The following is a 56,747-nucleotide window of genomic DNA, read 5'->3' on the forward strand; positions in this document are numbered from 1 at the left end:
AGTTTTCTATTGAAGTTGAGCTTGAAATCAATGGTGAGCGCCAAGTGTTAACAGGAGAAGGCGACGGTGCCATCTCGGCATTTGTAAATAGCCTTGGTGTGCCACTGCGGGTGGTTGATTATCACGAGCACGCCATTGGCGCCGGTACCGAAACCAAGGCGGCCTGCTACGTTGAGGCCCGAATTGCCGATGCGCCGACAGGCTTTGGCGTGGGTGTTGATCGCGACATAGTGACCGCGTCTTTCCGGGCCGTATTAAGCGGTTTGAATCGTTACGTGGCGCAGTATGGCACTAGCCAATTGTCAGGCGCACTCGATAAAACAGCCGCTTAGTAAAGTAACTTACACCCGGTCCTGCAGGCGAGCCAGTTCGATGTCATCGAAACCGGCTTGCCGCCTGGCTTGCAAATTAAATGGACCGCGCAGGCGGGGCGCGTTGTAGGTCATGGCAAGACTGTCATAGGTCTCGACAGGATCTAGTCCGCGTTGTTCACATACAAACCGATACCAATAGTTGCCGATGGCAACGTGGCCGATCTCATCGCGCAAAATGATATCGAGCGTAGCGGCGCTGTCATGATCACCCGCTTGAGCGAGTTTGCTACGGATCGCTGGTGATGCATCCAAGCCCCTGGCCTCTAGGGTGCGAGGTACAAGCGCTAACCTAGCCAACAGGTCACTAGACGTTTTAGTGGCCATTTCCCACAAGCCGTTGTGAGCTGGAAAGTCGCCGTATTCATGGCCTAAAGACTCAAGCCGTGTTTGTAACAGACCAAAGTGATAGGCCTCCTCACGCGCTACTTTGAGCCAGTCACGATAGAAGGGCTCAGGCATGTCGGCAAACCGCCAGACAATATCCAAGGCCAGATTGATAGCATTGAATTCAATATGCGCTAATGCGTGCAGTAGCACGGCTCTGCCATGCTCAGTGCTTACGCTGCGGTGTTTAAGCTCACTCGGTGCCACTAAAACGGGTTTGTTCGGACGCCCTGGCGCAGCCGGTAACGGGTCCGGTTCATCAAGAGCAACAGATAAGTTAACCGGCACGTCGTCGGTTAAGTGGCGGGCCATTTCGCACTTGGTCGCGACGTCATTACACAAAAGCGCTTGTTGGGCGAGTTCGCGGGCTTCGATGGTTCGGCTGTTAGTCATCATTTAAGTTTAGCGCGCGCAGCACACACAGGCGCTAGAATGGCAGACAAATCCCTGCTTAAATCTATTGAACAGATGACTGATTCTCAAGCGACTGGCGCGCAGACAAACAACACAAGAATCCCGCTCTCGGTTTTGCTGCCAGGGTTGGCCGGCTTGATCCCGTTCGTGTTGTTGTCCTTATCTGAGGTGTTGGGCTTGGGCTTGCCGCCAGTCATCTCATTGCTGGCGTTTAATACTTATGGTGCGGTTATTTTGAGCTTTGTGGGGGCGATCTGGTGGGGCTTGGCTGCGGCTACCGGAGAGCGGGCACCCAAAGGCATCATGTTTTATTGGAGTGTTGTTCCAGCACTCATTGGTTGGTTTGCCACTTTGGTAGCACCAGATGTTGGTGTGCTGATGCTGTCGGCGGGGTTTGTGCTGCAATGGCTAGGCGATGCCTGGCTCATACGGTCCTATCCGGGCGTTGCCCCTCAGTGGTTGTTTCCTCTGCGCACGATTTTGACCGCTGGTGTATTGGCCACCATGGTAATCGCCTGGTGGTTTTTGGTTTGATGCGCTAGTCTTTTTTGCTTTTACGCTTTTTCTTTTTAGGCAGGGCCAACATAGTGCCTCGACACTTTGGACTGCCACAGCGGCAAGCATAATCTTGTTGGTCTTTTTTGGTGACTTTGCCATCCATGACCAGGCCATAGTCATAGTTCAGCTCTTCACCGCGGGTGATATCGCGTTTGGCTTTGATATAAACCCGCTTACCACCGCGCCCTTCCTCGCTTTCGCAATTGGGGTCGCAGGCATGATTGATCCAGCGCGCATCATTGCCGTGGTCATTGCCATCAATGACTTTGCCGCTACTCAACACAAAAAAGAAAGTATGAAATGGGTCGTCAGGATTAGCAGGGTGGCGTCTATCAGCCTCTTGGCTGCTGATACGGGTTCCTTGATACTCGATGATACGGGTACCTGCAGGAATATGACGTCTGGCAAATACACCTCGCCCGTGTATCTTTGACTGTCTAACAACATGCCAGACGATGTCTTCGGCTTGGGAATCAGCAGTTTCGCTCACGACATACTCCAGTGTCAGGCTTTGCTAGGCGTGGTGCTTTTCACACCAAAGCAGTGTTTGCTCTCGGGAAATGCACCGGCACGTACCTCATCGGCATACCGTTGTACCGCATGCTGTACCTCAGAAGCTAAATTGGCGTAGCGTTTTACAAACCTCGGAACGTTCTCTCCGTTTAGCCCGAGCATATCTTCAGTCACGAGGATTTGCCCATCGCAAGCCACGGAGGCCCCGATCCCGATGGTTGGGATGCCAAGCTTGGCGGAGATGGCGCTCGCAAGTTCTTCTTTGACACCCTCCAGAACAACAGCAAATGCGCCAGCACGTTCAACAGCCACGGCATCAGCCAACACCTGTTTGCCCGTTGCTTCATCCATACCTTGGGCCTTGTACCCACCCATGGTGTTAACGTGTTGAGGCATGAGGCCGACATGAGCTAGCACCGGGATTCCACGCTTGACCAGAAACTCAATGGTGGGGGCCATGATTTCACCGCCTTCAAGTTTCACAGCGTCAGCGCCACCGGCTGACAGCAGGTAGGCGGCGTTCTCAAATGCCTGCTCAGGTGTTTTCTGATACGAACCAAAGGGCATATCAGCAACCACACAGGCGTGAGCAGTTGCTCTAACAACAGCCGCGGTGTGAGCAGCTATTTGCTCCACGGTAATGGAAAGGGTATTGGGTAATCCATAAGCGACCATTGCGGTGGAGTCACCAATCAATATGAAATCAAGGTATTCGTCCATTAGGCTGGCGAATACACTGCTGTGGGCTGTGAGTGCCGCGATTTTGCGTTGCCCTTTGCACCCCTTTAATTGAGGCACTGTCACGCGTTTGATCGATTGATGAATGCTCATGGATTCTCAGTGTGCTGCTTAGTGGATATTTCAATTGCCTGCGAGCGTCTTCGATGCTCGCTTTGTGGCTGTCTTGGCTGAGGTTTTGCGGGCTACCGTTTTAGTGGTGGCCTTTGTGGCGGCTTTCGTGGCTGTTTTAGTTGCTGTTTTAGTTGCTGTTTTAGTTGCTTTTTTAGCCGCTACTTTTTTTGCAGGCGTTTTTGCGGCACGAGGCTCAAATTCAAAACCTACTTTGCCACCCTCGCCAACTGACAGATAGGCCTTGAACTTCCGATTGGTACGGCTCGATACAAAGTTCTCCAGCAAATCAGTCTTTCCGCTGTCAAGCAATTTGGTGACCTGTTCCGGTGAGATCTCTTGTTGCAGGATTACCTTGCCGGTTCGGAAGTCACAGGTCTTGTCGGGGCCAACAGACTTTTCGCACACATAATTCATACCATGCTCAAAGACTCGGGCGCTACATTTGGGGCACTTGCCAAGCGGGGTCGCGTTGGAGAAGTCCACTGGTTCAGTGTCCTCTTCTTCGCGTTGCCCAAAATCGAATTCAAGCTTGTGATCACTGTCGATGCGTAGAATCGCAGCAAACGGTCGTCCCATTTTGCTGATGAAGCCTTGCAGTGGTCCAATTTCGCGGTGCTGTAATAAGGTCTCTACTTCAGCAGGCTCAAACGTGCGTCCACCAGGGTGCTTGCTGATCGAAAAGTCGCAGTTGGTGCAAGCGTAGCGACGGTAGTTTTCTTTGACAACTGAACCGCATTTCGGGCAAGGCGTTTGCAATGTGACGTAATCACCTGGCACAGTGTCGCGATCATATTCCTTAGCTCGCTTGACAATCACTTGCGTCATCTGCGCAATCTCGCGCATGAAGGCTTGTCTGGCAAGCTCACCCTGTTCAATCTGTTTGAGCTTGTGTTCCCACTCACCCGTGAGCTCTGGAGAAGTCAGTTCTTTGACATCAAGCCCGTTGAGCAGGGTCATTAACTGTCGTGCCTTGGCGGTGGGTACAAGCTCACGCCCTTCTCGGCGCAGGTAGCCCTCGTTGAGCAAGCCTTCGATAATCGACGCACGCGTAGCTGGCGTGCCCAGGCCGCGTTCAGACATGGCCTCGCGCAGCTCTTCATCGTCAATCAGTTTGCCGGCGCCTTCCATGGCTGACAGCAAGGTGGCCTCGCTGTATCGCGGTGGTGGCTTGGTCGCTAGGCAGACCGATTCAATATCTTCAGTGCGCACAGTTTCTTCTGGGTCCACGGGTATCAGTGTGGCATCGTCTTCTTGTGCTGATTTTCCATATACAGTAAGCCATCCCGGTGACACGAGAACCTTGCCTTCTGTTTTGAACTTGTGCGCCTGCACTTGTGTGATCCGTGTAGTGACACGGTACTCGGCAGCTGGAAAGAAAATCGCCAAAAACCGTTTGACGACCAGGTCATACAACTTGGCTTCGGCTTCGCTTAGCTCTTTTGGTACTTGCAGCGTTGGAATAATCGCGAAGTGATCTGAGACTTTTTTGTTGTCAAAGATCCGGCGGTTAGGTTTGACCCAACCTTCAGCAAGGATTTTTTTAGCGTGTGGAGCCAATACCGGGGCAATGGACCCTTCACCTTCGGCAATCACCCCAAAAGTCTCTTTGACCGTGTTGATGTAGTCCTCTGGCAGATAACGCGAATCGGTTCGAGGATAGGTCAAAGCTTTATGACGCTCATAAAGCGATTGGGCTAATGACAGTGTCGCTTTGGCTGAAAACCCAAACCGGCTGTTGGCCTCGCGCTGCAAGGAGGTCAGGTCAAACAGAAGGGGTGACAATTGAGTGCTCGGTTTGGAGTCCTCTGACACGATGCCAGTTTGACCTCGGCAGGCTGCCACAACTGTCTTGGCAGCCGTCTCACTCCACAACCGTGTGTCACGTTGCTCGGCGTCCTTGGGATCTTTCTTGAAATCCGGATCGAACCATTTGCCCTCATAGATCCCGGCAGCCGCGATGAAAGTTGCGTGCACTTCCCAGTAGTCGCGAGAGACAAAGTCACGGATTTTGGCCTCTCGCTCGGCCACGATCGCTAACGTTGGGGTCTGCACTCGCCCAACCGTGGTTTTGAAGAAGCCACCGTCTTTGCTGTTGAATGCGGTCATGGCGCGTGTGCCATTGATGCCAACGAGCCAATCGGCTTCGGCACGAGATCGTGCTGCTTGTTCGAGGGGCTTTAATGACTCATCAGGACGCAGGTTTTGAAAGGCGTCCCGTATCGCGTCGCGCGTCATGGATTGCAGCCACAGGCGTGCAACCGGTTTGCTCGTGCCTGCGTACTGCTGGATATATCGGAATATCAGCTCACCCTCACGACCTGCGTCACAGGCATTGATGAGACGGTCAACATCTTTGCGCTTGATCAGTTTGACTAAAAGCTTTAATCGTTCGGCCGACTTTTTGTCGCTAGGGTTTAGTCCGAACTCTGGCGGGATGACTGGCAGATGTGTAAAGCTCCATTTTCCTTTGACGGGGTCGTTTGGCGCGATAAGGCTCAAAAGGTGACCTACGCTTGAGGATAGTACATATTCCTCACTTTCAAAAAAGTCGCCTTGGCGCGTAAAGCCGCCCAAGGCTCTGGAGATGTCCAGTGCCACTGAAGGCTTTTCCGCGATGATTAGTGCTTTGCTCATTTGTTTCCTGCAATCGTCGGAAGCGACGATACCAGCGGGGATGATACGGGCGTATTGAACTACGGCGCAAGTCGACTTAGTAGAAAATGTCCGGCCCAGCGAGTGGTTGCCTCTCGCCAGAACGCTTCCACTGTCGTGACTGCAAGCTCGCCAAGGGCCAGATGTTGCCAAGCAGATAGTAGCGTTTTAAGCGGCTCGCGGGTGTCAATGGCTGGTGCACCGTTTTGTTTTGATAGTTTCAAACCCCGATCATCTACCACCAATGGGACGTGCATAACGGAAGGTGGCGCGATTTGTAGCGCTCTGGCCAGTAGGTGTTGTCTCCCGGTGCTCGTGAGCAAGTCTTGGCCTCTCACAATATCGGTCACGCCTTGATCGGCATCATCGACCACCACAGCGAGTTGATAGGCCCAGATGCCATCTGCTCGGCGAATCACAAAATCCCCGACTTGGTGTTTCACATCCTGAGATTGTGGTCCACACCAACGGTCATTGAAACTCACCATGGCTGCTGGCAGACGAAAACGCCACGACTTAGTGCTTCGACCGGGTTTGATGCCATCCCGGCAGGTGCCGGGGTAGGGCCGCTCACCGTCAGGAAATTCACCATGCAGCGCTAGCACCGAGTCCGCAATCTCTCGTCTCGTACAAACGCAAGGGTAGACCATTGATTTGGCTTTGAGCACATCAAATGCGCTCTGATAATGGCCAAGTCGTTGCGACTGATACCAGACATCACCGTCCCACCCCATGCCCAACGCGGTCAGTTGCTGCAAGATGATTTGGTCAGCCCCGGCTGATATGCGCGGCGTATCAATGTCTTCGATGCGCACCAGCCACTTACCGGCTGCAGCCTTGGCATCAAGATAACTAGCCAGAGCAACCACCAAGGATCCCGCATGGAGCGGGCCGCTAGGGCTCGGCGCAAAACGTCCTACATACACCTTGCTGGTTCAGTGGCAGGTATCTTCGCCATCGTGCAAGCGAAGCAGTTCTTCCAAAATCAGGTGATCCACTTCTGCCTCCTGGCTCCATAGCACCATGAGCGCGATAATTTTGATGCGATCTAACGTGACAGGGCACTCTTCACAAGCTAGTGCGCGCTCGATCACGATTTCACGAAGCGGTGCGGCAAGCACCTCCGTGTTTTCTAGAAAGGTAATAAATCCAATGGCTTCAGGGCTTAATTGCCGCCGCTCAACCTCAGCATAGACCCGTGCACCATTGCCAGTGTACTGAGCCAGATCGACACAGTGTTCTGTGGTTTGGGCAAGGCCCATCAACCACTGCAATGCTTCGTCGATTTCATCATCTTCGAAGCCCGCGGCGGATAACCGCTTAGCCAAGACATCTGCCGTTGGGCAAGCTTGGGGCGTGTAGTAGTTGTGAAACAGGTACACCAGTACATCAAACATGGCCCGCCCCTCCTGTCATGAAATATATCGCTGACTGAAAAGCCATCTATGACTCGAATTTAAGCTTAATTCACTAAATCTGCAATCGCGGTTTTTAGGGAGTAACCCAATATCTGACAAAAACTTCGTATCACGAAATCCAGCCAAACGACAACGCTGATTTATAGAGCATGTAAACCGCAAGCCCGAACAGCATGAAAGCAAAAATACGCTTCAGCGTAGCCACAGGCAAGGCATGCGCAGCCTTGGCACCTACCGGCGCGAGCACGACGCTAAACAGGACGAGAACAAGCAGTGCTGGCCAGTAGATGTATCCAACCATACCGGGCGGCAGGTTCTGTACCGACATGCCAGACCACACATAGCCAATCGTGTTGGCCAAGGCGATCGGAAAGCCAAGTGCAGCCGATGTTGCCACGGCCTGATGCAACACCACGTTACACCACAACATGAAAGGAACCGATACGAATCCGCCGCCTGCACCCACTAAACCAGATAAAAATCCGATACCAGCGCCCGCGCCGGCGGTGCCGAGCGCACCTGGCATTTGGCGGCTTGGTTTGGGCTTGCGGTTGGCCAGCATTTGAACCGCTGAGTAGCCGACAAACACCGCAAAAATCAATGCTAGCCAGCCGGTTTTGAGGGCAGCGAATACTGCACCGCCTGCCAGCAGGCCGCCAGCGACAATGCCAGGCGCGAAGCTCTTGACCAAATCCCAGCGAACCGCACCTTTCTTGTGGTGTGCGCGCACACTTGAGAGAGAGGTAAAAAGAATCGATGCCATCGAAGTGGCAATCGCTGAGTGAACGACTAATTCTAGCGGTAGTCCCTGAAGTGTCAGCAGTGCAGTCAGGAACGGCACGAGCAGCATGCCGCCACCAATGCCAAGTAGCCCAGCAGCAAAACCCGCAACACAGCCCAGGATTGCGTAGGCGAGAAAGAAAAAGGGATCCATGAATCGTTCAAGGCCAGAAAGGGATGATTAGCAGGCAGTATAACCAAGCGGCGTATCTGAAAACGCGAGCTTACTTGCGCCAAAAACCTGCAGAAAACAGCACTAAAACAGTAAATAACTCCAAACGGCCTATCATCATCGCGAATGACAGGATCCATACCTGGAAATCATTCATGCTCAGGTAGTTATCGGCTGGGCCCACCTCGCCAAGACCGGGGCCAATGTTGTTGACACATGCGATAACGGAAGTGAATGCAGTCGTGGCATCGGCCCCGCTTAGGAGCATGAGTGCAGTCAAGACCGCAATAGAGAAACCATATAGCAGCATGAAGGCTAGCACTGAGGCAAGCACGCGGGCGGGTATTAATCTGCCCTTTAATAAAACAGGCGTCACTGCGTGGGGATGCAAAATACTAACCATTTCTTGGCGGGTTTGCTTGACCAGCATCATCGCGCGGATCATCTTGATGCCACCGCCGGTTGAGCCCGAGCTGGTACTGAACATACCCAGCGCGATCATGGCCAAAGGCGCAATCAAAGGCCATGCGGCGTAATCAGTATTGGCAAACCCAGCCGTTGTCGCTATGGACACCGTATTGAACACCGCGAAGCGCAAAGCCGTCTGAATGTCGGGGTAGATGTCCATGAACCAAAGGTAAAACCCGATGATCACCCCCATACCCAACACAATCCCGACAAATGGAATCGCTTCGGGACAGCGGCGATAAGCTTTGATGCTGCCGAGCCTGAAGGCGTTAAAGTGCGTCGCGTAGTTGATGCCAGACAGCAGCATGAACACGATCGCAATACTCTCAATCAATGGCGAATTGAAATACCCAAAACTTGCATCATGCGGGGCAAAGCCGCCCAGAGCCACAGTCGATGCCATATAACACCACGCATCAAACCAGGACATGCCGGCTACTCGATAGGCTAAAAAACAGGCAATCGACAGGCCAAAGTAGATGGCGTAAAGCGCTTTGGCGGTGCTCGCTATGCGGGGCGTGAGCTTTTCTTCTTTCATTGGTCCAGGCGTTTCTGCCCGAAACAACTGATGACCACCCACGCCTAACAACGGCAAAATCGCTACAGCCAAAACAATGATGCCCATGCCACCTACCCAATGCATGGTCACTCGCCACAGATTAATGGTTGGCGCCAGGTTCTCTAAACCGCTCAGCAAGGTTGCGCCAGTGGCGGTTAGGCCAGACATCGACTCAAAATAGGCGTCACTGAATTTAAGCGGAGCGCCGATGTCGTAGAAGTACAGCAACAAAGGGATCGTGCCCAATAACGGCAAAAATCCCCAGACCAAGGTCACCAACAAAAACCCGTCTCGCGGGCGCAGTTCGGCACGATATTTCAGCGTGCCTAGCCACAATGCGGCACCGAGAAACAGGGCGATCGCAAACGATTCGATAAAAAGAATGAGCTGCCCGTCATCAAGCAAAATGGACCAGACCATGGGAACAAACATGGTGGTCGCAAACAGTGCCATGGTAAAGCCGAGCACATGGATGACGGCAAGCAAACGTCTCATAATTAGAAGAAGGACGCCGAAACCTGGAAGAGTTTTTCGACCTGACGTACCTGATCACGTGACGGCACAAAAACAATCACATGATCTTCTGGCTCAATCACCACATCGGGATCGGAAATCATGATGTTGTGCTCACGGACCACTGCGCCAATCGAGGCGCCTTTTGGTAGATCAAGATCGGAGATTCGTTTGCCAATGACTTTCGAGGACTTCTTGTCGCCGTGTGCTACCAACTCAAGCACTTCGGCCAAGCCTCCGCGTAGCCGGTGAGCTCCCACAATATCGCCACGGCGCACATAGCGCAGCAATTCGCTCATGGTGGCCTGCGACGGTGAGATGGCGATATCAATATGACTGCCCTGCATCAGTTCACCGTATGCCTGCCGGTTTATCAGGGCGATGACACGCTGGGCGCCCATACGTTTGGCCATCAGCGAAGACATGATGTTGTCCTCATCGTCACTGGTGAGCGCCATCCAGGTATCCATTTCCTCGATGTTCTCGCGTTCTAGCAATGACTCGTCCGTACCGTTCCCGTGCAGAACGAGCACATCACCTGGCAAGGTGGTCGCAAGCTCCTCGCAGCGCTCCATGCTTTGCTCAATGAGGCGTACGTTGTAACCCTCACTGGCGAGGTTGCGTGCCACCCGCGCACCAATATTGCCGCCACCGGCAATCATCACTCGGCGAACTTGATCTTTGGAGCGATTCATTTGGTGGACTGCCTGATGCGCATGGATGGTATCGGCAATCAACAGCAACTCGTCGCCTGGGCGCAAAATGGTCTCGGGTGAGATGGTGATTGCCCTGCCAAGACGCATGATGTCCACGACTTTGGCGTTGACATCAGGGTTCATGGCCCGCAGGTCTTTAAGTGGATGATTGGCCATAAAGCCATCAAGACTGACGCGCATCGTGATCACACTGACCCGACCCTGGGCCATGTCGACAACTTGTAGTGCCTCTGGGAATTCAACGAGCTTGGTCAGGTAGTCCGTAACGCTACTCTCGGGGCTGATGAGCGCGTCAACGCAAAACCCGTTTTCTCCGAGCAGCTCTGGCATCGCCGGGATTTCGGAGGAGCGGATACGCGCCACACGCCTGGGAACATTAAAAACCTGCCGAGCAATTTTGCAGGCGACTAGGTTCACTGCGTCGCTTGCGGCACAGGCAATGATCATATCCGCGTCTTCAGCGCCAGCCCGCTCCATGGCAGAGACCTGTGAGCCATCACCGACCACACCGCGTAAATCAAAACGCTCTTGCAGGTCAGACAGACGAGAGGGTTCGGGGTCAATGACCGTGATGTCATTGTGTTCTGACACCAGGTTCTCTGCTACGCTCGTGCCGACACGGCCGGCGCCGACGATCAGGATCTTCATGAGCTGCGTTTGCGGGCTTCGATGCCAAGTTGCTTTAACTTGCGATACAGGTGGGTCCGCTCCAGCCCGGTACGCTCGGACACCCGCGTCATGCTGTTGTTTTCACGAGCAAGGTGATACTCAAAGTAGACTCGTTCAAACTCGTCACGTGCCTCGCGCAAAGGTTGGTCAAGCGAAATGTTGCCGGACAGCCCGGGCTTTTGTTCGGGCACAGAATCGACGGGCTCCGGCTCTTTCTCGTCAGCACTGGTTGCCATCGGATTTTGGGCATCGGCCGTGATGGCCGTTGTTGGTTTGCCAGGGGCTGACGGAACCGATACCGGCTTATCGCGGTTCAATCCGTTGTGGATGGTTTTTAGCAGCCTCTGCAGCGTGATGGGCTTTTCGAGGAAATCAACCGCACCGATCCTGGTCGCTTCAACCGCAGTGTCGACGGTGGCGTGGCCGCTCATCATGATCACTGGCATGTCCAGCAAGCCTTGCGAGCCCCATTCGCGTAGCAATGTCACACCATCGGTGTCGGGCATCCAAATGTCGAGCAACACCAGATCCGGGCGTATGCGCTGACGCGCTGCGCGAGCCTGAGCGGCATTTTCTGCCAGTTCAACGGTGTGCCCCTCGTCATAGAGAATTTCGAAGAGCAACTCACGAATGCCGACTTCATCGTCGACTACCAGAATTCGGGCCATGATTCCTTTACCTATCTACTGACGTCATTATCGTCTTCTGAAGAGCTGTCGTCTACCGCTGTTGTCATGGGCATCAGCAAGATCGTAACCCGAGCGCCGCCATTGCGCCGGTTTGAGATGTCAATATAGCCGCCATGTTCATCTACGATTTTTTTGACAATTGCCAATCCTAATCCTGTGCCATGGGTTTTGGTGGTGATGTAGGGTTCAAAGGCTTGTTGCAGCAACTGCCCAGCAAACCCGGGCCCATCGTCGGAGACGATTAGTCGAATGACGCGTTGTTCGTCCTTGGCCGCTTTATCCGCGGGGTCGACATGCTCGGTGGCAATTTGAACCGTGCCACTTTTGCCGCTCTCCTGTATGGCGTCACGAGCGTTACTCAAAAGATTATGGATGACCTGCCTGAGCTGGGTTTGATCGCCTTGGACCAAGGGCAAGGATTCACTTAGTCTGGATTCAAACCGCACACCAGTGGCGTCGCTGCCAGAGGTTTTGGTAATAGGATCCCATCCGTATAGGATAAGAACCTCCTCAATCAAATGATTCAGGTCCACAGGTTCAAACACCAAGGGTGGACGGCGGGCGTACTCCCGAAACTCGTCGACCATGTGCTTTAACGAGCCAACCTGATTGATGATGGTGTTAGTCGATCGCTTGAGTAATTCAGCGTCGGTGGGTTCGAGCTTGTTTTCAAGCTTCATGGCCAGGCGCTCGGCTGAGAGTTGAATTGGCGTAAGTGGGTTTTTAATTTCATGCGCCATGCGCCGCGCCACTTCACCCCAGGCAACTGTGCGGTTGGCAGAGATCACCGCAGTGATGTCATCAAAAACGACAACGTAGCCATTGCCACGGCCATCGAGACTCAAGTGAGTGCCACGCGCTAAAAGCGTGATGGTGTGTTCTGCTTCGGCATCATCGGCGCACGGCAGGGTAATTTCAAACTGCTCCTGCCAGTGCAGCCGCTCAGAATTGGTTGCCGCTAGTTGAGAAAACGCACGTTTGACCGTTGAGGCCAACACCAAAGCGCCAGGCACTGTCTCCAGTGGTCGGCCTTTGGCTGCTCGCAGGTCGATACCGAGGATGGATTGGGCCCCCTGATTAAACAGCGTGATCCTAAAAAACTCGTCGAACACCAGCACACCGGCTGACAAATTAGCGAGGATCCCTTCGGTGTAGAGCTTGGACTGCTCAAGTTGCCGCCGGTTCATGTCAACGAGCCGTCTTGCCTCTTCAAGCTGTCGCGTCATGGCATTAAATGACCGTGTTAACTGCCCAACCTCATCATTTTGTGGGGGCTCGGCAAGCGGCCGAAAGTCGCCAACACTGACTGCTTGTGTGCCTGAGGCCAGTACGAGCAGGGGCTGCACCAGCCGCTTGGATAAAAACAAGGCCACGGCCATGGCCGCAAACACCGCCAGCAATAGAGCCAGTGTCAAGGTAATACCGAACAGTTGTCGCAGTCCCTGCCTAGAAAACGCAAGCTCTTGATAGTCTCGATATCCCTCACGTACTTCTTCGGCATTCATCACCAAGTCTTCGGGTACTGCTTTGACCAACTGCAACCAGCGCACCTCGTTGCTAACGAGCAGGTTTGAGACGCCGCCCGCTGATCCCAAGGGCAATATCACCCGCAGAATCAGTCCAGAGGGGTCAGTTTGCAGCGCTGTGTTTGAGACAGTTTCAGCGCCAGCGTAGCTGCCCGATACGCGCAGTTGATTCAGAACGCCTGCCGGAGGACTTTGTGGCACCAAAGTATTCAGTTGTTCAGTCACAAAAGCGATCGGTCGCCCGGAGCTCGTCATCACCATGGCTTCACGCACGCCAGTTACCTCGCGCACCCGGTCAAGCAAAGCCGGCAATTGCGCATCAGTCGCACCAGAAAAACTAGGCAGCATGGCGCGGGCACGGGTATCCAATTCATTGATTTGGGCATCTAGCGCAGCTCGTCCAAGTGCAAGGCCGGCATCCAAGGCTGAGTCAACACGAACGTTAAACCATGACTCAATAGACCGAGTCATGAACTGTATGGAGACGGTGTAGATCAGTGCGCCGGGCAGAACACCAATTAAGGCAAAAGCCAGTGCAAATCTAGCTGTTAGCCGGGCACCAAACTTGCCGCGTCGTAGTTGACGAATCAACTTGATGCTTAGACCCAGCACCCAGGCGAACAAGCCCAGTGCCAAGGCAAAGTTCAGGTAGACCAATAATTCATGGAAATGGGCCAGACGCGATGCACTGCCGGTGGACCATGTCAACAAAATAAAAAGACCCAGACCCGTGACGCCCCCAGTTACCAGTAAAAGCCATGTGCGTCTGCTCATTGCGCTACCCCCGTATCGCGCCGGATGGAGAACTCAAATGACTTCCAGGGGCTATTGAGGGTCCAATTGTCTCGATTGGCATTGTCCATTTGTAACGGCCGGGCTAGCCGATCGACATCAAGACGGATGCGTATCTCTCCAATGTATTGCTGATCTTGTTCAAACCGGTCGCTCAGTACAACTGGCCAGTCACGAATGCGTGCCAGCAAATTAATGGCATCCTCGTAGGACGCAGCCGCTATTGCCAAATCACCAGTTGATACACGCCACGAACGGGTTAGGGTGTTGTAGGACAGGCGTCTTTCAAGCCTGGTGTCGACGATGCTTTTATTGAGCCACCACCACCGGGGCTGTTCGATTTCGAGGTCTATAGAGAAATATAGAGGCACGCCGCGCGATAAAGCCTGCTTCATGCTGGTGTTAAGCGTCAAGTCAATATCGATGTCCAGACTAAGCTGGCCGCCAATCACTAGCGGCTCAATGCGTTCAATCGTCGCTCTGGCCGTTGTTTCGGCTTGCGCAGAGCCTAGAAAAAAAAACATCAGCACGTAGGCAGAAAGCCAGCGCAGCATTTTGCGAAGCGTGGCAGCAGCGACCGTCATCTGTCCAAGGCCTTGCGTTCAAACGCTGCATAGAAAAAGCCGTCATGCCCCGGCGCAGAGTCAGTAGCTGGCTCAGGCAGGATTTGGCCAGGAGCTGGCAAGCGAATAGCATCGGCGTGTCGAGTGAGCATGGCTTGAGCTTGGCCCTCACCTTCTTCTGGAAACACCGAACATGTTACTAGCAACAGCCGACCACCGGGCGCCAAAGTTTGCCACAGGGCATCAAGTATTTCACGTTGCAGCATGGTTGTTTGAGACACATCGGACTCTCGCCTAAGCCATGCGATATCAGGATGGCGGCGCACCACGCCACTGGCTGTGCAAGGCACATCAGCCAAAATGGCATCAAATGGCTGACGATCCCACCATTGTTCGAGTGCTCTGGCATCGGCCACCTTTAAGGTCACATCGCCCGTCATCAACTGAAGGCGAGATAGATTCTCCTTCACTCTTGCCAGGCGACTTGAGTCGTGGTCCAGTGCGGTCAATTTGACATCGGCTAATTCAAGCAAGTGGGCAGTTTTGCCGCCCGGGGCTGCGCACGCATCGAGCACTCGCAGACCGTCTCTAAGCCCAAGTAATGGTGCAGCAAGCTGCGCTGACTGATCCTGAACGGACCAGTGACCTTGCGTGAACCCGGGCAACGCACTGACAACAGCCGAGTCTTCAAGCATGATTGAATCTTGGCCCAAGGATCGACAACGATATCCTGCGACATGAAATGCGACGAGCACTTGTTCGGTGCTCGTAAGTCTGCGGTTGATGCGCAGCACCAGTTTGGGCGGCGTGAGCGTTGCATCAAGAATGGTTTGCCAGTCTTTGGGGTAATTGGCTTTAAGTTTTTTAATCCACCAAGCTGGATGGTTCCAGCGCGCGACAGGATTGTGTTTGACGGCTGCTAAAAAGGCCGGCCGTTCGCGTTGAAACCGCCTTAAAACAGCGTTGACCAGACCGCAGCCGGCTTTGCCTTGCTTGGCCAATTCAGCGGCGCGCACGGCCTGGTCCACCAGTGTATGGGGGGCGTATCGCGGACAATACTGATCGAGCGGTGACTGTAAAGAGTCTTCGCCGGCATGGCCATGCTCAATCATGGCGGCATCGAGCAGCAACAATGTCAACGCCACATGGCAGCTAAGCCAAGGTTTGGGTTGGCGACTTAAGGCGAAATCTCGCCACGCTTGTGCCAGACCCCAGTGACGCATGGCGTACCAAGCCACGGCTTGTGCTGCCGGACGCATCTTGCTGGGCAATTTAGCCAAGGCCTCGGTTAATGAATGCCCCGTTTGCACAGCTGCCAGACAGCGGCTACTTGCAAACAAAATTTCAGAAAGGGCTGGATTGGGCGAGTTCATGGCGTGATTTTAGGCTTGCCAAGGCTAAACTAGTGGCTAATTGTTTGATTTCAGGTTAGTTATGGCTTCCCCCAAAGTTGGTTTCGTTAGTCTTGGTTGCCCTAAGGCGTTGGTCGACTCTGAGCGCATCCTCACGCAATTGCGAACAGAAGGCTATCAAGTCGTGCCAGATTACGCGGGTGCCGATGTGGTGGTCGTCAACACCTGTGGTTTTATCGACAGCGCCAAAGCGGAGTCGCTCGATGCGATTGGCGAAGCGCTTGCTGAGAATGGTCGCGTCATTGTCACCGGTTGCCTGGGCGTTCAAGAGGATGTGATCCGCGACATTCATCCCGGCGTGTTGGCGGTGACTGGGCCTCAACAGTACGAGGCGGTCGTCAATGCTGTGCATGATGCAGCGCCTGCGCCCAAGGAGCACGATCCTTTTATTGATTTGGTGCCGCCACAGGGAATCAAATTGACCCCGCGGCACTACGCCTATTTAAAGATTTCCGAGGGCTGTAATCATCGTTGCAGCTTTTGTATCATCCCTTCCATGCGGGGTGATTTGGTTAGTCGCCCGGTGGGTGATGTGCTTGATGAAGCTGAGCGTCTGGTGCGTGCTGGCGTTAAAGAGTTGCTGGTTGTTTCGCAAGATACCAGTGCTTATGGCGTGGACATCAAATATCGCACTGGCTTCTGGCAAGGCCGCCCGGTCAAGTCGCGCATGACCGAGATGTGCGAAGCGATGTCTGAGCTTGGTGCCTGGATTCGACTGCATTATGTTTATCCATATCCCTATGTTGATGAGGTCATACCTTTGATGGCTCAAGGCAAGATACTGCCTTACCTGGATATTCCTTTCCAGCATGCCAGCCCCAAGGTGCTGAAACTCATGAAACGCCCTGCTTTCGAAGACAAGACGCTCGCGCGCATTCACCGCTGGCGAGAACAGTGTCCGCAATTGACCATTCGTTCGACATTTATTGTGGGCTTTCCCGGCGAGACGGAAGAAGATTTCGAGTATCTGTTGCAATGGCTGACCGAGGCGCAACTCGACCGGGTCGGTTGCTTCCAATATTCAGCAGTCGACGGTGCAAGTGCCAATGCATTACCAGACCCGGTACCCGAAGCGGTTAAGCAAGACCGCTGGGAAAGGTTCATGGCGCATCAACAATCGATTTCAGAAAAACGGCTGGCTCAGAAAGTTGGGCAAGAAATCGATGTGTTGGTTGACGAGGTCAGTGATGAGGGTGTCATTGCCCGCTCAAGCGCAGATGCTCCGGAAATCGATGGTCTGGTGTATGTCAGTAGCGATCGGCAGCTCGCACCTGGTGAGCTGGTGAGAGTTCGAGTTACCGACTCGGATCCGTATGACCTTTGGGCCCAGACGCTAGACTGAGCGAGGTTGTTGTTAACAGCTCAGGCGCCGCTATACGACTGCACAAAAACCGATACAGGCATGCGTTTGCCACCTGGGCGTTGCAGTTCAAGCAATCTCAGCGTGCCATTGCCGGTAGCGATGTCAATGCCCTCATGGGTCACAGCGATTATTGTGCCCGGCGTCTGGCCGACAGTGGCGTCAAGCGCTACGGCATCCCATACCTTCACAGGCTCTGTGATCCCCGGTAGTGTAAGTGTGGCACCAGGAAACGGATTGAATGCCCGGATGCGTTGGGCCAGTTGGCGAGCAGGTAGACCAAGCTGCAAGGCAGCTTCAGTCTTGTCTATTTTGTGGGCATAGGTGATACCAACATTCGGCTGAGGCCAGGCGATCAGTTCCCCCTGCTCTAGCTTCTTGAGCGCTTGCACAATCATTTTGGCACCTAGCTTGGCTAGTTTGTCGTGTAGTGACTGCGCGTTGTCACGCTCATTGATATCAATCGCTTCGGTCAAGAGCATCGCACCTGTATCCAAGCCCTCATCCATTTGCATAATGGTGATGCCGGTCTGCTGATCCCCGGCCTCGATGGCACGTTGTATGGGGGCGGCACCGCGCCAGCGCGGTAACAGACTCGCGTGAATGTTCAGACAACCGTGTTTGGGTAATTCGAGCACCCATTGGGGCAGAATCAAACCGTAGGCGGCCACAATAAGCACATCTAGACCCAAGGACTCAAGCAGCGCTTGCGTGTCAGCCGCCTCTTGTGGGTAGCGCCCATCTAGTTTCAGGCTGTGTGGTTGGAGCACGGCGATGCTGTGCTCGAGGGCTGTTTGTTTGACCGCACTGGCCGTCAGTTTCATGCCGCGCCCTGCAGGCCTGTCGGGCTGTGTGAGAACGACGGCAACCTGATGCTCGCTTTGGAGCAGCGTTTCAAGCGCAGCCTGCGCGAAAGCGGGCGTGCCCGCAAAACCAATTTTCATGAAATCAGACAGCAGCCGCTTCGCGCTTTTGTTTTTGTAGTTTGGTCTTGATGCGCGATTGCTTCAGCGTGGACAACTTTTCAACGAACACCTTGCCTGCCAGATGGTCCATCTCGTGCTGAATGCAGACAGCCAGAAGGCCGTCGGCCTCGATCAGCTGTTCTTGACCATGCTCATCGAAAGCTTTGACTTTGATTTGCGCTGCGCGCTTGACCGTCTCAAAAATCCCAGGCACCGACAAACAGCCCTCTTCATAGGACTGAATCTCTTCGCTGCGCCAAACGATTTCCGGGTTGATCAGCACCAAGAGCTTGTTCTGCTCTTCTGACAGATCGATAACAATCACGCGCTCGTGCACATTGACCTGAGTAGCGGCCAAGCCGATGCCTGGCGCGTCGTACATGGTCTGCGCCATGTCTTTGACGAGCTGTCGGATGCGATCATCAATTTGAGCCACAGGTTTGGCAACCGTGTGCAAACGCGGATCGGGGTAGTGGAGAATGTCTAATAAAGCCATGTTGCAATTTTAAGTCACATTCGTGGAGTAGGGATTGAATTTCCTTGTTGCCGTTATAGGCCTATCCAATCAAACAGCACCATCAGCAAAGGCAGGCTGACAACCACAACAAGAACATGGTATTTGCGCCATAAGAGAAGGGCGGCGCCCACCGTAGCCACCAACCCACTGGATATGGACGTCACACTGGTAGTTACGATCGGGTCGACCCAGGCGGCGGCTAGCACACCCACTACTGTCGCATTTACTCCCGCCAAAAGACCAAACGCCCACGGTTTGGACACAATGGTGTGCCACCAGGGCAATACGCCTGTGACCAGTAACAGGCCCGGTAAAAATATCGCGACCAGAGCCAGCAGCGCACCCCCCCAGCCGGGCATGGTGGTGTCAAGCGCACCGAGCCAGGCGGCAAACGTAAATAAGGGTCCAGGCACAGCTTGCGCAAGGCTGTAGCCTGTTAGAAACGCGTCGGAACTTACCAAGCCAGGGCTAACCGTGGCACTTTCGAGCAACGGCAAGACCACGTGACCACCGCCAAACACTAAAGCGCCGGCCCGGTAAAAAGCATCAAACATCTGCAATCCTGACTCAGTGGCGGCAAGTCCGGGCAGTATGAGCAACACAGATGCCATCACAATCAACAAAGCCGTCCCCAGTCGCACCGAAGGCACATGGTTTAGGCGTATCGCCTGGCCCGTCCCGGGGACTTGATGCTTGATCATCAAAAAACCGATCATGGCCCCAATCAGTATTGCGCCAATCTGGCCAGACCAGCCCCCTAGGCCTAGCGCCACCGCAAAACCCACGACCGATAAAACCCGGGTCAGCGTATGTCGGCACAGACTCTTAAACATGCCAAGAACAGCTTGTGCGACAACCACCACGGCAACCAACTTGAGTCCATCGATCACAGGGTCAACCCACTGACCAGAAAGCTGCAGTCCATAGATGGCCACGAGCACCAAGGCAATCGCCGATGGCAACGTAAAGCCGGCCCAGGCAAGCACCGCCCCAACCCAGCCACCACGATGTAAACCAATCAAAAACCCAAGCTGGCTTGAGGCTGGCCCAGGCAATGCCTGGCAGATTGCAAGCCAACTGGTGAACTGGGCATCACTGACCCATTGACGTCGGGTCACGAACTCATCTCGGAAATAACCGATATGTGCCACTGGCCCGCCAAACGAGGTCAGACCGAGTCTAAGAAACGCACGCAGTATGTCCAGGTAGGGCATATAGGTCCTAGTTGACTGAGCTGCTTCGCATTATGCGAGATGATCCAGCTTTTTTGATGACAAGCAATCAATTCACCCATTATCAACAATCTGTTTTACAACGGCACTTGCTCAAGGCCGCTTCGGTCAATGCCACCAGTCAGGCTATGGCAAACGTGTTGCAGTGGCTTGAGCGACCTGGGGCACACTGCGTCACCGTCGCTCATGAATGCTACCCAGGTCTGTTGCGCATGCTTACCGATAGTCCGCCAGTGCTGTATGGGCTGGGCAACTGGCAGGTGTTTGACAAACCAGCGGTTGCGATCGTCGGTGCAAGACGCTGCACGCCTAGAGCGGCTGATCATGTGTTTGGTCTGGCGCGCGAGATCGCTGCACAGGGCTGGTGTGTAGTCAGTGGTTTGGCTAGAGGCATTGACACCGCCGCCCATCAAGGTGCGCTCGCCTCGGGTGTTGCTGCAAGCACGATTGCCGTGTTTGGCTGTGGCCTTGACATGACCTATCCCCCAGAAAACGCCCCTCTCGCCCAGCAAATCGCTGAATCCGGCGGTCTTTTGTTAAGCGAGTTCGAGCTAGGTAGTGCACCGCTGGCCAGACATTTTCCGCAACGTAACCGGATCGTGGCAGCGCTGGGGCGTGCCACGATTGTTGCCCAAGCAAAGATCCGCAGCGGCTCGATGATTACCGCCCGATTGGCCGCTGAGCTAGGCCGCGACGTGTTGGCCGTACCAGGCTTGCCAGGTGATCCGCTGTCTGAGGGCCCGCATGAGTTGATTCGGCAGGGCGCTGGGTTACTCGAAACCATTGAAGACTTATGGAGCGTGTTTGGACTATGTGCTCAAATGAGAGCGAATAATTTACTTTGCTAGCAAAGCATGTCATTTGTCATGATCAGATTGTCCATTCTTTTACTGTGCGGTGTCGCACTTGGGCTCTTGCCAGGCACTGGTGGTTTAGTTGCCCAGACCTATCAAGCAGCTGCTGGTGAGGTCGCTCGGCAAAGCCCGGTTTGCCATGCAAGCGTGCGAGTGGATGACTCTTTGAACTTTGATCCGGCGCACATCAATGTTCCTTCGACGTGCAAACAATTCGCAGTGTTTTTAAGCCATGTGGGGCGCCTGCCTAAAGTGGCCTCGCCTCGCAATTGGGTGTTGACCACTGCGGCGGACGTCGATGCGGTGGCCCGTGATGCCGAACTTGCTGGGGCCACCAATCATTGGGTCATGCCAGGCGATAGTCGTGTGTTGGTCGCAAGTTCTGTGATTGGACGAGGAGAAGCGGTTCGCATTGATCTGCCGGTGCAGATGTTGGTCGATGCGGTTGACTATGTGTTTCTTTCAACCATTCCCGGGTTCTCACCGGTCTTGCGTGGCTCGCTGACAGTTGTGCCTTAGGACACTCGTGCCTTAGGGAAAGTGATTATCTAGCGTTTGCCAAATATCGCTGTACCGACACGAACTTCCGTAGAGCCCTCTTCGATGGCCAGCGCCATATCGCCGCTCATGCCCATCGATAGTCGATTTAGGGAAATGCCCTCAATGCCGGCCGCAAGTGCTTGATCTCTGCATTCGCGCAGCTGTTTGAAGCACTGGCGCACGGCGTTCTCGTCGTCAGACAGTATGGCCATGGTCATCAGACCTTCGACCCGAAGTGTCGGGAATTTGCTGATCTCCTTTAAAAACGGGATCAGATCGCTAGGGTCGAGGCCTGACTTGGTATCTTCAGGTGAAGTTTTAACTTGGATCAGGACTTTGAGCGTGCGGTTCAGTGGCGCTAGACGCTTGTCTAAAGCTTCGGCCAGTGCCATGCGATCAAGCGACTGTAGTTCAGCGGCATATTTGGCCACCTCCTTGGCTTTGTTGGTTTGAACATGACCAATCACTACCCACTGAATGTCACAGTCTGAGAGCTCAGGCGCTTTCTGTGCGATTTCCTGCAGTCGATTCTCTCCAAATCGCCGGAACCCGAGTGCGGTCATTTCGCGGATAGCCTCGGCATCGAATGTCTTGCTCACCGGCAGTAACGTTACTTCCGTTGGGTCGCGTCCGGCGCGCGCGCATGCTTGAGCAATTTGTTGTTGGACTTTCTCGACTCGGGATGCAAGTGATTCACGGTCTATCACAATGGGTAACCTTCCGTATAAGACTGATTTGAACAAGCGTATCATCGAACAAGAATCATATAGATTTTGCCATTCATGAACACTGTCCACTTCGCATTCGATGTTTACTTGCCAGGTTTAGCCATCGCATTGGCGATTGGTTTACTCATTGGTGCTGAACGTGAGTGGAGCCAGCGATTTGAAAAAACCGAGCGCGTGATGGCGGGCATCCGTACTTTTGGATTGCTGGGTTTACTAGGTGCGTTAGCGGTGGTGTTGACGGATGTTCTCGGTCCCTATGCGTGGGCAGGCATTCTCTTGGCCGTGGCCATGCTTGTGGTGGCGGGTTATCTTGCTGAAGCAAGGGCCACAGGAGATTGGGGCATGACGACCGAAGTGGCCATGCTGATTACCTTTGGGCTCGGTGTGCTGGCCGTGTCTGGTCAGGCAGCACTGGCGGCAGGTCTGGGCGTCTTGGTGGCTGGCTTGTTGAGTCTAAAAAGGGTTCTGCATACCCAGGTCCATCGTCTCGAACCCAAAGAGGTATCGGGCGCACTGAAGCTCTTGTTTATCTCGGTGGTGATGCTGCCCCTACTGCCTGACCGAATCATGGGACCTTTGGATGTCTTTAATCCCTATGTTATTTGGTGGATGGTCGTGGCGATCACGGGTCTGGGATTTGTCGCCTATGTGAGCATCAAGGTTGCTGGGGCGCCTAGCGGCGTTCTATTGACGTCCTTGCTGGGTGGATTGGTGTCGTCAACTGCCATGACCTTGACGTTGGCACGGCTTGCACAAAGGTTGTCTGCCATCGACACACTGTCGGCGGGCCTTTTGTTGACATCGGCGCTGATGTTTCCGCGAGTGCTGGTCGTCAGTAGTGTGCTGGCACCGGCGCTGATGCCAATGCTGCTTGCCCCGATGCTGGTGGCTACGTTGGTCTATCTGGTAGGTGCGGCGTGGCTAACTTGGCGTGGCGGCAGTGTCAAAGCTAGCACTTGTGACGAGTTGGACACCAGCCTGCAAAACCCGTTTGAAATTGGTTCAGCATTGCGGTTCACTTTAATGTTAGTGGTCATCATGTTTGCGGTAGAGTTAGCCAGACGCTACTTTGGCGACACGGGCATCTGGGCCATGGCGGCGATCTCTGGTGCGGCTGATGTGGATGCGATCACGTTATCTTTGTCGCGATTGGTGGGCACAGAAATCAGCGCAACGCTAGCTAGTCAGGGGGTTTTGATAGCGGCTATATCTAATAGCTTAGTCAAGCTAGTGTTGGCCGGTGTCATTGGCGGCAAGGCCATCGCCATGAGGGTGACACCATTCGTGGTGTTGGCGATACTGGCTGCTGTAGCGACTATAGGTTTTGCGCACTAGCGGTTTGGCACACTAGTTCACCCAAACCCGGCCCGAACCTGATTTGACCTGCCCGATAACAGCCGGTTGACTGCCATGTTGTTCAAAACACGCTAAGACGGTTTTGACTGCGCTTGGGTCGCAGGCGACTAACAGTCCGCCGGATGTTTGTGGGTCAGTTAACAAATCTCGCCAGAGTGGATCCTCATGTACGAGTCCATCAATCGAGTCGCCATAGGATGACCAGTTGCGTTTTGATGCGCCGGTTATATGGCCAGATTGCGCTAATTCAAGTACCTGGGGCAGCAATGGCACTTGTGTGGTTTGGATTTCAATGTCAACGTTTGCGGCGCGAGCCATTTCATGGGCATGACCTAGCAAACCAAACCCGGTGACATCGGTCAAAGCGTGTACCCCGGAGAGCTTGGCCAGATCACTACCGGCACGATTGAGCAAAGTCGTACTTTTGAGCATGGCGCTGTAGCCATGAGTGTCTAGCAGGCCTTTTTTCAGGGCGGCTGAGTAAATGCCAACGCCGATTGGTTTACCCAGAATTAAAACGTCACCTGCTTTGGCATCCGCATTTCGCTTGATGTGCTCAGGGTGGGCCAAGCCTAGGGCGACCAGCCCATAGATGGGCTCAACGGAGTCAATCGAATGGCCGCCTGCCACCGGAATACCGGCCGCCTGGCAGACATCGCGTCCACCGCGCAACACCTCTCGGATGACGGCAGCCGGTAATACATTGACGGGCATACCGACGATCGCCAGTGCCAAGATCGGTGAGCCGCCCATTGCGTAGACGTCAGACAGTGCGTTCGTGGCTGCAATGCACCCGAAATCGTAGGGGTCATCGACCACGGGCATAAAAAAATCGGTCGTGGCAATCAAAGCCTGCTCATCATTTAGTCGGTAAACCGCTGCGTCGTCCGCTGTCTCGGTACCCACGAGCAGATCTTTAAAAGGTGCCATCGATGGCAAGTCAGCTAGAAGTTCGCTTAGTACGCCGGGGGCGATTTTGCAGCCACAACCGCCGCCGTGGGCAAGGGAGGTCAGTTTGGGGGTTTCGGTGTTCATGCGATGCTTCCGGCAAGGTTTAGGCGCCAATCTGGCAACAACGCCTGACTGGTCATACAACGAGTGCCGCCAAGCGTTACATTAAGTGTCAAGATTAATACTTAATGACAAAGACTGCTCATGCAAACCATTCTGCCGCAATCACTCGATGCCAAACAAGCCTATAAATTGTTAACCGGTGTGATCGTTCCCCGCCCGATTGCCTGGGTAAGCACGATGTCCACTGATGGAACAACAAATCTGGCACCCTTTAGTTACTTCACCAGCGTATCGAACAAGCCACCAATGGTGGGAATTAACATCGGTCAAGAGCACGGTGGGCGCAAGGACACCGCTCGCAACATTCTGGAGACTGAGGAGTTCGTGGTCAATATTGCCGGATGGCAACAGCTAGAGGACATGCACGCCAGCGCCGATCATCATCCCCCGCACACCAGCGAAATCGACTTGCTTGGACTCGCAACGCAGCCATCCGAGCACATCAAGGCGCCGCGAATTGCTGATGCACCAGTCCAAATGGAGTGTCGCTTTCGACAGATGATTCCGTTTGGCACAGCAGGCTCAGAGTTTTACGTGGGTGAGGTGGTCGCGTTTCATTTCCGCGACGACATCATCGACACCGAGACTTTGAGGGTGAACTCAGTGGCTATGGAGCCGATTTGTCGACTAGGCGGTCCGTTTTATTCAGCGCTTGGTGAGATCGCTAAAATGCGACCGCGCAACTAAGTCAACACCCTTTATTTGCAGCCCATGTGTTTACGAAACATGGCGGGATCGTGGCCCGCTGGCACATTGGCACATGGGTCATCGATGACTTGTTGCGAATAGCCACGTAGCTTGTTGTATTGCGCTACTTGTTCGGGCGTGACCACATCGAGCGTGCGGTGGTGATAGGACAGATGCAAAAAGCGCAAGTTGGCGCGCGCTTGTTCTGCCCGATCAACTAAGTCGCGCAGCGTTTGGTCGTCAAGCTTTCCACCCCGAAAATAGTCATCGATGGCTTTTTCTGTCGCCATGTACTCGTTACCAAGGGCAATGGCTTGCGCTTTCATGTCTTTGAACAGTCTTTGCACTTGCTCGACTTGTTCGGGGGTTAAACCAATTTGCTTGGCTAGCTCTAGTAGGTGTGCCGGTCCCGGCACACCGTTCAATTCAGCAGGTTTGGCTAAACCCCAGCCCTCGCCATTGGCAATCGCTTGTTGATCATCAGCTGACAGTGAGGTGATGGCACGGTTTTGCTGGCCAGCGTAGGGCGATGAGACATCCGAGGCTGGCAAACGGTGACCAGCGTGATTGTGCGTTTGGGCTTGACCAGCATCACTGACCACCACAAAAGCCAGTACGACAGTCGTAGATGCAATCAAGTGCTTCATTTTTACGCTCCGATACACGCCACTGATCTCAATGGCTTAGGTGTTCCATGTTCTAAAGAGCCGCTAGCCTAAACCCTTGTACACAATGGCACCAGCCACCGGCGCTTCAAATACCAAGACACAGCCCGATTCCGATTCAGTTACAAACACTTGGCGGTTGTCTTTGCCACCGAAGGCAAGGTTTGTGATGGACTTACCAGTTGGACTGGTCCAGACATGGGTTGGTTCACCAAGACTATTAAGTCTCCACACGCAGCCTAGTCCGGGGTTTGCGATCAGCAAGCCACCTTCGACATCCATGGCCATCCCGTCAGGTCCGCTAGGGCCGTGAGAGGTAAAGAAGCGACCTACTTTGGCAGCCGCACCATTTTCCAGGATTGGCGTGCGCCACACCTCGTTGCCACGAGTGGCAGCCACGTATAGAACTTTTTCATCAGGCGACAGCACCAGCCCGTTTGGGCTAGGTACGTTGGTGAGCAACGTATCGAGTTGGCCGTTGGGGCTAAGCCGATATACACGACCGGTTGGATCATGCAGCCCGGTTTGCCCTTGATCGGTAAAGTACAGATTGCCACGGCTATCGAATGTCAGATCGTTCACCCCCTTAAAGCTTTCTGAATTATTGCGTTGCAGCAAGGCAGTCATCGCTTTGGTGTTGACGTCAAGTTGCATCAAGCCATTCATGTAGTCCGTGATTAGCAGCACCCCGTCTTGCAGCCATTTAAGGCCATTCGGTTCACCCTCGTATTCAATAATGAGCTCCCAGTGTTTTTCGGGGGTGATTTTGAATATTCGGCCATAGGGGATGTCCGTGACATAAAGATTGCCTTGGCCATCAAATAGCGGCCCTTCAAGGAACGAGTCAATCACAACGCCACCCCGGTTAGCGTTGGCCCAAGCGGTGGGCTTGGCCTGCTGTCGAAACGGCGTTGGCATCTGCGTCCAGACTTTAGCCTCGGATTTAATCGGGCTGTCACCTAAAAAGTACATGTGGGCTGCCTCATGAGAATGGTTTGTAAGCCTAACAACTTGTTAACACGGGAGATTAAAAGGGGTATTCTTACTGTATACAACATTGGCTGCAGTGCGGCAGCCTTCTCTATCGTTGAGGTTAAACCATGAACAACGTCACCGACGCCAAGCATCTGCAGCAAGCGCAGGAGCTCGATTTATCGAATTTCTGGATGCCATTTACTGCGAACAAGCAGTTCAAGGCAGCTCCGCGTCTGTTTAAGAAAGCCAAAGGTATGTACTACACCACGGTTGATGACCGTCAGGTGATTGATGCCGTTGCGGGTCTTTGGTGTGTGAATGCGGGTCACTGCCGCGAAGAGATTGCGCATGCCATTGCCAATCAGGCTTCAGAGATGGACTATGCCCCGACATTCCAAATGGGTCATCCGTTGGCATTTGAGGCCGCAAGCCGTGTTGCAGAAGTCATGCCAGCTGGCATGGATCGTATCTTCTTTGCGAATTCTGGCTCCGAAGCGGTCGATAGCGCCTTGAAAATTGCATTGGCGTATCATCGCGCCCGCGGTGAGGGTCAGCGCACTCGCTTGATTGGACGCGAGCGTGGCTACCACGGTGTGGGATTCGGTGGTATTTCCGTTGGTGGCATTGTGGCCAATCGCAAGGCGTTTTCTGCCAACCTGATCCCAGGCGTTGACCACATGCCGGCAACGCTGAGCATTGAGCATGCTGCCTTTAGCCGTGGGCAACCAGCTTGGGGCGCTCACTTGGCCGATGAGCTTGAGCGGATTCTTAATTTGCACGACCCCTCAACCGTAGCAGCAGTGATTGTGGAACCTGTGGCCGGGTCTGCCGGGGTGTTGATTCCGCCGCAGGGGTATTTGCAACGCTTGCGTGAGATTTGTACCAAGCATGGCATTTTGCTGATATTTGATGAGGTGATCACCGGCTTTGGTCGTTTGGGCAAGGCAACAGCGAGCGAGTATTTTGGTGTGACCCCGGATCTGTTGACCATGGCAAAGGCCATCAACAATGCAGCCATCCCCATGGGTGCAGTGGCTGCCAAGCGTGAGATTTATGACACCATTGTCAACAATGGACCAGCCAATGGGATCGAACTTTTCCATGGCTACACCTACTCGGCTCACCCGGTCGCTGCCGCTGCATGTTTGGCAGCTCAAGACATTTATGAGCGCGAAGCTTTGTTTGAACGTGCTGCACAAATGGCACCGAAATTCGAGGCCGCGATCCACGACTTGAAAGGCGAGCCGTATGTAAAAGATATCCGCAATCTCGGCTTGGTGGGCGGTGTCGAACTCGAGTCGCGTGAGGGACAACCCGGCACCCGTGCGTACGATGCCTTTTTACATTGCTTCAAAAACGGTGTCATGGTTCGGTTCACTGGCGACATCTTGGCGTTTTCTCCGCCTTTGATTTTGGACGAGTCGCACATCGATCAGATCTTCTCAACGGTACGCGCTGCACTGAGGGCTGTTCACTAGTTTGTCAGGTCTCATACGAGAACAAAGCCCGGTTTGAGCCGGGCTTTTTTACGGGGTGACCGATGCACCACGCACACCGCGCTCACGATCTTGGCGATATCTTCTAATGTTGACCAGCAACGCCACAAGCGCAAAGCACATGCTGATGATTAGCCCGATTGTGGATCCCCAGAGTTGACTCGCTGCAAATGCCGAGGCCACGAGCGCGGCGCCACTGGTTTGCCCAAACACACGAGTGACTGCTTGAAGCCCCCCGATCGCACCTGCCCGCTCGCGTGGGGCTGAGCTGAGCAAAGCTCGGTTATTCGGCGTCTGAAAAAATCCAAACCCGAGCCCGCCTAGCATCATGGCAGACATGAGCCAGCCGATGTGTGCGGAGGTAGGCAGCAGTACGATCAATAAACTCGCTAGTGCCATGGCCGATGCCCCAATGGCACACAAAATCGCCACATCGACCCGCTCAGCAAGTCTGGCAGCAGCGATTGCCATGATGGCTGCACCCAAAGGCCAACTCGCCATCAACCAGCCAACGGTCATTGGATCATGACCATAAACAGTCTGAAGATAGAACGGCAGCGATACAAAGGTGGCCATTTGTGCGGCAAATGAACAGACCGAGGCTCCCAATGCCGACCGAATCGCAGCGATGCGGAATAAATCAATCGGCACCAATGGTGAGGTTTGTCCCGCACATGAACGTACAAGCCAGGCACCCAGCAAGATGCTGGCCATCATGCACAACAAGGCGTAGAAGGTATAGGCTGCCAGATAGTCAAGCCCGAGGATAAATAGGCCGATGGTGATCGCGCTTAACGCAGCTGCCTTGTAGTCAAAGCGGCTGGTAACCGTAGTCACGTCGGGCAGATGGCGCATCGCGAATGCCGTTACGATCACCAACGGCATCAGTGCAACAAACATCCAACGCCAATTGGCAAACGAAAGAATGGTCGACCCAATGGTTGGTCCAATCACCGAGTTGACAGCCACACTCATGGCATTGATGGCGATTCCTTTGGCAAGCAACTTTTGTGGGTAGACATGACGCATCAGTCCACCAAACAAGCACATGATGGCTGCAGCGCCCAAGCCCTGCACAATACGCGCTGAAACCAGCAGGCCGATATTCGGTGCCATGGCACTAGCAAGAGCACCTAGCGTGAATACCAATAGTCCACTACCAAAGACCCGTTTAAATCCAATGCGCTCGGCAAGGCTGGCAAATGGCAGTAGGGTCACCGCCACTGTCAGCCCATATGCATTGACCACCCAGATAACGGTCGCGGCATCAGTTTGCAGAGCTTTTGCGATGGTCGGCAATGCAACATTGACCATCGCTGCGTCTAGCACGCAAATGCCAATGCCCAACAAAATGGTGAGCGCAGCCCAATAGCGGCGAGGCGCCGCAAGACCGTCACCGCTCCTGTGGCCTATGCCATCAGGGCTTTTTTCTAGGGGGTTTGGTGGGGCGCTGCCAGTTTTCAAGGGTTTTTTGAGGTGATCTCGATACAGTCAGCTTATTGGCTGGCGCATCTTGGGTCAACGTAGTGCCGGCACCCAGCGTAGCACCCTTACCCACTCGAACGGGTGCGATTAACTGACTATCTGATCCGATGAATGCATCATCTTCGATAATGGTGCGGTGTTTGTTGGCGCCATCATAATTGCAGGTGATGGTGCCAGCGCCTACATTGACGCGACTTCCAATGTCGGCATCACCAATATAGGCCAAGTGGTTGGCTTTGCTTTGAGATTGGATATGGGCATTTTTGATCTCAACGAAATTGCCAACATGCACTTCATCTTCCAATCGCGTACCGGGTCGAATACGAGCATACGGTCCAATGTGCGCACCCTTGCCGATGTCAGCTTGTTGCAAATGGCTAAACGGGTGGATTTCGGTACCAGCGCCGATTGTGACATCCTTCAGCACACAGTGCGCACCTATTTTGACACCATCGCCAAGCACAACCATTCCCTCAAATACGCAGCCCACATCAATGAATACATCTTGACCGCACATCAACTCGCCACGTTGGTCAAAGCGGGTTGGATCAGCGATTGCCACGCCATTTTTTAATTGACGCGCGGCAAGTTCACTTTGCCACAAGCGCTCCAGAAGTGCTTGCTGCTCACGGCTGTTGACACCCTGTATTTCAAACGCTGCTTTGGGCGCTACGGTATTGACCGTCACGCCTTCGTTAGCAGCGAACTCAATAATATCGGTCAGGTAATACTCACCTTGCGCGTTGTTGTTGGAAAGCAGTTTCAGCCAGGTGGTTAGTTTTGAGGTTGGCGCCACCAGCATGCCCGTATTGATTTCATGAATCTGCTTTTGTGCTTCAGTGGCATCTTTTTCTTCGACGATAGTCAATACACGGTTTTGCGCATCGCGTACGATCCGACCGTAACCATGAGGATTAGCGACCTCTTCGGTCAATAGTGCGAGGCCATTATCGCTAGCGGCAAGTAATGCCTGCAGGGTATCTGTTTGCACCAGTGGCACATCACCATAGAGCACCATGGTCGCGTTGTTGTCTTCGCTGCTCTTTAATAAATCAGCCGCTTGTGCCACTGCATGACCGGTTCCCAGTTGAGGCCATTGCGATACGAATTGCAGATCGGATTGCCCTTCGTACGCCTGACGAATGGCTTGTTCGCCATGCCCCACGACCACGATGAGCTGATCGGGAGACAAGGACCTCGCTGTATTCAACACATGGGTAAGCATGGGTTGCCCACCGATGGTGTGTAACACTTTTGGCTGGCTAGACTGCATGCGTTTGCCCATGCCGGCTGCCAGAATCACTACGCTCAGCATATCAACTCATCAAGCCTCTTTCTTGGGGACACGAGTAGCGCGGGTCGATTTTTTGGCGGCACGCGCTTTGGTCGTAGACCGCTTGTTCGGCGCACTAGCCATCGAACCCGCCTCGGCAGTCTTTTGCAGGGCTTCATTGCTCATCTTGGCAGCGTTGGCAGTGGCTGCTGCAATCTGGGCAAATTGATTTTCCAGCATGTCCCACCAACCTTGGGCGGCTGCCTGTTGGGGGTTGGCGGTATTAGAAGCTGTTGCGGCATCTGGTTGCGTTTGTGATGCTGATGCTGTTTTTTTGGCAGTGGCGGCTTTTTTGGGAGCCGGTTTTAGCCCAAGCGCAATTTCTAGCGGTGATGCATCAACGGCATTGGACTGTCCAGCCGATTGCCCCATGGCAACAAACGACTGCAAGGTTTTGACAGTTGCCAGTTGAACTTCCATGCCTTGGATCGTGCTACTGAGCATGGACAAATTAAGCTTGAGCCAGTTTTCTACCACGCGTAAATCAGCGATTCTTTTTTCCAGCTCCTCGGGCGCCATGGGGTTCACCATAGAATCTGCCGCACTCGATTGTGTTCCATAGCCCATGTTTCCCATGGCCTGGCGCATCATGTCCATGCTGGTCAACAGCGGGTTGTTGGGGGTGTTCATGAATGCCGCAGTCATGCCTGGCAGGGAAAACGGGTTAGGTGTCTCTTGGCTCACGATGACCTCCCTGTATTGTTATCAGGATTACTGATCATGATAAGGGATATTCTGAGAAAATACCGCCATGACTTCCGAAATATCGATCACTGAACTTGAGGCCGCCATAAATTATTGGCGCCAAACCAGTCCTTCACAAGGTGAGGAGCTGCGCCTGGCAAAAACCGCCGCCGCGCTAGCGCAGCCTTACGCCATGATGATCATGACGCATCGGCACAGCTTGAGTGTTGATCAGCTTGACCCGCAGGCTCGTCAGGCAATCGAGCAGTGGCGCGAGGCTAGCGGGCACCCCAGGGTGGTTTAATTGACAACGGCGAGTATGCGACTTCGGTCGTCTTTTTATTGCAGCAATAGCCTGATGTCGTGTGCCAGGGCGTCCGGGCCAGCCTGATTACTGGCCAGTACGCGAGCTTTCCCTTCTTGATCAATCAGATAATAGGAAGCGCTGTGATCCATGGTGTAACTACCATTGGGTGTAGGCACTTTGGCGTAGTACGCCCGAAAGGCTTGAGCAGTTTGTCGGATTTGTTCTGGCGTGCCCGTTAAACCTAGAAATTCATTAGGCAAGCCATCGCTGAAAACTTGCAGGTAATCTTTCATCACGGTCGGTGAGTCACGCTCGGGATCCACCGATATCATCAGAACCTGTACATCCTTGGCATCTGGCCCAAGTTGTGCAACCGCATTATGCAGCTCTGACAGTGAGGCAGGACATATGTCCGGGCACTGTGTGAACCCAAAAAACACAACAGACACTTTGCCCTTGAATCGATCGGTGTTTGCTGATTGGCCATGATGGTCAGTCAGCACCCAACCTTGACCGATATTGCCACCGGAAATGTCGCTACCCTTAAAGCTCGTTTGCTCAGAGCAGGCTGCCAACAATGCAAGCCCAAACACCACCGCCAATGCGCGTAGCAAAGCCATTCACAACATCCTTATATGAAGAGTTTCCCCTGCTTTATCGGGTCAGACCGAGTGCGATCAGCCAGTGGTCTGCCAAAAGGCTCGCGAATAGCAATGCCAGATAGAGGATGGAGAATTTAAATAGTTGGCGCGCCTTATCATCGCTGTATGACTGATACAGTTGCCAACTGATTTGAACAAATCGCAAGCCTAGAACAATCGCACAAGCCAGGTATAACCAGCCGCTCATACGCACGGCAAATGGCAAGAGCGTTGTACCAAGAAGAGCGATGCTGTAGAGCAGAATATGTAAGCGAGTAAAGCCCTGACCATGAGTGACTGGCAGCATCGGCAGACCCGATTTCTCATAGTCTTTGTTGCGATACAAGGCCAACGCCCAGAAGTGGGGGGGCGTCCAGATAAAAATGATCAGTACCAACAGCCAGGCTTCAGCAGGCACGTTGTTGGCAACTGCTGCCCACCCCAGTGCTGGTGGCATCGCACCTGAGAGTCCGCCGATGACAATGTTCTGGGGCGTGCGCGGCTTCAGAATCATGGTGTAGATGATTGCGTAACCTACGAAGGTGGCGAATGTCAGCCACATCGTTAGTGGGTTAACCCACTGATACAAAACAAACATGCCTGTGCCACCGACCACGCCTGACAGGGCAATGACCTGCTGAGCAGAAATACTACCGGTGGCTGTTGCGCGCCTGGACGTGCGTAACATTTTGGCGTCAATTTGCTGCTCGATCAGGCAATTAACAGCAAACGCAGCAGCAGCCAGCAGCCAGATCCCCACAGTCCCTGCGATCACTGTCTGCAGGGAGGGTAACGTGGGTGTGGCAAGAAACATGCCGATCACCGCACAGAACACAGCTAGCTGCGTTACACGCGGCTTGGTCAGCACCAGATATTGGCGCCATAAGGAGTTGGCTGGTCGGGCGGTGGCGGTTGTCATGTCCGTATTTTAAGCAAACTGGGGAACATTGGCATGCTTGATCTGCGCGGGCTTCATGCCGGTGACCCTGACAAGCAAGGTGACGGTTGCCAAGGTCAGTCCGGCAGCGCCTCCATTGTGCAACACAGCAATCAACAATGGCCACTCAAAGAAGATCGTGGTTAATCCAGTAAAGAGTTGCGCCACGAGCAGGGCAGCGATAAGGTGACACGGCCCCTTAAGGCCTGGATCGCCGCGCAAGCGCCAAACCAAGGTGCCCATGTAGGCGAACACCACCCAAGCAAAGTTTCGGTGTACCCAGTGAATGCCCACCAGCGCTTTCTGAGAAATTGCCTCGCCACTAGGCAACTCGCCCAAAGCACGCACCAGCGAGAACCCGCCTTGCAAGTCCATCGCAGGTATCCATTTGCCGCCGCAAGTCGGGAAGTCCATGCAGGCCAGCGCCGCGTAGTTGGTACTCACCCAGCCCCCTAGCCCGATTTGCATGAATAGCAACAACAAACCGAACGCCACCCAAGGTTTGTAGCGGTGATTCTCAGGTTGTATGGGGGTGTAGGTTCGTTCTCGAGCCGCTAGCCAGGTCATGAGTGCCAACAAACCCATGCCACCTAAAAGGTGGATGGTCACGATCAGTGGCATTAGTTTCAGAGTGACGGTCCAGGCCCCGAAGGCACCCTGAACACAGACCGCCACAAAAGTCACAGTCGCTAGCCACGGCGTGCGACCAATGATGTCGCGCCAACGCCAGGCCATCACCATGATGCCAATGATCATGAGCCCCAAAAGAGCGCCGACATAGCGGTGAATCATTTCGATCCATGCCTTGGGTAATGTGACCGGGCCTTGCGGCAGTACCTGCTCTGCTGCCCGAATATCTGCTAGTGCACCGATGGGTGTGACCTTGCCGTAGCAACCGGGCCAGTCTGGGCAGCCCAACCCCGAGTCGGTCAGCCGAACAAACGCGCCAAACATAATCAAATCGAGCGTCAAAAACCACGTCAAAAACACCAGACGGCGATAGCGTTGGCGTTTTTTCTGGTCAGCAGGGCTTAATTCGGCGGTACTCATCTCGCTGGCGTCCTGTGTAACAACTAGCCGATCTGGGAGTTATGCAAGAGCTTGCCCAAATCCTTGCGAACCTTTAATGGATCAGGATCTTTGGGGTATTGCATCATGAGGTTGCCCAGTGGATCGATGATCCAGATGGGCTCGAGTAATTCCGGCTCGGTGCCTTGGGCTAGCTCTTGGCCGGCTAAAAAGGCATCAAGCTGCTCGGGTTTGGCGCGCAGCATGATGGTACCGGCATAGGCTTCGAGCACCTTGGCCGGAACCGGCGCATCATCGGTGATAAACCACACACGGCTGACACGTTTGACATTTTTACCAGTCATTGCGTGTGTGTTACGCAAAATAAACAGCTTTTTAGCGCAACTTTCTGGACAGGCTGCCTCGTCTGCGGCTACCAACAGCCATTGACCACGTAAGTCATTGAGGTCAAACGGCTGGCCATCAAGTGTGGTGACGGTGAGCTGCTCGTTGCTTGGCAGTGGCCGTTGGGGATCGACTAGCGTACCGTAGTTGGTCGAACCGCCCGGCTGCAACGATGGGTTGTAGTACATCACAAATGCAGCAATGACAGGAGCGATACTGATAATCAAAATCAGGATCAATGGGCGGATAGAGCGAGGTTTGGCTTGAGTCTGGGTCATTTGGTTATTTTTTCGGTATCAGTATGGATTTTCGCACGACGCAGGGTTTTCCAGAGCAATACGCCCATGGCACCAAAGGCAATAGCAGCGAAACTGAACCACTGCATGGCGTAGCCTTTGTTGGTGTCCGAATCCACAGAGGGCATGGGCCACTGTCGTTGCATTGACTCGCCATCGGTGGCGTTGGTTTGCATCAGCACCACGGGTAAAAATTGGATCCCAGATAGCTCAGACATTTCCTGCACGGAAACGTTCTGCCTTTGCTGCAATTGGGCAAGATCCAGGGCCGTGGTCTGGCCCTCATCTCGAACGGCCCTAGCGCTACTGAGGACCGCGGTTGATTCGTCGCCAATTTCGTAGAGCTGAGGCACCCGCAATGCAATCTCACCTGCGATATTCACCGCACCTGTACCCTGCGTAATCTCTGGAAAGGGGTTGTAGTTGCCAATCGGGCGTGGCACCCAGCCACGCAGCACGAGCACAGCCTTCTCGGCGTTCAGGCTTAACGGCGTGGCCAACCAAAATCCGGGCTTGCCATCGAGGTTGCGGTTATCAAGTAGCACACTTAACTCGGGCAACCAACGGCCAGTGGCTTGCGCAGACTGCCAGGGTTTGAGCGTCTCGGTGTTGATCGTTGCAGTGATTTGCACAGGCGCGGAACGCCTGCCGGCCTCGATCATGGCTGCAATTTCAGTGCGCTCAGCTGCACGATTTAGCTGCCAGTTGCCCAAGCTCGCGAATACCGTACCCAACACCGCGAGCAGTACCGCGGCCAAAAGCGAACGTCGATTAGTCCGCTTGCTAGCTCGGGTGCTCTGGTGATTGACCGGCGTGTCTGCCATAATGAGCGCTTACCTACTTAAAAAGCCTGAGCTGCCGACAGACAGCGTGGCGTGAGAGTTTCATGCGAATCTTTGTTGCCTTAGTCTTCATTGGCATTATTGCCAGCCTTGGTTCAGCCCTTTTCTATCTGATGAAAGACAAGGGAGGCTCAAATCGCACAGTCAATGCACTGACCGTTCGTATCGGCTTGTCGGTTGCCTTGTTCCTTTTGCTATTGCTGGCCCATCACTTGGGCTGGATCAGGAGCACGGGCTTCACACCGTGAACTGTGCTTTAAACGACGCCTTGATCCGATACAGAAACTAAAGCGCGCACCGGAACAAAAATCTAAACGGAATTAAACACTACCAGTCATGCTAGACCAGAAAAAAAGGGCCGTGAATCACGGCCCTTTTCTATGTTCAGGGCAATCAGAACCAGTACACAAAAATGTACAGTCCGAGCCACACCACGTCAACGAAGTGCCAATACCAAGCAGCACCCTCAAACCCGAAGTGGTTCTCTGCCGTGAAATGACCCTTCATCATGCGACCCAGCATGACAGCGAGCATGGTTGCGCCAAGGATCACGTGGAAACCGTGAAACCCGGTCAACATGAAGAACAGTGAGCCAAATGCACCTGAATCAAAACGCAGATTCAAGCCGGTGTAGGCATAGTAGTACTCATAGGCCTGACAGCACACGAAGATAATGCCTAGCACAATGGTGGCCAAGAGCCAGAACTTAGCCTTGCCCATGTGGTTCTCACGCAGGGCGTGGTGCGAGATGGTCAGCGTCACACCTGAAGCCAGCAACAAGGCGGTGTTGATGGTCGGCAACCAGAAAGGTCCCATGGCTTGAAACTGCTCAACGATGCCAGCAGGCCCGAGGTTTGGCCAGACTGCATTGAAGTCAGGCCATAGCATGAGCTGGTGATCAAGGTCACCAAGCCAAGGCGTCGTAACCGCACGGGTGTACCAGAGCGCACCAAAAAAGGCAGCAAAGAACATGACCTCAGAGAAGATGAACCAGCTCATGCTCCAGCGATACGATACGTCGATGCGCTTGCTGTTCAGTCCGATCTGCTCTTCGTGAATAGCGTCACCGAACCACTGCCACAGAACAATGATCAGGGCAAGCACGCCAACGAGCACAGCCCATTTACCGATCGCAATCTGGTTTACCCAGGCTGAGGCACCAAGCATTGTGATCAGCAGCGCGACACTGGCCCTGACCGGATGGGCTGAATCTGGAGGGACGTAATAGTATGGCGCTTCCTTGGTGGCACTGGAGTGGCTTGCACTCATTGTTTATCTCCTGAGTCCTGCTCTTGCTATAAATTAACCCGATCGGCTACCCAACTACCCGGCAGCGCTACTAACGACCCACTGCACCACTAGCACAAGCGAGCCGACAAACAAAACGCCAAACAAAATTCCGGTCAGAATCACGTACACCGGGTTCAACTTGGCAATGTCTTCTTTCAGGCCAGCGCCCTTACGAACACCAAACATGGCCCATAAAACTGCTTTCAACGTTTGCAAGAAGTTCAGCTTGCGCTGACTGCTTTCGAGCAAATCGCTCTTTTCCTGCTCTGTTGTCATCCCAACTGACCACCGATCAATTGTCTGACAATGACCCAAACAAACACCGCAATCACGAAAGCGAGAATGATGAATCCGGTTCTTTTGTTCTTACGGCGTTGTTCAGGTGTCATTTAATCCAACTACAAAATTCCAACTAGACTGCTTTGATCTTACTTAACCACAGGCGGGGTCTCAAAGGTGTGGAAAGGTGCCGGTGACGGAACCGTCCACTCCAGACCTTCAGCGGCTTCCCATGGCTTGGCGGCAGCTTGCTCACCCTTGCCAGCGTAGGCCTTGAGCACCAGGTACATGAAGATCAACTGGGAAAAACCAAACCAGAAGGCACCGATCGTAGCGATCATGTGGAAATCAGTGAACTGGGTTGCATAGTCGGCATAGCGACGTGGCATACCGGCCAAGCCCAGGAAGTGCATTGGGAAGAATGTCACGTTAAACGAGATCATGCTCATCCAGAAGTGCCACTTGCCCAGACGCTCGTCATACATGCGACCGGTCCACTTTGGCAGCCAGTAGTAGGCGCCAGCGAACAGGGCAAAGAGCGAGCCGGCAACCAGTACATAGTGGAAGTGGGCAACCACGTAGTAGGTATCGTGAACCTGAATGTCGATTGGTGCCACAGACAGAATCAGGCCGGTAAAGCCACCGATCGTGAACACGAAAATAAAGCCGATCGCAAACAGCATCGGGGTTTCAAACGTCATGGAACCCTTCCACATCGTAGCAACCCAGTTAAATACCTTCACGCCGGTCGGGATCGAGATCAGCATGGTGGCGTACATAAAGTACAGCTGAGCAGTCACGGGCATACCCGTCGTGAACATGTGGTGCGCCCAAACGATAAACGACAGGATTGCAATTGACGCTGTGGCATACACCATGGAGGCATAACCGAACAGCGGCTTGCGGGCAAAGGCCGGAACGATGGCAGAAATGATGCCAAAGGCCGGCAGAATCATGATGTAGACCTCAGGGTGCCCGAAGAACCAGAAGATGTGCTGGTAGAGCACTGGGTCGCCACCCAAAGCAGCGTTAAAGAAGCCAGTACCAAAATGACGGTCTGTCAGGATCATGGTGATGGCAGCTGCCAAAACAGGCATTACCGCGATCAACAGGTACGCGGTGATGAGCCAGGTCCAGCAAAACAGCGGCATCTTCATGAGCGTCATGCCGGGGGCGCGCATGTTCAAAATCGTCACAACGATGTTGATAGCCCCCATGATCGATGAGGCACCCATGATGTGGATCGCGAAGATCGCCAAATCCATGCCCGGGCCCATTTGTAGCGATAGCGGAGCATACAGCGTCCAGCCAGCTGCAGTTGCACCGCCGGGCACAAAGAATGATGCAGTCAGAAGCACTGCAGCCACCGGCAAGAGCCAGAAACTGAAGTTATTCATCCGTGCGAAGGCCATGTCGGAGGCACCAATTTGCAACGGAATCATCCAGTTTGCAAAGCCTACAAAGGCCGGCATGATCGCTCCAAACACCATGATTAGCCCATGCATGGTGGTGAACTGGTTAAACAGCTCAGGCTGGAAAAACTGCAGCCCAGGAACAAACAGTTCCGTGCGCAGCAACAGTGCCAGCACACCCCCCTCTAAGAACATCACAAACGAGAAGATGAGATACATCGTCCCGATGTCTTTGTGGTTGGTGGCAAATAACCAACGACGCCAGCCATGAGGCGCGCCGTGGGCGTGATCATCATGGTGGCCGTGCGAGATATCTTCGCCTTTGCCTGGAATGGTATCAATGGTTACGCTACTCATGCTTCTCTCCTGACTGCCATTGGCGGTTAGAGTGCCCGATGAGGGCAATTTCTGTCTATCTTATGAACAATCTTAAAAAAACGATAGTCTTTTGGGTTTGTCACTCAAATCAGCGGGCATCACGCACTTGCGCAGGCTGCACCACGGGGTCTGTCCCCTTGCCGGCGTTGCCCCATGACTGGCGTGCATAAGTGATCACGCTGGCGAGCTCGACATCGCTTAGATTTGCATATGACTGCATCGCAGTGCCTTGCTTGCCTTTGAGCATGATTTCGATATGACCAGCCATCGGCCCCATCACGATTTGGCTGCCATCGAGCGCCGGAAACACAGGTGCGACACCCTTGCCAGTCGCCTGGTGACAAGCGACACACTGAGAAGTGTAGACGCTCTGGCCGCGGGCAACCAACTCCTCCACGGCCCATTCTTTGTTGGGATCGTCAGCCGAGGCTGTCAGCGCGGCTTGTTGTTGCTGGGCCCAGGCAACGTAGTCCTCTTGCGAGACTACCTTCACAACAATAGGCATAAATGCATGATCCTTACCGCACAGTTCAGCACACTGGCCACGGTACTCGCCGACTTGCTCCGCACGGAACCAGGTGTCCCGCAAGAAACCAGGGATCGCGTCTTGTTTGACGCCCAAATCGGGCACCATCCAGGAGTGAATCACGTCACCGGCTGTCACCACCACGCGAACTTTCTGGCCGACGGGGACAACCAGTGGATTGTCCACCTCCATCAGGTAAAACTCGCCCTTGGGCTCCAGGTTATTGATCTGAGCAGGTGGTGTTGTCAGGTTCGACAGGAAGGAGACGCCCTCGGCTGGGCCATCCATGTACTCGTAGCCCCACTTCCACTGGTACCCGGTGACTTTGACAGTCATGTCAGCGCCAGAGGTATCTTTCATGGCCACAACCGTACGGGTAGCGGGTAAGGCCATGCCGATCACGATCAGGAAAGGAATAACCGTCCAGGCAATCTCAACGCCAACGCTCTCATGGAAAGTCGCGGGCTTGGCGCCTTTGGATTTGCGGTGCGCCCAGATGGAGTAGAACATCACACCGAACACACCCACAAAGATGACCAGACAGATGATGAGCATCATCCAATGCAACCAAGCGACATCCCGGGCAATTTGGGTCACGCCCGTGGTCAGGTTAAGCTGATTGACCGCAGGCCCGCCAGGCATGTCAACTTGAGCGGCGGCAACGCCAGACATTGTTAACGCACAGGCAGCAACCAACCCTTTGAACTTCATCATGTTCACCTCGAGACAAAGCACATCGCAGCAAGCTGATATAGGCTCAGCTTTTGTCGGGCAGCTCTTACAACAAAGAGTGCCCCGATGCCAGTTATAAGTTAATGTGAATTTGTAATTAATCAATCAATCGGTGGATTATAGCCAAGGTCTAGGGCTGTAAACCATAGACAGTTACAATTCGCGCCAGTTTTGCGGGATTCCCCTACGAAAACCTTGATTTTTTTGGTGAAGTTTTGAGCAACAGCGGCCTGAAAGCACTACTCGCACGTCTAGATGATTTGGCCGCTCAAGCGCCGGCTGATGGCACTTTGCCGCTTCTAATCGGTGACAAGGTCTGCGGGCAGGTCAGCGCGAGGGCAAGCCAAGTGTTACTTGACGGCGGTTTTGTGCGGGCTCACCAAAATCAGTTGCTGATTGAAGATACTCGGGATTTGGATACCCAAATGGCGCAAATGGCGCTAGCGTTGCGCTCGGCAGGGTGTATTCCCAAGTGGCGCGGGGAGTTGCTTGATGTGTGGTGTGACAACAACGCGATCGCAGCCATCGAGCGTGGAGCAGTGCGTCCATTGGGGCTGTTAACACGGGCAGTGCATCTAAACGCATGGTCGAGAACGGGAAAGCTTTGGGTTGCGCGTCGGGCACTGGACAAAGCGACCGACCCTGGTATGTGGGATACCCTGGTGGGCGGTCTGGTTGGCCGGGGTGAAAGCGATGATCTGGCGCTTGAGCGCGAGTCAGCGGAAGAAGCGGGGCTAAGCGAGGCACAGATACAGGGGCGAGAGCCGATCCAGAGCATTTACCGCATGCGGCGCCGAGTCCCTGAAGGCTTTCAGTATGAAGAGGTGCTCACTAGCGACTGCGTGCTCGCCGATGACGTGAAGCCAAAAAATCAGGATGGCGAAGTGATGGAAATTGCCTGTTTGCCGACTGCGGACATTGAGGCAATGTTGCTTGCAGGTGAATTCACGGTTGAGGCCAGTATTGTTATTGCCCAGAGTCTGCTTGCGCGCCAGTCAAGTTAAGCAGTTCTGCGCGACCGACCTCGATTGCACGCAAACGCTGTTTGGCAACTGCTTCAATGGCTTCACGCAAGCCGTCATCATTGGCTAGCATGGATTTGAAATCCTTGGCGGTGAGCTCCAGAAGTTTGGTGTAACCGAGTGATCGCACCTCAAATTCCGTCGCGTCCTGATTAAGTAAGTACAACTCCCCAAAAAACTCTCCCGAACCAAGTTCGATGTGGGTTGCATCTGGCAACAGCACAGACACTGCGCCTGAGGCCACGAAATAAAGTGACGGGTTTGGTTTGTTGGGCCCTTGAATCAGCTGGTTAGGCAAAGTCAGCCTGGTTTTTAGTTTGCGCGTGAGCTTGCGTAGCGTCTGCTCGGGCAAGTCCGCAAGCAAAGGAACACGGTGCGCCAACTCCTCGGGCGCAAGCTCTACATCAATGGGCGGCACCTGATCGAGAAATGACCAACGGTCTTCTAGTTGCTCGAGCAGATCATCGTAAACCTCGGGGTTGATAATCGACTCCTCCAGCATTTTTCGATACCGGGAGCGTTCAAGTGTGCGCGCCAGACGGCCAAGGTAGCTTTGTTCGAGCCACTCTGCAAAGTTGGGATATTGCAAACGCAATGCTTGCATATTCTCTTCGACGCGGCTTAAACGATCGCGTAAAGCCGCCTGAATGGTATCGGCAGCACTGTCGCCAAGCATCGGCCTAATCTGACTGTTCGCGAAGGCAATAAGCCGCCTAGTCACCCAGCGCCAACCAACAAGCTCCACGAATCGTTGGCCAAGCTCTTTGCCCAATAGACCCTGTAGACCGAAGGCTTGGTGCAGGCGCAATACCAGCTTGAATGTTTTTGGGTATTGTAGTGAGCGCTCGATGGACTTTTCGAACCCTGCCATGCCGCGCGCCTTGACATCGTCTTCCATGCGTTCTGACACCGACAGCAAACGTTCTGCGGTGCGTCGATCAAAGCCCTGTTCACCCAAGCCAACCAGTATCAATTCGCTCTGCCGATTCGCGACCATCGACAGCCCAAGCCGAACGCGTTCTTGTTCATCAAACTGCCCTATTTGCGTGTCGGTGACACTGGTGATGCTGGCGTCAAACACGTCATCTATCTTGGCGCGCGCCTGGCGGCTGATTTGTTCATCAACAGCAATTCGCTTGGTCTCAGCCTGAAGGTCATTGACGGTGATCACCACTGCCTGATTGCGCAAAGCACGCTCCAGTGGTGTGAGTTTGTTTAATTCAAGAAAGTTGATAAGAGGTCGTAGCGTTAAACCATTAATCACGAGCGTTGACAACACGAATCCAGTTGCGCCAATCGCCACGAAATTGCTGATGTCATCGGAAAGAAGGTCATGCTCGGTCACTGACAAAGCCAGTGCAAGAGATAACGCTCCCCTTAAGCCACCCCAGCAGATCACGGCTTTGTAGCGGTTGTCTACCCGCGTACCCACCATGGCAGTCAGGCCTGGCAGCAATCCGTAAACAGTCACCGCACGTGCGGCCAGCGCGGCCAGCATCGTAACGAGTACGACCAACAGATCGTGCCAGGTGGCATTTGCCAGCAAGCGAGGAATCATCATGGCGGCGAACAAGAAAATCAGTGAGCTTGCCCAAAATCCAAATTGACGCCAAGACTGTGCCAGTGCATACGCAGTGGTGGGGGTCATGCGGGTACGTCCAACGGACGACACGACCAAGCCGGCAACGACGGTCGACACCACGCCAGACCAACCAAAATAATGTTCCGGAATGATGTAGGCGATATAAGCAGTGGCCACCGTTAACGAGATTTCCGCAGTTGGCCAACCACGCAGCAGGGGCAGTGCTGCACAAGCTAGACGCCCAATCAGGTAGCCACTAATCGCGCCGCCAATCATCAACTCCATGAAACTGACCAAAACAGAGCCCGTTCCCCAAGGGGCTGCAACCGAGTGCGATGCAACACCGAGCATCACGGAGTAAAGCGCAATGGCAGCGGCATCGTTTAGCAGGCTCTCGCCTTCGACAATGGTCGTTAGTCGTTTCGGCGCCCCCACTTCCTTGAAAATACTCACCACGGCAGCAGGATCGGTGGTTGCGATGATGGCGCCAAGCAGTAAACACGCGGCTAGGCTATAGCTCGAGACAAACGAAACACCCCACCCCACAAACGCCGTACATATGAAGACTGCCACCACGGCCAGCAGCAAAATGGGTGCAATGTCGTTGAACAAGCCGCGCACATTGGTGTTAAGTGCGGTTTCAAACAACAGAACTGGCAGAAACACCACCAAGATTGTCTCGGAAGGTATTTCGAATGCCTGCAGTGTTACTAGCGAATCAGCCAACCAGGCCGGTGCCCAGTCGTGTACGTGAATCAGGTAGCCCAGCAGCGCACCAACGACGGACAGCAACAGCGTTGCTGGAATCCGCAAAGCGCTTGCCAATGGTGAAAGAAAGCAGACGAGAACAAGAAGTCCCGCCAGCCCGAAGATGAGCATGTTGATCGCCATGCGCACTATGGTAGCGGGTTATTGAGAATTCGGTGTTGGTCCGAGCAATATCGAACCGATATTTTTAAGATCGCCCCGTCTAGAGTCAGGCAGCTTGCAAAGCACCGCGCATCTTCTTCAGTGCGGCGGCTTCGATCTGGCGAATGCGCTCGGCCGATACGCCAAACTCTTCGGCAAGTTCGTGCAAGGTTGGTCCGCCATCGTCGCCTAGCCAGCGTGCCGTGACGATTCGGCGTGAGCGCTCATCGAGCATCTCGAGCGCTTGCGACAGTCCCGTGGTTTGCAGGCGGTCATGGTCTTGCCGTGCCAATACCTCGGTTGGATCGTATTCGCCGTCGTCTGACAGATAGTCTATCGGGCTGAATTGATCATCGTCACCGGCTGGTGCTTGCAAAGAAAACTCGCGCCCGGTCATGCGCACTTCCATCTCGCGCACGTCTTCGGGTTTGACGCTTAGCTCGGTGGCAATATCATCAACCATCTGCGAATCCAGCGTCGTACCATCAGGGCGCATGCGGCGAAGATTGAAGAACAATTTGCGCTGAGCCTTGGTGGTAGCCACCTTGACCAAGCGCCAATTACGGATAATGAATTCGTGGATTTCGGCTTTGATCCAGTGCACGGCAAAGGACACCAGACGCACGCCGCGGTCCGGGTCAAACCGTTTGACTGCTTTCATCAGTCCAATGTTGCCTTCCTGGATCAAATCAGCATGTGCCAGGCCGTAGCCCAAGTACTGACGAGCGATTGAGACAACGAGTCGCAAGTGCGACAAAATCAAATGCCGCGCCGCATCGAGATCGTTCTTGTCGCGCAAGTCAAGCGCGTACGCCTGCTCCTGCTCGGCGCTAAGCACGGGCATGTGGTTGACTGCACTGATGTAAGCCTCAATCGATCCTAACGCGCCTGGGTTGGCGATCGCCATGGATAGAGCCTGAGGTGATACGGTCAATTCTCTAGTCATCGTGCCTTGCATGGATTGGTATGCTCCTGTCTCTTAATGCTAAGCAATATTACGGACGCTTGTTTTATGTTAGCACTCTCTCTGGAAGAGTGCTAATAAGACTTGATTTTGTCGCGAAAGTTCCGAAAATGGCGACAACGTATAGATTCAAAGGCAGGCATATATGCGATTGCCCAGGCTATTTGTGCCCGGTCAGGCTCAACTCGTGCAAGTCAGGTTCGTATCTGCGCTGGCACAGCATTGGCTCGATGATCAGTCAAAACAGCTGCTAGATGCCGTTGCAGCCTGGCTTGGCGAGTACACGAAAGCCCACCAGCTCGCGCTGCATGCTTGGTCGTTGTCGCCCACACAATTGTTATTACTGGTAACACCTCCCGACAAAAGCGCGCTCGCCGGTGTGATTCAGGCGATTGGGCGGCGTCTGGCGCCTGAGCTCAAGACTGGCAGCGTGTTCGAGGGCAGATATAAAAGTGCCCCGGTAGAGCCCCAATGGGTGCTACCCGCACAAATTTGGGTTGAGTCTGCGCCGGTCGAACAAGGCTATGCTGCCCAAGCACAGGCCTGGCCCTGGTCATCGGCAGCCGGTCATGCCGGTATTGTTGAATCAGACAGACCGTGGCTGGTCACGGTGTCAGACCATGAGCAGTATTGGCGGTGTGGCAACACGCCCTTTGACCGCCAGGCGAACTACCGGGTCAAACTGGCAGAAGGTATCTCCCTAGCTGATCGCCAGCGGATTGATCATGCTGTTGGCGGGCAGTGGGCGTTGGGATCTGAGCAATATCTGGAGCAGATTGCCAAAGTGGCTAACCGCCGGGTCGCCCCGGGCAGACGGGGGCGCCCAAGGAAATTTGACCCCGAAGATCAAAAAGTCGATTGATATCAAAAGCTAAATGATCTGTCCCTAATTTTAGACATCCCCAACGATTATGAAAATAAATGGGGACGCACCCTATTTATTTCGCTTGCATCCCACAAAATATGGGGTTATCGTCTTCTGCCGCGCTGCACCATGCGCGGTTGAACGGGAGCCAATCGCATGTCTACATTTCCTTTGACTTTTCATCCGCGTCCCCAGACTGGCCATTCGCCACAGGGACTTTATTCGCCAGCAAACGAACATGATGCCTGTGGTGTCGGTTTTGTGGCGCACATCAAAGGTCAGGCGTCCCACTCGATTATTTCGCAGGGCCTGAAAATCCTCGAGAACCTCGACCACCGCGGTGCTGTTGGTGCCGACAAGTTAATGGGGGATGGCGCCGGTATTCTGATTCAGATTCCTGATGCGCTGTATCGCGAGGAAATGGCGGCTCAAGGCGTCACCTTGCCGGCCCCAGGTGAGTACGGCGTGGCGATGGTCTTTTTGCCGAAAGAAATCGCATCGCGTTTAGCTTGTGAGCAAGCGCTCGAGCGCGAAGTCGTGGCCGAAGGCCAAGTCGTGCTCGGATGGCGTGACGTTCCTATCGACACCGACATGCCAATGTCACCCACCGTCAAAGAGTGCGAGCCCGTCATTCGCCAATTGTTTATCGGTCGCGGCGAGAACGTGATGGTGCCCGACGCTTTGGAGCGCAAGCTCTATGTAATTCGTAAAAAAGCCAGCCATGCCATCCACGCCATGAAACTGGCGCACGGTACTGAATATTTCGTGCCCTCTGTTTCTGTTCGCACAGTGGTCTACAAGGGCCTGCTGCTCGCAAATCAGGTTGGCCAGTATTACCGAGATCTAGCCGATCCGCGCACGGTCTCAGCGCTGGCATTGGTTCACCAGCGTTTCTCTACCAATACGTTCCCCGCATGGCCGCTGGCTCACCCCTATCGCATGATTGCGCATAACGGCGAAATCAACACGGTCAAGGGCAATTACAACTGGCTGCGCGCACGTGAAGGCACGATGGAATCTGCCGTGCTCGGTCAAGACCTGAGTAAGCTCTATCCGATCGTCTACGCCGGGCAATCCGACACAGCGACGTTTGATAACTGCCTTGAGTTGCTGGTGATGTCAGGCTACTCGCTTGCGCACGCCATGATGATGATGATTCCGGAAGCCTGGGAACAGCATGCACATATGGACCCTTCTAGGCGCGCGTTTTATGAATATCACGCTGCCATGATGGAGCCATGGGATGGTCCGGCTGCGGTGGCCTTCACCGATGGCAAGCAAATCGGTGCCACCCTTGACCGTAATGGGTTGCGCCCAGCGCGTTACCTGGTCACCGAAGACGACTTGGTGATCATGGCTTCCGAGGCGGGTGTGTTACCGATTGCTGAAAGCCGCATCGTTAAAAAGTGGCGCCTGCAGCCAGGCAAGATGTTCCTGATCGATCTTGAGCAGGGTCGCATTATTGATGATGAAGAAATCAAGTCACAGTTGGCCAACAGCCGCCCCTATCGTCATTGGATCGAGCGTTTGCGCATCAAGCTCGAGTCATTGCCCAAACCTGAAGCAACGGCCAAGGCCCGTCACCAGTCCAATGTCGATCGCCTTGATCGTGAACAGGCGTTTGGCTGGACGCAGGAGGATCTGAAATTCATTCTTGAGCCGATGGCGCAAAGCGGTGAAGAGGCCACAGGTTCGATGGGCAACGATGCACCTTTGGCAGTTCTGTCGGATCGACCAAAGCCGTTCTATAACTATTTCCGCCAAATGTTCGCGCAGGTGACCAATCCACCGATTGACCCAATTCGCGAACAACTGGTGATGTCTCTTGTTTCCTTTATCGGGCCCAAGCCTAATCTGCTCGATATCAACAACGTCAATCCGCCGCTGCGCCTTGAAATCGCTCAGCCAGTCCTCGATGAAGACGCGATGACGCAGATTCGTGACGTCGAAGTCTACACAGGTAACAAGTTCCGTAGTTACGAGCTTGATATCACTTACCCCAGCGCATGGGGTGCAGAGGGTATTGAGGCCAGACTCGCAGCGCTGTGTGCTTCTGCCGCGGATGCCGTTGAAAGTGGTTTTAATGTGCTGATCATTTCAGATCGCTTGGTTGACAAAGACCGGGTCGCTATCCCTGCGCTGTTGGCCACCTCCGCGATCCACCAGCATTTGATCAGTCGCGGCTTACGCACTCGCACAGGCCTGGTGGTTGAAACCGGTTCGGCTCGCGAGGTGCATCACTTCGCCCTGCTTGGCGGGTTCGGTGCCGAGGCCATCCATCCTTACCTTGCGCTTGAGGCGATCCGTTCCATGTCGGACGACAGTGACAAGGCAGTGGCTAATTTCATCAAAGCGATTGGCAAGGGTTTGAACAAAGTGATGTCCAAGATGGGCATTTCGACGTTCATGTCGTATTGTGGCGCCCAGATCTTTGAAGCGGTCGGTTTGCATGACTCATTGATCAAGAAGTATTTCCCCGGTACATCAAGCTCGATCGGTGGTGTGAATGTGTTTGAGGTGGCGCAAGAGGCATTGCGTGCACATCATGCTGCGTTTAGCAAAGACCCAGTGCTTGCCAATGCACTGGACGCCGGCGGTGATTATGCTTATCGGGTGCGTGGTGAGCAGCATATGTGGACGCCAGACTCAATAGCCAAACTGCAGCACTCCACACGATCGAACAGCTACAGCACCTACAAGGAATACGCGCAGCTCATCAACGATCAGAGCAAGCGTCACATGACCTTGCGCGGTTTGTTCGAGTTCCGGTTCGACCCGGCGCAAGCAATCCCACTTGATGAGGTGGAACCGGCCAAAGAGATCGTCAAGCGCTTTGCGACTGGTGCAATGTCTTTGGGTTCCATTTCGACGGAGGCTCACTCGGTTTTGGCTGTTGCGATGAACCGCATTGGTGGCAAGTCCAATACGGGTGAGGGTGGCGAGGATGAATTGCGCTACCGCAGTGAGTTGCAAACCGGCAAAAGCGATATCAAGGATGGCGACACACTGGCTTCGGTGCTCGGTGCTGAGCGCATCGAAGCAGATGTGGCTTTGAAAGCGGGAGACTCGTTGCGCTCACGTATCAAGCAAGTCGCCTCGGGGCGCTTTGGCGTGAATCCCGAGTATCTGGCGAGTGCCGATCAGATTCAGATCAAGATGGCTCAAGGTGCCAAGCCTGGCGAAGGTGGCCAGCTGCCTGGTCATAAAGTGTCTGAGTACATCGCCAAGCTCCGTTGTTCGGTACCAGGTGTTGGTTTGATTTCGCCACCACCGCACCACGACATTTACTCAATTGAAGACTTGGCGCAATTGATTCATGACCTTAAAAACGCCAATCCGCGCGCTTCGATCTCGGTGAAATTAGTCTCGGAAGTAGGCGTTGGCACCGTGGCAGCTGGCGTGGCCAAGGCCAAGTCTGATCATGTGGTGATTGCAGGCCATGACGGCGGCACGGGTGCTTCGCCGATCTCATCGATCAAACATGCGGGTACCCCTTGGGAGCTTGGCTTGGCTGAGACCCAACAGACCTTGGTGATCAATCGTTTGCGTAGTCGCATTCGAGTTCAGGCTGACGGTCAAATGAAGACCGGTCGTGATGTGGTGATCGGCGCCTTGCTAGGTGCTGATGAGTTTGGGTTTGCGACTGCACCACTGGTGGTCGAAGGCTGTATCATGATGCGCAAGTGTCATTTGAATACGTGTCCTGTCGGCGTGGCGACCCAAGATCCGGTGTTGCGCAAGAAATTCCAGGGCAAACCAGAGCATGTGGTTAATTATTTCTTCTTTGTCGCTGAAGAAGTACGTGAAATCATGGCTCAATTGGGCATACGCAAGTTTGATGAGCTCATTGGTCGCACCGATTTGCTGGACACAAGGGCTGGCATTGACCACTGGAAAGCCCACGGGCTGGATTTCACCAAGGTGTTCTATCAGCCAGTCACTGATGAGCCACGTTATCAAGTGCTCGAGCAAGACCATGGTCTTGACGGTGCCCTAGACCATCAGTTGATCGAGCGCAGTAAGCCTGCGATTGAGAAAGGCGAGAAAGTTTCCTTCATCGTTCCGGTGCGTAATCGCAACCGCAGCGTGGGTGCCATGTTGTCCGGTGAGATTGCGCGCCGCCATGGTGAAGATGGTCTGGCTGATGATTCAATTCACATTCAGTTCAATGGCAGTGCCGGGCAGAGTTTTGGTGCATTCCTTGCTCACGGTGTGACATTTGATTTGGTTGGTGAGGGCAACGACTACGTTGGCAAGGGCTTGGCGGGTGGTCGAATCATTGTCCGAAGCCCCAACGATTTCCGTGGCTTCGGTCCTGAGCACATCATCGTGGGTAACACGGTGTTGTACGGCGCAACCGCCGGGCAAGCCTACCTGAGTGGCGTTGCTGGCGAGCGGTTTGCGGTTCGTAACTCAGGTGCGGCTGCTGTGATTGAAGGCACGGGCGATCACGGCTGTGAGTACATGACTGGTGGAACGGTGGTAGTGCTTGGGTCAACGGGCCGTAATTTTGCTGCCGGTATGTCTGGTGGTGTGGCCTATGTCTATGACCCTGAGCGTCGCTTTAAGGATTGTTGCAACATGGCCATGGTTGACCTAGAGCCGGTGATGTCTGCGGCTGAGCAAAAGGACAAGGTCGGGATGGATACTTGGCACAGCATGGTGCGTGGTGCTGAGCGTGAGACCGATGAGGTCATTTTGAAGCGTTTGGTTGAAGATCACTTCCGATATACGGGTAGCTTCCGCGCACGCGACATCCTGAGTAACTGGACGGCGTCTAGAGGGCTATTCGTAAAAGTAATGCCCAAGGAATATCGTCGCGCCTTGGCTGAACTCTGGCAAAACGCCAACCCGGCTTCCAAAGCCGCTTGATTGGGGACATGACATGGGAAAGGTAACTGGATTTCTTGAACTCAAGCGCTTGAAAGAAGCAAGCCAGGCGCCAGAGGTTCGCATCAAACACTGGAGTGAGTTTGTTGATCGCTTAAGCGATGATGAGGCGAGCAAGCAGGGTGCGCGTTGCATGGATTGCGGCATACCATTCTGTAACAACGGCTGCCCGGTCAACAACATCATTCCTGATTGGAATGACTTGGTCTATCGCCAGCAGTGGCGCGAGGCGCTTGATGTGCTGCACTCGACCAATAATTTCCCCGAGTTCACTGGGCGGATTTGTCCGGCGCCGTGTGAGGCGGCCTGTACGCTAAACATCAATAATGATCCTGTGGGCATCAAGTCCATTGAGCATGCCATTATCGATAAGGGCTGGGAAGAGGGTTGGGTCGTGCCACAACCGCCAGCGCAACGCACCGGCAAGAAAGTAGCGGTGGTGGGCTCAGGGCCAGCTGGCTTGGCTGCAGCTCAGCAGCTTGCGCGCGCAGGGCACGAGGTGACCGTATTTGAAAAGCAAGACCGCATTGGTGGTTTGCTGCGCTATGGCATTCCAGACTTCAAAATGGAAAAGCATTTGATTGACCAGCGAGTGGTGCAAATGCAGGCCGAAGGGGTTACCTTTTGCCCGTCTACCTACATTGGGTCGCCAGATGATCCATCGGCCAATGGCCTTAACGTCAAGACGCCGGCAGACCTAGATGCTGAGTTTGACGCCATCGTGCTATCTGGGGGTTGCGAGGTACCGCGTGATTTGCCCGTACCGGGACGCGAGCTCGAGGGTGTGATGTATGCCATGGATTTCTTGCGCCCACAAAACAAGGTTGTGGCTGGTGACAAGATTTCTGGGCAAGTGCTGGCCAAAGACAAGCATGTGGTCGTTATTGGAGGGGGCGATACAGGATCCGATTGTGTGGGTACAAGCAATCGTCATGGCGCGGCATCTGTGACGCAGATCGAACTCATGCCCAAGCCCCCTGAGCACGAGAACAAAGAAATGACCTGGCCGTATTGGCCGGCGAAATTGCGCACGTCTTCGTCGCACGAGGAAGGTGCTGATCGTGACTGGGCAATTACGACTAAGCATATTGAAGGTAGCAAAGGTAAGGTAACCAAGATCAAGGCTGCCCGTGTTCAGTGGGAGCGCGATGAGACCACCGGTCAGTTCAAGATGAAAGAAGTGCCCGGATCCGAGTTTGATATCAAGGCTGATTTGGTGCTCTTGGCGATGGGCTTTGTTTCGCCGGTGGCTGACGTACTCAAATCCTTCGGTGTGGATGTCGATGGTCGTGGCAACGCCCGGGCCAACACTGAGGACTATCGCACCAGCGTTGACAAGGTATTTGCTGCGGGTGATATGCGTCGTGGACAGTCCTTGGTTGTTTGGGCGATCAGAGAGGGTCGTCAATGTGCCCGTGCCGTGGATGAGTTCTTGATGGGTGTCACGGAGCTGCCTCGCTAATCGGCTTGCAGGCGGGCGATACAATCTACTCATGACATCGCCCGCCGATTCTTCTTCTACCCGCTTTACGTCCGAAACCAAGACCGTGCTTGATTTTGAGCGGGTGACCTTGGCCTATGGCGATTTCACTGTGTTGGCAGACCTATCGATGTCGGTGCGTGCCAGTGAAGTCGTTGCTGTCATGGGTGGCTCGGGATCTGGCAAAACGACGTTAATGCGGGCGGCGACCGGGCAGCTTGGTGTGAAGTCCGGTGAACTCAAGGTCTTTGGGCACCCGCTGTCTGGCATCGGTCGTGTGGAGTTAGAGCGTTTGCGGCAGCGCATGGGCGTTTTGTTTCAGCATGGCGCCCTATTTACTGACCTCGATGTGTTTGAAAACGTTGCCTTCCCGCTAAGGGAGCATACGCGTTTGAATGAGGCTGAGATCGCCGATAAGGTGCTACACAACCTCGAAGCGGTGGGCTTGCGCGCAGCGGCACACTTGAAGCTGTCGGAAGTCTCCGGTGGAATGGCCAGGCGTGTGGCATTGGCCAGGGCCATTGTGCGTGAGCCTGAGCTGGTTTTTTACGACGAGCCATTTGCTGGGCTTGACCCGATCTCCATGGGTGTCGCGGCTCGCTTGATACGAAGCCTTTCGGATAAGCTCGGCTGCGCCTCTGTGGTGATTACCCACGATGTGCCGGAGTCGTTTGAAATTGCTGATACCGTTTACATCGTTGGACAAGGGAAACTGAAAGCCAGCGGTTCGCCTGAAAGCCTGAATGAATCCACAGACCCTTACGTGCGGCAGTTTCTTGATGGTGCGCCAGATGGTCCGGTCGCTTTCGATTATCCATTGACCGATGCATTTGAGAAGTGGTGTCAAACCAAGGGAGTCAAGCCATGAACATGGTGGATAAGCTTGGCTTGACCGGCGCCTTTGTACGCCGACAGTTAGTTGTATTGGGACAGTTGGCGCGGTTTTTTGTGCAGCTGGTGATGCGCACCGGCGTGATTGTTAAGCGTCCTGGGCTGGTCATCCAGCAAATTCATTTCATCGGCAACTATTCGTTGTTGATTATTGCAGTCTCGGGCCTATTCGTTGGATTTGTTCTCGGGCTACAAGGCTATTACACACTCAACCGCTATGGTTCGGAGGAGGCCTTGGGACTGCTTGTGGCCTTGTCGCTGGTGCGAGAGCTCGGCCCGGTCATCACGGCCTTGTTGTTTGCTGGTCGAGCCGGCACGTCGCTGACAGCCGAAATTGGTTTAATGAAGGCAGGCGAACAAATAGCAGCCATGGACGTGATGGCCGTTGATCCAATCAGGCGCGTGTTGGCGCCGCGGTTTCTCGGCGGGGTGATCGCCATGCCGGTCTTGGCCGCAGTATTCTCCATGGTTGGGATCATCGGTGGCTGGATTGTCGGTGTCTTGCTAATAGGGATTGATTCAGGTGCTTTCTGGTCGCAGATGCAAGATGGCGTGGATGTGTTTGACGATGTCTTGAACGGGGCTATCAAGAGTGTTGTCTTCGGTGTGGCGGTAACCTTGATCGCATTGTTCGAGGGCTGGCAGTGCAAGCCCACGCCGGAGGGGGTTTCACGCGCCACGACGCGAACAGTGGTAGCGGGTTCACTCGTGGTTCTTGGTCTGGACTTTGTTCTGACTGCGTTAATGTTTAGCAACTGATGTTTAGCAACTGATGCGTGTTATTGGGGGTCAGGCTCTATGAGCAACCATAAGATCGATGTTTGGGTAGGGCTCTTTGTTCTGCTTGGAATTCTGGCGTTGGTATTTCTAGCGTTACGCGCAGGCAATCTCAGTAGCTTTTCCTTTGCCCAGAGTTATGCTGTGCAGGCCAAGTTCGACAATATTGGTGGCCTGAAGGTGCGCGCCCCCGTTAAAAGTGCAGGCGTGGTCGTTGGGCGGGTGTCTGACATTCGGTTTGACAATCAAACCTATCAAGCCGAGGTGACATTTGATATCGACAAGTCTTTTGAGTTTCCGGCTGACACTTCAGCAAGCATCCTGACCTCGGGCTTGCTCGGTGAGCAATATATCGGACTTGATGCCGGGGGGGATGATCAGATGTTGGCTGCTGGCGACTCGATTACACTGACACAAAGTGCGGTGGTGCTAGAGCGGCTGATCAGTCAATTCCTCTACGGTACGGCAGAAAAGGAAGGGGCAGCAGAGTAAATCTGTTGCGAGGCAGAATTTATGGCGATGACGCAAATTAAACGGTTGATGTTGGCTGCTTCGGTGCTGGTGTTGGCTGGCTGTGCCAGCACAAAAGGCCCGGAAAACCCAGCCGATCCCTGGGAAGGCATGAACCGCGGCACGTTTGCGTTTAACGAGGCTGTCGATGACGCTGTGCTTACGCCGATTGCTGAGCTGTACGCTTTCATCACACCGCGCCCGGTTCGCACCTGTATTCGCAACATGTACCTAAACCTCGGTGAGATCTGGTCTGCGATTAACAGCGCACTACAGCAACGCCACTTTGACGCCATCAACACCACCGGGCGGTTCATGTTGAACACCACCATGGGTCTTGGGGGGTGTATCGACGTAGCTAGCATGAACGGGCAGCCGCGCATCGAGAATGACTTTGGTATTACCTTGGGTGTTTGGGGTGTTCCCCAGGGGCCGTATTTGGTGCTGCCTTTGCTTGGCGCCAGTTCAGTTCGCGATGGTGTGGGCACGGTGGTTGATTTCGGGGGCGACCAGCTCGATACGATTGGTTTGATCCCCAATGTGCGCCTGCGCAACTCATTGTGGGGGCTTGAGGTGGTGGTTCGTCGAGAAGCTTTGCTGACTGTCACAGACACCATTGATCGAACAGCGCTTGACCCATACAGCTTTATTCGTGACGCCTACCTGCAGCGCCGAGCCGCGATGGTGAGCGATGACCCTGACGCACAGGCGCTACCGGATTATCAAGATTATGCAGATGTTGAGGCTGATGAAAAAGCGCTTGGCATCACTAAGGAGAAGGATCGATGAATAGCGCGGCATTGCTGAACGACTCGGACAGATTCTTTGGTTTGTCCAAACATCTGCGACTCGTGACGGTGTTTCTGGCAAGTCTGCTGTTGTGCGTAACGGCCATGGCCAAGCCCAATCCTCAGGATGACCCACCCAAGTTTGTGCAGGACGTTGCCGATGAATTGTTGGTTGTTCTAAAAAGTGATCCTCAGGTCAGACAACAAAACGTGGCACGCATTAATGAGGTTGTCGAGCAGTACATCATGCCTTACGTCGATTTTGAGCGCACCACACGACTTGCGGCTGGAAAGTACTGGCGCCAAGCTACCCCAGAGCAACGACAGGCACTTTCTGAGGCATTTAAAAACACGCTAATTCGTACTTACAGCGGTGCTTTGACGAAAGTTGACAATGGCACCAATATGGAAGTGCTGCCCTACCGGGCCGAGGCGGATGCCAAGGATGTCGTGGTCCGCTCAAACGTTGTTCAAGGCGCCAATACCCAGCCGATTCGAGTCGATTACCGACTGCGGTTGGAGCCCGAGGGTTGGCGCATCTATGATCTGAACGTTGAAAACGTGTGGCTAATTCAAAACTATCGCAACCAGTTCGCCCAGGAAATCAATCGATCCGGCATTGATGGGTTAATTGCAGCGCTAAACCAGCGCAACTCTCAAAACTAGAATATGTCATCCGCAGCAATCGAATTTGAGCACGTCTATAAAACTTACCAGCCCGCAGTCAAACATTGGTGGCAGCGCTTTACCAATCGCTCGCATGGTGAAGGTTTCAAGGCACTTCATGATGTCAGCCTGCGTATTGAGTACGGAGAGTTTTTTGGGTTGCTTGGCCCGAACGGCGCTGGTAAAACCTCGCTGATTTCCATTCTTGCGGGTCTTTCATATGCAACCGAGGGCCGAGCTCGTGTTTGCGGACATGACGTGGTCAATGATTTCCGGGCTTCTCGGCGAGCACTTGGCGTTGTTCCACAAGAGCTCGTGTACGACCCATTCTTTACCGTGATGGAGACCTTGCGTATACAGTCCGGTTATTTCGGT

55 protein-coding genes (2 of these 55 running past the window's edge) are annotated in these 56,747 nt (G+C 54.0%); 20 read left to right on the forward strand and 35 right to left on the reverse strand.

All coding sequences use genetic code 11. From position 1 onward, the window contains the following. Positions 1 to 332, forward strand: partial view of a 2-isopropylmalate synthase gene (gene leuA / locus DHf2319_RS01050; protein ID WP_243478963.1) — the 3' portion only. It extends 1,381 nt beyond the left edge of the window; the window shows 332 of its 1,713 coding nt (coding positions 1,382–1,713); the start codon falls outside the window, past its left edge; it ends in the stop codon at positions 330 to 332. Between the two features lie 9 nt (positions 333 to 341). Here the strand turns inward: leuA and DHf2319_RS01055 are convergent, their stop codons facing one another. Continuing rightward, positions 342 to 1,154 (reverse strand): ferritin-like domain-containing protein, encoded by an 813-nt coding sequence (locus tag DHf2319_RS01055; RefSeq protein ID WP_369810205.1) that lies wholly within the window; start codon positions 1,152 to 1,154, stop codon positions 342 to 344. 36 nt (positions 1,155 to 1,190) lie between these two features. Here DHf2319_RS01055 and DHf2319_RS01060 point away from each other — a divergent pair, with 36 nt between their 5' ends. After that, on the forward strand, positions 1,191 to 1,706 hold the full coding sequence (locus DHf2319_RS01060; protein WP_243478964.1) for a DUF3429 domain-containing protein: 516 nt from the start codon (positions 1,191 to 1,193) through the stop codon (positions 1,704 to 1,706). A gap of 4 nt (positions 1,707 to 1,710) precedes the next feature. Here the strand turns inward: DHf2319_RS01060 and DHf2319_RS01065 are convergent, their stop codons facing one another. From DHf2319_RS01065 to rsmB, 12 genes are all read right to left on the reverse strand, one after another. Then, a complete protein-coding gene (locus tag DHf2319_RS01065; RefSeq protein WP_243478965.1) occupies positions 1,711 to 2,220 on the reverse strand; it encodes an SET domain-containing protein in 510 nt (169 codons plus the stop codon). A 14-nt stretch (positions 2,221 to 2,234) separates the two neighbouring features. Further along, positions 2,235 to 3,074 carry a 3-methyl-2-oxobutanoate hydroxymethyltransferase gene (gene panB, locus DHf2319_RS01070; RefSeq protein ID WP_243478966.1) on the reverse strand — a complete coding sequence of 280 codons (840 nt, stop codon included), beginning with the start codon at positions 3,072 to 3,074 and terminating at the stop codon, positions 2,235 to 2,237. Between the two features lie 30 nt (positions 3,075 to 3,104). Beyond that, complete coding sequence (locus DHf2319_RS01075; protein ID WP_243478967.1) at positions 3,105 to 5,729, reverse strand: DNA topoisomerase III; 2,625 nt, start codon at positions 5,727 to 5,729, stop codon at positions 3,105 to 3,107. A 59-nt stretch (positions 5,730 to 5,788) separates the two neighbouring features. Then, positions 5,789 to 6,673, reverse strand: coding sequence for a tRNA glutamyl-Q(34) synthetase GluQRS (gluQRS, locus tag DHf2319_RS01080; protein ID WP_243478968.1), 885 nt, complete (start codon positions 6,671 to 6,673; stop codon positions 5,789 to 5,791). A 9-nt stretch (positions 6,674 to 6,682) separates the two neighbouring features. Continuing rightward, a complete protein-coding gene (locus DHf2319_RS01085) occupies positions 6,683 to 7,144 on the reverse strand; it encodes a Smg family protein (RefSeq protein ID WP_243478969.1) in 462 nt (153 codons plus the stop codon). Positions 7,145 to 7,274: 130 nt separating this feature from the next. Further along, on the reverse strand, positions 7,275 to 8,099 hold the full coding sequence (locus tag DHf2319_RS01090) for a sulfite exporter TauE/SafE family protein (RefSeq protein WP_243478970.1): 825 nt from the start codon (positions 8,097 to 8,099) through the stop codon (positions 7,275 to 7,277). Positions 8,100 to 8,169: 70 nt separating this feature from the next. Beyond that, positions 8,170 to 9,639 carry a TrkH family potassium uptake protein gene (locus tag DHf2319_RS01095; RefSeq protein ID WP_243478971.1) on the reverse strand — a complete coding sequence of 490 codons (1,470 nt, stop codon included), beginning with the start codon at positions 9,637 to 9,639 and terminating at the stop codon, positions 8,170 to 8,172. Positions 9,640 to 9,641: 2 nt separating this feature from the next. Then, entirely contained in the window at positions 9,642 to 11,021 is a 1,380-nt protein-coding gene (gene trkA / locus DHf2319_RS01100; protein WP_243478972.1) for a Trk system potassium transporter TrkA, read from the reverse strand. Next, on the reverse strand, positions 11,018 to 11,710 hold the full coding sequence (locus tag DHf2319_RS01105; protein ID WP_243478973.1) for a response regulator: 693 nt from the start codon (positions 11,708 to 11,710) through the stop codon (positions 11,018 to 11,020). Before DHf2319_RS01105 ends, trkA begins: the two co-directional genes overlap by 4 nt. An 11-nt stretch (positions 11,711 to 11,721) precedes the next feature. After that, positions 11,722 to 14,031 (reverse strand): sensor histidine kinase, encoded by a 2,310-nt coding sequence (locus tag DHf2319_RS01110; RefSeq protein ID WP_243478974.1) that lies wholly within the window; start codon positions 14,029 to 14,031, stop codon positions 11,722 to 11,724. Next, the gene (locus tag DHf2319_RS01115) at positions 14,028 to 14,633 is read right to left on the reverse strand and encodes a DUF4390 domain-containing protein (protein WP_243478975.1); all 606 of its coding nucleotides are present in this window, start codon (positions 14,631 to 14,633) and stop codon (positions 14,028 to 14,030) included. Before DHf2319_RS01115 ends, DHf2319_RS01110 begins: the two co-directional genes overlap by 4 nt. Further along, complete coding sequence (rsmB, locus tag DHf2319_RS01120; RefSeq protein WP_243478976.1) at positions 14,630 to 15,985, reverse strand: 16S rRNA (cytosine(967)-C(5))-methyltransferase RsmB; 1,356 nt, start codon at positions 15,983 to 15,985, stop codon at positions 14,630 to 14,632. The genes DHf2319_RS01115 and rsmB overlap by 4 nt, the downstream gene beginning before the upstream one ends. 61 nt (positions 15,986 to 16,046) lie before the next feature. Between rsmB and rimO the strand changes: the two genes are divergently transcribed. Next, complete coding sequence (gene rimO, locus DHf2319_RS01125; protein ID WP_243478977.1) at positions 16,047 to 17,366, forward strand: 30S ribosomal protein S12 methylthiotransferase RimO; 1,320 nt, start codon at positions 16,047 to 16,049, stop codon at positions 17,364 to 17,366. Between the two features lie 20 nt (positions 17,367 to 17,386). Here the strand turns inward: rimO and fmt are convergent, their stop codons facing one another. From fmt to chrA, 3 genes are read right to left on the reverse strand one after another with little or no spacing between them, the layout of a single operon-like run. After that, positions 17,387 to 18,328 (reverse strand): methionyl-tRNA formyltransferase, encoded by a 942-nt coding sequence (gene fmt / locus DHf2319_RS01130; RefSeq protein WP_243478978.1) that lies wholly within the window; start codon positions 18,326 to 18,328, stop codon positions 17,387 to 17,389. 4 nt (positions 18,329 to 18,332) lie between these two features. Continuing rightward, on the reverse strand, positions 18,333 to 18,845 hold the full coding sequence (gene def, locus DHf2319_RS01135; protein WP_243478979.1) for a peptide deformylase: 513 nt from the start codon (positions 18,843 to 18,845) through the stop codon (positions 18,333 to 18,335). Positions 18,846 to 18,898: 53 nt separating this feature from the next. Then, positions 18,899 to 20,080, reverse strand: coding sequence for a chromate efflux transporter (chrA, locus tag DHf2319_RS01140; protein WP_243478980.1), 1,182 nt, complete (start codon positions 20,078 to 20,080; stop codon positions 18,899 to 18,901). Positions 20,081 to 20,136: 56 nt separating this feature from the next. Here chrA and dprA point away from each other — a divergent pair, with 56 nt between their 5' ends. Together dprA and DHf2319_RS01150 are read left to right on the forward strand one after the other, a co-directional pair. Then, positions 20,137 to 20,946, forward strand: coding sequence for a DNA-processing protein DprA (dprA, locus tag DHf2319_RS01145; protein WP_243478981.1), 810 nt, complete (start codon positions 20,137 to 20,139; stop codon positions 20,944 to 20,946). Between the two features lie 18 nt (positions 20,947 to 20,964). Beyond that, positions 20,965 to 21,471, forward strand: coding sequence for a cupredoxin domain-containing protein (locus tag DHf2319_RS01150; protein ID WP_243478982.1), 507 nt, complete (start codon positions 20,965 to 20,967; stop codon positions 21,469 to 21,471). Between the two features lie 29 nt (positions 21,472 to 21,500). On the opposite strand, the gene DHf2319_RS01155 is transcribed toward DHf2319_RS01150, so the two are convergent. Further along, complete coding sequence (locus DHf2319_RS01155; protein WP_369810206.1) at positions 21,501 to 22,244, reverse strand: YggS family pyridoxal phosphate-dependent enzyme; 744 nt, start codon at positions 22,242 to 22,244, stop codon at positions 21,501 to 21,503. Between the two features lie 30 nt (positions 22,245 to 22,274). Between DHf2319_RS01155 and DHf2319_RS01160 the strand changes: the two genes are divergently transcribed. Then, complete coding sequence (locus tag DHf2319_RS01160; protein WP_243478984.1) at positions 22,275 to 23,555, forward strand: MgtC/SapB family protein; 1,281 nt, start codon at positions 22,275 to 22,277, stop codon at positions 23,553 to 23,555. 12 nt (positions 23,556 to 23,567) lie between these two features. On the opposite strand, the gene selD is transcribed toward DHf2319_RS01160, so the two are convergent. Next, positions 23,568 to 24,611: a selenide, water dikinase SelD gene (gene selD / locus DHf2319_RS01165; RefSeq protein WP_243478985.1), complete on the reverse strand. Its 1,044-nt coding sequence runs from the start codon at positions 24,609 to 24,611 to the stop codon at positions 23,568 to 23,570. A 120-nt stretch (positions 24,612 to 24,731) separates the two neighbouring features. Here selD and DHf2319_RS01170 point away from each other — a divergent pair, with 120 nt between their 5' ends. Further along, the gene (locus DHf2319_RS01170) at positions 24,732 to 25,337 is read left to right on the forward strand and encodes a flavin reductase family protein (protein WP_243478986.1); all 606 of its coding nucleotides are present in this window, start codon (positions 24,732 to 24,734) and stop codon (positions 25,335 to 25,337) included. A gap of 11 nt (positions 25,338 to 25,348) precedes the next feature. Here DHf2319_RS01170 and DHf2319_RS01175 read toward each other — a convergent pair whose 3' ends face one another. Both DHf2319_RS01175 and DHf2319_RS01180 read right to left on the reverse strand, forming a co-directional pair. After that, the gene (locus tag DHf2319_RS01175; RefSeq protein ID WP_243478987.1) at positions 25,349 to 25,984 is read right to left on the reverse strand and encodes a Spy/CpxP family protein refolding chaperone; all 636 of its coding nucleotides are present in this window, start codon (positions 25,982 to 25,984) and stop codon (positions 25,349 to 25,351) included. A gap of 63 nt (positions 25,985 to 26,047) precedes the next feature. Beyond that, positions 26,048 to 26,974 carry an SMP-30/gluconolactonase/LRE family protein gene (locus DHf2319_RS01180; RefSeq protein ID WP_243478988.1) on the reverse strand — a complete coding sequence of 309 codons (927 nt, stop codon included), beginning with the start codon at positions 26,972 to 26,974 and terminating at the stop codon, positions 26,048 to 26,050. Positions 26,975 to 27,102: 128 nt separating this feature from the next. Here DHf2319_RS01180 and aptA point away from each other — a divergent pair, with 128 nt between their 5' ends. Beyond that, the gene (gene aptA / locus DHf2319_RS01185; protein WP_243478989.1) at positions 27,103 to 28,455 is read left to right on the forward strand and encodes an omega-aminotransferase AptA; all 1,353 of its coding nucleotides are present in this window, start codon (positions 27,103 to 27,105) and stop codon (positions 28,453 to 28,455) included. A 48-nt stretch (positions 28,456 to 28,503) separates the two neighbouring features. On the opposite strand, the gene DHf2319_RS01190 is transcribed toward aptA, so the two are convergent. From DHf2319_RS01190 to DHf2319_RS01200, 3 genes are read right to left on the reverse strand one after another with little or no spacing between them, the layout of a single operon-like run. Continuing rightward, positions 28,504 to 29,937 carry an MFS transporter gene (locus DHf2319_RS01190; protein ID WP_243478990.1) on the reverse strand — a complete coding sequence of 478 codons (1,434 nt, stop codon included), beginning with the start codon at positions 29,935 to 29,937 and terminating at the stop codon, positions 28,504 to 28,506. Next, on the reverse strand, positions 29,891 to 31,273 hold the full coding sequence (glmU, locus tag DHf2319_RS01195; RefSeq protein WP_243478991.1) for a bifunctional UDP-N-acetylglucosamine diphosphorylase/glucosamine-1-phosphate N-acetyltransferase GlmU: 1,383 nt from the start codon (positions 31,271 to 31,273) through the stop codon (positions 29,891 to 29,893). Before glmU ends, DHf2319_RS01190 begins: the two co-directional genes overlap by 47 nt. Positions 31,274 to 31,282: 9 nt before the next feature. Next, positions 31,283 to 31,975, reverse strand: coding sequence for a PhaM family polyhydroxyalkanoate granule multifunctional regulatory protein (locus DHf2319_RS01200; RefSeq protein ID WP_243478992.1), 693 nt, complete (start codon positions 31,973 to 31,975; stop codon positions 31,283 to 31,285). 67 nt (positions 31,976 to 32,042) lie between these two features. Between DHf2319_RS01200 and DHf2319_RS01205 the strand changes: the two genes are divergently transcribed. Then, complete coding sequence (locus tag DHf2319_RS01205; protein ID WP_243478993.1) at positions 32,043 to 32,279, forward strand: DUF3717 domain-containing protein; 237 nt, start codon at positions 32,043 to 32,045, stop codon at positions 32,277 to 32,279. Positions 32,280 to 32,314: 35 nt separating this feature from the next. Here the strand turns inward: DHf2319_RS01205 and DHf2319_RS01210 are convergent, their stop codons facing one another. The 5 genes from DHf2319_RS01210 to DHf2319_RS01230 are packed head-to-tail and all read right to left on the reverse strand — an operon-like array spanning position 32,315 to position 36,393. Next, positions 32,315 to 32,902 (reverse strand): SCO family protein, encoded by a 588-nt coding sequence (locus DHf2319_RS01210; RefSeq protein WP_243478994.1) that lies wholly within the window; start codon positions 32,900 to 32,902, stop codon positions 32,315 to 32,317. 34 nt (positions 32,903 to 32,936) lie between these two features. Next, complete coding sequence (gene cyoE, locus DHf2319_RS01215; protein ID WP_243478995.1) at positions 32,937 to 33,842, reverse strand: heme o synthase; 906 nt, start codon at positions 33,840 to 33,842, stop codon at positions 32,937 to 32,939. Between the two features lie 9 nt (positions 33,843 to 33,851). After that, entirely contained in the window at positions 33,852 to 34,910 is a 1,059-nt protein-coding gene (locus DHf2319_RS01220) for a COX15/CtaA family protein (RefSeq protein WP_243478996.1), read from the reverse strand. Positions 34,911 to 34,933: 23 nt separating this feature from the next. Then, positions 34,934 to 35,551: an SCO family protein gene (locus tag DHf2319_RS01225; protein WP_243478997.1), complete on the reverse strand. Its 618-nt coding sequence runs from the start codon at positions 35,549 to 35,551 to the stop codon at positions 34,934 to 34,936. Continuing rightward, positions 35,548 to 36,393: an SURF1 family protein gene (locus DHf2319_RS01230; protein ID WP_243478998.1), complete on the reverse strand. Its 846-nt coding sequence runs from the start codon at positions 36,391 to 36,393 to the stop codon at positions 35,548 to 35,550. Before DHf2319_RS01230 ends, DHf2319_RS01225 begins: the two co-directional genes overlap by 4 nt. Positions 36,394 to 36,455: 62 nt before the next feature. Here DHf2319_RS01230 and DHf2319_RS01235 point away from each other — a divergent pair, with 62 nt between their 5' ends. Continuing rightward, a complete protein-coding gene (locus DHf2319_RS01235; RefSeq protein WP_243478999.1) occupies positions 36,456 to 36,659 on the forward strand; it encodes a twin transmembrane helix small protein in 204 nt (67 codons plus the stop codon). Positions 36,660 to 36,804: 145 nt separating this feature from the next. Here the strand turns inward: DHf2319_RS01235 and DHf2319_RS01240 are convergent, their stop codons facing one another. The 5 genes from DHf2319_RS01240 to coxB form a co-directional block, all read right to left on the reverse strand. Next, positions 36,805 to 37,680 carry a cytochrome c oxidase subunit 3 gene (locus DHf2319_RS01240; RefSeq protein WP_243479000.1) on the reverse strand — a complete coding sequence of 292 codons (876 nt, stop codon included), beginning with the start codon at positions 37,678 to 37,680 and terminating at the stop codon, positions 36,805 to 36,807. A 54-nt stretch (positions 37,681 to 37,734) separates the two neighbouring features. Beyond that, positions 37,735 to 37,977: a DUF2970 domain-containing protein gene (locus DHf2319_RS01245; RefSeq protein ID WP_243479001.1), complete on the reverse strand. Its 243-nt coding sequence runs from the start codon at positions 37,975 to 37,977 to the stop codon at positions 37,735 to 37,737. Continuing rightward, positions 37,974 to 38,090 (reverse strand): cytochrome oxidase small assembly protein, encoded by a 117-nt coding sequence (locus tag DHf2319_RS01250; protein WP_243479002.1) that lies wholly within the window; start codon positions 38,088 to 38,090, stop codon positions 37,974 to 37,976. The genes DHf2319_RS01245 and DHf2319_RS01250 overlap by 4 nt, the downstream gene beginning before the upstream one ends. 39 nt (positions 38,091 to 38,129) lie before the next feature. Then, positions 38,130 to 39,749 (reverse strand): cytochrome c oxidase subunit I, encoded by a 1,620-nt coding sequence (gene ctaD, locus DHf2319_RS01255; RefSeq protein WP_243479003.1) that lies wholly within the window; start codon positions 39,747 to 39,749, stop codon positions 38,130 to 38,132. 109 nt (positions 39,750 to 39,858) lie between these two features. Next, the gene (coxB, locus tag DHf2319_RS01260) at positions 39,859 to 41,010 is read right to left on the reverse strand and encodes a cytochrome c oxidase subunit II (protein WP_243479004.1); all 1,152 of its coding nucleotides are present in this window, start codon (positions 41,008 to 41,010) and stop codon (positions 39,859 to 39,861) included. 233 nt (positions 41,011 to 41,243) lie between these two features. Between coxB and DHf2319_RS01265 the strand changes: the two genes are divergently transcribed. After that, a complete protein-coding gene (locus tag DHf2319_RS01265) occupies positions 41,244 to 42,032 on the forward strand; it encodes an NUDIX hydrolase (protein ID WP_243479005.1) in 789 nt (262 codons plus the stop codon). Here the strand turns inward: DHf2319_RS01265 and DHf2319_RS01270 are convergent. After that, a complete protein-coding gene (locus tag DHf2319_RS01270) occupies positions 41,995 to 44,511 on the reverse strand; it encodes a cation:proton antiporter (RefSeq protein ID WP_243479006.1) in 2,517 nt (838 codons plus the stop codon). The genes DHf2319_RS01265 and DHf2319_RS01270 overlap by 38 nt on opposite strands. 97 nt (positions 44,512 to 44,608) lie before the next feature. Further along, on the reverse strand, positions 44,609 to 45,487 hold the full coding sequence (gene rpoH, locus DHf2319_RS01275; protein WP_243479007.1) for an RNA polymerase sigma factor RpoH: 879 nt from the start codon (positions 45,485 to 45,487) through the stop codon (positions 44,609 to 44,611). A gap of 163 nt (positions 45,488 to 45,650) precedes the next feature. Between rpoH and DHf2319_RS01280 the strand changes: the two genes are divergently transcribed. The 9 genes from DHf2319_RS01280 to DHf2319_RS01320 all read left to right on the forward strand — a co-directional run. Next, complete coding sequence (locus tag DHf2319_RS01280) at positions 45,651 to 46,367, forward strand: hypothetical protein (RefSeq protein ID WP_243479008.1); 717 nt, start codon at positions 45,651 to 45,653, stop codon at positions 46,365 to 46,367. Positions 46,368 to 46,526: 159 nt separating this feature from the next. Beyond that, positions 46,527 to 51,242, forward strand: a complete 4,716-nt coding sequence (locus DHf2319_RS01285) for a glutamate synthase-related protein (RefSeq protein WP_243479009.1) — start codon at positions 46,527 to 46,529, stop codon at positions 51,240 to 51,242. A 13-nt stretch (positions 51,243 to 51,255) separates the two neighbouring features. Further along, positions 51,256 to 52,722 carry a glutamate synthase subunit beta gene (locus DHf2319_RS01290; RefSeq protein ID WP_243479010.1) on the forward strand — a complete coding sequence of 489 codons (1,467 nt, stop codon included), beginning with the start codon at positions 51,256 to 51,258 and terminating at the stop codon, positions 52,720 to 52,722. Positions 52,723 to 52,753: 31 nt separating this feature from the next. Further along, a complete protein-coding gene (locus DHf2319_RS01295) occupies positions 52,754 to 53,608 on the forward strand; it encodes an ABC transporter ATP-binding protein (RefSeq protein ID WP_243479011.1) in 855 nt (284 codons plus the stop codon). Continuing rightward, positions 53,605 to 54,390 (forward strand): lipid asymmetry maintenance ABC transporter permease subunit MlaE, encoded by a 786-nt coding sequence (gene mlaE, locus DHf2319_RS01300; protein ID WP_243479012.1) that lies wholly within the window; start codon positions 53,605 to 53,607, stop codon positions 54,388 to 54,390. Before DHf2319_RS01295 ends, mlaE begins: the two co-directional genes overlap by 4 nt. Positions 54,391 to 54,429: 39 nt before the next feature. Continuing rightward, positions 54,430 to 54,900: an outer membrane lipid asymmetry maintenance protein MlaD gene (gene mlaD, locus DHf2319_RS01305; RefSeq protein ID WP_243479013.1), complete on the forward strand. Its 471-nt coding sequence runs from the start codon at positions 54,430 to 54,432 to the stop codon at positions 54,898 to 54,900. A 21-nt stretch (positions 54,901 to 54,921) separates the two neighbouring features. After that, on the forward strand, positions 54,922 to 55,707 hold the full coding sequence (locus tag DHf2319_RS01310) for an MlaA family lipoprotein (RefSeq protein WP_243479014.1): 786 nt from the start codon (positions 54,922 to 54,924) through the stop codon (positions 55,705 to 55,707). Then, entirely contained in the window at positions 55,704 to 56,372 is a 669-nt protein-coding gene (locus DHf2319_RS01315) for an MlaC/ttg2D family ABC transporter substrate-binding protein (protein ID WP_243479015.1), read from the forward strand. Before DHf2319_RS01310 ends, DHf2319_RS01315 begins: the two co-directional genes overlap by 4 nt. Before the next feature lie 3 nt (positions 56,373 to 56,375). Next, positions 56,376 to 56,747 carry the beginning of an ABC transporter ATP-binding protein gene (locus DHf2319_RS01320; protein WP_243479016.1) on the forward strand. Its footprint extends 429 nt past the window's final position, so 372 of the gene's 801 nt are visible here — the first part of the coding sequence; the start codon lies at positions 56,376 to 56,378; its stop codon lies beyond the right edge, outside the window.

Source organism: Orrella daihaiensis (genome assembly GCF_022811525.1).
GTDB classification, from domain to species: domain Bacteria; phylum Pseudomonadota; class Gammaproteobacteria; order Burkholderiales; family Burkholderiaceae_B; genus Algicoccus; species Algicoccus daihaiensis.

Excerpts from the sequence above, each read along its gene's own strand:
- DHf2319_RS01055 (WP_369810205.1), bottom strand. The coding sequence starts at position 1,154 with ATGATGACTAACAGCCGAACCATCGAAGCCCGCGAACTCGCCCAACAA.
- DHf2319_RS01060 (WP_243478964.1), top strand. The coding sequence starts at position 1,191 with ATGGCAGACAAATCCCTGCTTAAATCTATTGAACAGATGACTGATTCT.
- panB (WP_243478966.1), bottom strand. The coding sequence starts at position 3,074 with ATGAGCATTCATCAATCGATCAAACGCGTGACAGTGCCTCAATTAAAG.
- DHf2319_RS01075 (WP_243478967.1), bottom strand. The coding sequence starts at position 5,729 with ATGAGCAAAGCACTAATCATCGCGGAAAAGCCTTCAGTGGCACTGGAC.
- DHf2319_RS01085 (WP_243478969.1), bottom strand. The coding sequence starts at position 7,144 with ATGTTTGATGTACTGGTGTACCTGTTTCACAACTACTACACGCCCCAA.
- DHf2319_RS01090 (WP_243478970.1), bottom strand. The coding sequence starts at position 8,099 with ATGGATCCCTTTTTCTTTCTCGCCTACGCAATCCTGGGCTGTGTTGCG.
- DHf2319_RS01095 (WP_243478971.1), bottom strand. The coding sequence starts at position 9,639 with ATGAGACGTTTGCTTGCCGTCATCCATGTGCTCGGCTTTACCATGGCA.
- trkA (WP_243478972.1), bottom strand. The coding sequence starts at position 11,021 with ATGAAGATCCTGATCGTCGGCGCCGGCCGTGTCGGCACGAGCGTAGCA.
- DHf2319_RS01105 (WP_243478973.1), bottom strand. The coding sequence starts at position 11,710 with ATGGCCCGAATTCTGGTAGTCGACGATGAAGTCGGCATTCGTGAGTTG.
- DHf2319_RS01110 (WP_243478974.1), bottom strand. The coding sequence starts at position 14,031 with ATGAGCAGACGCACATGGCTTTTACTGGTAACTGGGGGCGTCACGGGT.
- DHf2319_RS01115 (WP_243478975.1), bottom strand. The coding sequence starts at position 14,633 with ATGACGGTCGCTGCTGCCACGCTTCGCAAAATGCTGCGCTGGCTTTCT.
- rsmB (WP_243478976.1), bottom strand. The coding sequence starts at position 15,985 with ATGAACTCGCCCAATCCAGCCCTTTCTGAAATTTTGTTTGCAAGTAGC.
- rimO (WP_243478977.1), top strand. The coding sequence starts at position 16,047 with ATGGCTTCCCCCAAAGTTGGTTTCGTTAGTCTTGGTTGCCCTAAGGCG.
- fmt (WP_243478978.1), bottom strand. The coding sequence starts at position 18,328 with ATGAAAATTGGTTTTGCGGGCACGCCCGCTTTCGCGCAGGCTGCGCTT.
- def (WP_243478979.1), bottom strand. The coding sequence starts at position 18,845 with ATGGCTTTATTAGACATTCTCCACTACCCCGATCCGCGTTTGCACACG.
- chrA (WP_243478980.1), bottom strand. The coding sequence starts at position 20,080 with ATGCCCTACCTGGACATACTGCGTGCGTTTCTTAGACTCGGTCTGACC.
- dprA (WP_243478981.1), top strand. The coding sequence starts at position 20,137 with ATGACAAGCAATCAATTCACCCATTATCAACAATCTGTTTTACAACGG.
- DHf2319_RS01150 (WP_243478982.1), top strand. The coding sequence starts at position 20,965 with ATGATCAGATTGTCCATTCTTTTACTGTGCGGTGTCGCACTTGGGCTC.
- DHf2319_RS01155 (WP_369810206.1), bottom strand. The coding sequence starts at position 22,244 with ATGATACGCTTGTTCAAATCAGTCTTATACGGAAGGTTACCCATTGTG.
- DHf2319_RS01160 (WP_243478984.1), top strand. The coding sequence starts at position 22,275 with ATGAACACTGTCCACTTCGCATTCGATGTTTACTTGCCAGGTTTAGCC.
- selD (WP_243478985.1), bottom strand. The coding sequence starts at position 24,611 with ATGAACACCGAAACCCCCAAACTGACCTCCCTTGCCCACGGCGGCGGT.
- DHf2319_RS01170 (WP_243478986.1), top strand. The coding sequence starts at position 24,732 with ATGCAAACCATTCTGCCGCAATCACTCGATGCCAAACAAGCCTATAAA.
- DHf2319_RS01175 (WP_243478987.1), bottom strand. The coding sequence starts at position 25,984 with ATGAAGCACTTGATTGCATCTACGACTGTCGTACTGGCTTTTGTGGTG.
- DHf2319_RS01180 (WP_243478988.1), bottom strand. The coding sequence starts at position 26,974 with ATGTACTTTTTAGGTGACAGCCCGATTAAATCCGAGGCTAAAGTCTGG.
- aptA (WP_243478989.1), top strand. The coding sequence starts at position 27,103 with ATGAACAACGTCACCGACGCCAAGCATCTGCAGCAAGCGCAGGAGCTC.
- glmU (WP_243478991.1), bottom strand. The coding sequence starts at position 31,273 with ATGCTGAGCGTAGTGATTCTGGCAGCCGGCATGGGCAAACGCATGCAG.
- DHf2319_RS01205 (WP_243478993.1), top strand. The coding sequence starts at position 32,043 with ATGACTTCCGAAATATCGATCACTGAACTTGAGGCCGCCATAAATTAT.
- DHf2319_RS01210 (WP_243478994.1), bottom strand. The coding sequence starts at position 32,902 with ATGGCTTTGCTACGCGCATTGGCGGTGGTGTTTGGGCTTGCATTGTTG.
- cyoE (WP_243478995.1), bottom strand. The coding sequence starts at position 33,842 with ATGACAACCGCCACCGCCCGACCAGCCAACTCCTTATGGCGCCAATAT.
- DHf2319_RS01220 (WP_243478996.1), bottom strand. The coding sequence starts at position 34,910 with ATGAGTACCGCCGAATTAAGCCCTGCTGACCAGAAAAAACGCCAACGC.
- DHf2319_RS01225 (WP_243478997.1), bottom strand. The coding sequence starts at position 35,551 with ATGACCCAGACTCAAGCCAAACCTCGCTCTATCCGCCCATTGATCCTG.
- DHf2319_RS01230 (WP_243478998.1), bottom strand. The coding sequence starts at position 36,393 with ATGGCAGACACGCCGGTCAATCACCAGAGCACCCGAGCTAGCAAGCGG.
- DHf2319_RS01235 (WP_243478999.1), top strand. The coding sequence starts at position 36,456 with ATGCGAATCTTTGTTGCCTTAGTCTTCATTGGCATTATTGCCAGCCTT.
- DHf2319_RS01240 (WP_243479000.1), bottom strand. The coding sequence starts at position 37,680 with ATGAGTGCAAGCCACTCCAGTGCCACCAAGGAAGCGCCATACTATTAC.
- DHf2319_RS01245 (WP_243479001.1), bottom strand. The coding sequence starts at position 37,977 with ATGACAACAGAGCAGGAAAAGAGCGATTTGCTCGAAAGCAGTCAGCGC.
- DHf2319_RS01250 (WP_243479002.1), bottom strand. The coding sequence starts at position 38,090 with ATGACACCTGAACAACGCCGTAAGAACAAAAGAACCGGATTCATCATT.
- ctaD (WP_243479003.1), bottom strand. The coding sequence starts at position 39,749 with ATGAGTAGCGTAACCATTGATACCATTCCAGGCAAAGGCGAAGATATC.
- coxB (WP_243479004.1), bottom strand. The coding sequence starts at position 41,010 with ATGATGAAGTTCAAAGGGTTGGTTGCTGCCTGTGCGTTAACAATGTCT.
- DHf2319_RS01270 (WP_243479006.1), bottom strand. The coding sequence starts at position 44,511 with ATGCTCATCTTCGGGCTGGCGGGACTTCTTGTTCTCGTCTGCTTTCTT.
- rpoH (WP_243479007.1), bottom strand. The coding sequence starts at position 45,487 with ATGACTAGAGAATTGACCGTATCACCTCAGGCTCTATCCATGGCGATC.
- DHf2319_RS01280 (WP_243479008.1), top strand. The coding sequence starts at position 45,651 with ATGCGATTGCCCAGGCTATTTGTGCCCGGTCAGGCTCAACTCGTGCAA.
- DHf2319_RS01285 (WP_243479009.1), top strand. The coding sequence starts at position 46,527 with ATGTCTACATTTCCTTTGACTTTTCATCCGCGTCCCCAGACTGGCCAT.
- DHf2319_RS01290 (WP_243479010.1), top strand. The coding sequence starts at position 51,256 with ATGGGAAAGGTAACTGGATTTCTTGAACTCAAGCGCTTGAAAGAAGCA.
- DHf2319_RS01295 (WP_243479011.1), top strand. The coding sequence starts at position 52,754 with ATGACATCGCCCGCCGATTCTTCTTCTACCCGCTTTACGTCCGAAACC.
- mlaE (WP_243479012.1), top strand. The coding sequence starts at position 53,605 with ATGAACATGGTGGATAAGCTTGGCTTGACCGGCGCCTTTGTACGCCGA.
- mlaD (WP_243479013.1), top strand. The coding sequence starts at position 54,430 with ATGAGCAACCATAAGATCGATGTTTGGGTAGGGCTCTTTGTTCTGCTT.
- DHf2319_RS01310 (WP_243479014.1), top strand. The coding sequence starts at position 54,922 with ATGGCGATGACGCAAATTAAACGGTTGATGTTGGCTGCTTCGGTGCTG.
- DHf2319_RS01315 (WP_243479015.1), top strand. The coding sequence starts at position 55,704 with ATGAATAGCGCGGCATTGCTGAACGACTCGGACAGATTCTTTGGTTTG.